Here is a 57,671-nt window from a genome sequence, read left to right on the forward strand (position 1 = left end):
GTCATTGGCGAATTCATTAATCAGATGTTTTTCAACTCTTCTGGTGCATGACCTCTATTTTTACACTATCAGTGTCTTTTATAACAATTTCGCCACGCTCTAACTCCTTAATAGAATTAAGAAAATGATTGACCTTGTTGAAAACAAACTCCTCTATTCCATTATTAAAGTATAAATACTTGTTTTTCTGAGGAATGTTCAAGTTTTCTTCTTGCTTTCTATGCCAGCGTAGAGCACCCAAAGTGATAAAGGTTTTGGTTCGTTTCACACCGGGGAACCTGGCAATTCGTGCTAAAAGCATATCTAGCAGATGGTAATGTTCTACCTCTATTTTTAGAAAAATATCAAAATCACCTAGTACCGCAGAACATTCTTGTACATATTTTTCTTCACGAAGAGCTGAAACCGTCTCATAGGTATACTTGCCATTAGTGTAGACTTCTACATAGTACACTTCTTTTTGCTGTTGTAAGGGTGAGTCAATGGCAAACTCCCTCATTGCCATTTGTTTTTCTATTTTTCTTGCTGCACGGTCGTTGCAAGGGCGTGCGGAACTAGGGTTCAAAAACTTTTGTATGGTACCAATTTCAAAATCGACGTGTTCAGCAAAGGCTTTTGTATCACCTTTGAACTCGGTGTCTATCAAGTACTCTATGTTTTTTGCCCGAATGACTTCTTTTTTGCTGCTCATAGCGGTTTCCTCCCCTAAAAATCTGTACACGCAACCCTCATTTCGTACCATTTTTGAATGCTTTTTGTACAGTAACTAATTCACACATCAAAAGAGTTGTACCGAAAATTGCACAGTAAAAGCCTAGAATTATTATTTCGTACCTAAGTAGTCATTTTTTGTACATTGCGATATGCAAAACCAGCTAAAACCATTCTTTTAGCCTTAGTTGATTCATAAATAGTGTTATCGCAGGCTTGTTTTTTAGGGTTCTAAGAGGCAAGGAGAGATAAAATGTTTAGGCTAAATAAAAAGATAGGAAGCTATTGGTTTAGCTTCATCAGTTTGTGTTTACTGTGTGGCTCTGTACTAGCTGCTCCGCTATATACGACACTTATTCAATACTTTGCGAGTACTGGCTCAGCAAGTACGACTCATACCTTTAATCTTCCGTCAAATCAAAAAGTCGCATCTGGGGGCTATATAAAAATAGAGCTTACTGGTGACTTTGATGCTGCTGATGAATATGCAAATTTATACATTGAGGGTACATACATTGGTAAAGCTACAGGTGGAGCAGCTACTTGTACTACCAATCTCACAAAAAACTTTACGTTGCCCCAAGCAAACTTAGAAAAATGGGGTGCTGATGGAAAAATAGAAGTTACTGTTACCAACTCCTCAGCCGTTTCTGGTTGTACTTCTACCCAACGTAAACACGGGCTAGCTTTAAGTATTACGAATCTTGTTAGCTCTCAACCTGTCAAGACACTTTCAAAAGTTCGTTTAACCTGCCCTAGTACTATTGTTGAAGGGGCTACTGGCTCTTGCTCTGCTATAGCTGATTTTTCTGACGCTTCAAGTCAAACTGTTACTTCCTCTGTAAGTAACTGGACAGTAGATAGAGCCGCTTCTATTTCCTCTTCTGGCGTCATCACTGCATCGCAAGTATCGGCGGATACTTTTGTAACAGTAACGGGAAGGTACACCTATAACGGGGTAACAATGACAGGTCTGGGAAATACTACTGTTAAAGATGATAGTATTTCTGGGTTGCGTGAATTTAGAGTTTCTTGCCCTAGCTCATTTAATGAAAATAGCAGTATTCAATGCAGAAGCTATGCAAAAATTGATGGCACAGAAAGAGAGGTTACTACTTCTAGTACTTGGTCAGAAAATGCCTCTTATACCACTATTACCCCTACAGGTGGTTTATTAACGGCTGTAGATGTCATTGGAGATAGTGGAGTATTTGTCAAAGCCAGTTATTCTTATGGTGGAGTTACCAAAGCGGCTGAGCAAGTCGTAACAATAAAAGATATTCCTGTTCTTCCAACGGCGCTTACTATTACTTGCCCACCCTCCATTGATGAATCCAGTACTGCCAATTGTACTGCTACTGCCACCCTTTCTAATGGTACAAGCTCTAATGTTACGAGTACTAGTCAATGGGCAAGTAACAATACTAACCTTGCAACGATTGATAGCAATGGTAAAGTTACAACAAATGCTGTGACAACTGATCAAAATGTTACTTTCACCGCTACATATCGTTCAACCACTTCGTCAGTTTTGACTCGCACATTTACCTCAACTATCAAAAATAAAGTTGACTCATCATCATTAAATGGCAAAACGGTACAATTTACCAATCGTTGGAAAAACTCACTGATTAGTTTGAATGGTAATACTGATTGGTTATTGGCTCAGCAACCGACTGGCTATCACACCATTTGTGAGAAAAATCAACCTAACTACTGTCTAAATATTAGTGGTAGTACTTTGCAGAGTAGTCCTATCAGTACAACAGCATCAACCTATGCTCAATGGGTGCTTGAAGCATATGATGGTCATACTCGGATACGCAATGTAGCTCTCACAAACTTATATATTCACCATGAAAACGCTACAGTTACTGTTGGTAGCATCTTACCTGGCTGGTTGTCTGCCCAGTGGGTCGTGAAAGAAGTTAGTACTAATACTGGAATTAATCTTTTTAATGAAGCTAATCTGAAACTCACTATAGACGGTGAATCAGAATGGATATTTATAAAAGATGAGGTCTATGGTACTGGAGGATATCGCATTTGTGAAAAGTGGCTGACTAACTATTGTATCAATATTCAACACGACATCTTGCAAAGCAGTAGAATTGAAGATACATGGATGAGTGCTGTGTGGATGAAAGAAGACGCAGGAAATGGTTATTTTAGATTAAATAACCGCTGGAAATCTGGAGTTTACATAAACGCAGATGGTTTATTTGACTCAACAACCACTCAAACTAACTCTTATTCCAAAGCAATAAAACTATCAGTATCGAATATTTGGACCCCAAAAGATGCACAACAAAAAGCTGAACCAAATAAACCATCATGCACTACCTCTTTTGATACTTTGAGTACAAAAACTGCTAATAATATAACTCTTTCCATTATGAAATCGACAGATCAAGACCCTGCTTGTTTGAATGTATATTGGTCGTTCGTCTCTGGGGTGAATACTGGAACATATGAAACTGCAATTCGAGCCATTTGTGCTGATAACAAAGACCATTCGATAGCAATATCCTCACGTCCAAATGTCAACTCGATGCAGTCAGGTACTTTAAGTGTTAACTCCGATCAAAAAGACTGTCAAATAAAGGCTTACGGTCGACTCAACAAGGATGATGGTGTATATCTCTACTTTACTCCAAAAAATATATTATTACTTCATGGATTAAACAGCAGCCCAAGTACATGGCAAGATTTCGTTAATTACCATTTTTCAGGGAAATCTGGTGTTAATAATTGTAAGATTATCTATAACGGGCAAGTAACTGACAAATCCATAACAGCAAAAAATATCGCAGGCACTCAAAGTTTATTAAATAACACTGGTTGTTATGTACTAAAATTTGGATCTAACGATAGTCAAAAAACTGCAAATGGAGCAACATGTACAGCTCCAAAAGAAGAAGGCTGTAATGGTGATTATTCAACATTCACAGACTTAGGTAAAGAAGTTGGAGCGGCTATTGCAGCTATTGCACCAGAAACTGCGAATCGTTCAAAAATTATATTGGTCGGACATAGCAGAGGCGGTTTGGCTGCTACTAGGTTTTTACAAACAGAAAGTGATGATCTAAGGGGAAAAGTAGCTGGCTTAGTAACTATTGGTACACCTCACTCAGGAAGTCGTTTTGGAAGGCTATGTGGGAAATCCGACGTTTTAAATGTGTTAAAGGGAAACACTATTACTGCTGCTGCTATTAGTACTTTTCTGGGACAGCGTGTCAAAGAAGTCAAAGAGTTGTTAGAAACACCTAGTGTCTGCTTCCTAGAGGACTTATCTAATAATATCGCAACAATGAAAAGAGAGATATCTAACTTACCAACTTATATAAAATACACTGAAATAGTGTATAGTGGCCAAGAGCTTGGTGATCTTACTAAGGATCATAACCTATTCTCGCTACTTAAATTTTGGTCACCCGATCTAGCTACTTGGCTTAATGAAGAATTGCTCAACCCTGAAACACCTGCAAGTCTGCAAGGAGATGGAATTGTAGATTCTGACAGTCAACATTTATCTAAGGTTTTAGGAAACTCTAACCCTAGAGATATTGTCACTTATATTCATGAGAATGCTGGTGTATTACACACAGACGAACCAAAGCGAGTTAGTGATATTGGCACGGCAATTCTAAATACAATTCAACGTACCAAGTAAAAATAAAAAAGCCCCGCAATGCGGGGCTTCTTCTTAATCAAGGTTTAGAGCTATCGCTTAAGCTGCTTTGTCCGCCGCTTTCACATACTCTGGCATTTGATCAAAGTTCAGGTAACGGTAGATATCGGAAGCCATGCTATCGATAGTCTTCGCGTATTCCATGTACTCAGCAACCGTTGGTAACTTGCCCATGATCGCAGCTACGGATGCTAACTCAGCAGAAGCCAAGTAAACATTGGAGCCAGTCCCTAAACGGTTCGGGAAGTTACGCGTTGAAGTCGAAACAGCCGTGCTACCTGGGGCGATACGTGCTTGGTTACCCATGCACAATGAACAGCCCGGCATCTCGGTACGTGCACCCGCACGGCCATAGATGTTGTAGTAGCCTTCTTCCATCAACTGATGCTCATCCATCTTCGTCGGTGGAGCAACCCATAAACGGGTTGGAATACCATCCACTTTGTTCAAGAGTTTACCAGCCGCGCGGAAGTGACCGATATTAGTCATACAAGAGCCAATGAAGACCTCTTGAATCGCATCGCCTTGAACTGTTGACAATAAACGTGCATCGTCTGGGTCATTCGGGGCACACAGAATAGGCTCTTTAATTTCAGACATGTCGATTTCAATTACAGCAGCGTATTCAGCATCTGCATCCGCACGCATTAAGCTTGGATTGGCTAACCATTCTTCCATGCCTTTAATACGACGATTGATAGTACGCTCATCACCATAACCTTCAGAGAGCATCCACTTCAACATAACGATATTGGAGCGTAAGTATTCAGCCACTGAATCTTCAGACAGCGTGATGGTACAACCGGCAGCCGAACGCTCAGCAGAAGCATCCGATAATTCAAAAGCCTGTTCTACCGTTAAAGTATCCAAACCTTCAATTTCTAAGATACGACCATTGAAGACGTTTTTCTTACCTTTCTTTTCAACGGTCAATAAGCCTGCTTGAATCGCATAGTAAGGAATCGCATGGACTAAGTCGCGTAAAGTGATGCCCGGTTGGCGCTCACCTTTGAAACGAATTAGCACAGACTCAGGCATATCCAGTGGCATAACACCCGTCGCAGCGGCGAATGCCACCAGACCAGAACCTGCTGGGAAAGAAATACCAATCGGGAAACGAGTATGCGAGTCACCACCTGTACCCACCGTATCGGGCAACAGCATACGGTTCAACCAAGAGTGAATAACACCATCACCGGGGCGTAAAGAAACACCACCACGTGTCATGATGAAATCTGGCAGAGTGTGATGAGTAACCACGTCAACGGGCTTTGGATAAGCTGCTGTATGACAGAAGGATTGCATGACTAAATCGGCGGAGAAACCTAAGCAAGCCAAGTCTTTCAGTTCGTCACGTGTCATCGGGCCAGTGGTATCTTGTGAACCCACCGTCGTCATCTTTGGTTCACAATAAGCACCAGGGCGAATACCTGTAACACCACAAGCTTTACCGACCATTTTCTGCGCTAAGGTATAACCCTTGCCCGTATCCGCAGGTTGCTCGGGAGAACGGAACAGATCAGACGCGCCTAAACCTAAAGCTTCACGGGCTTTATTGGTTAAACCACGACCTACGATCAGATTAATACGGCCACCGGCACGCACTTCATCCAACAGTACTGGGGTTTTCAAGCTGAAAGTAGAAATGACTTCATCCGTGCCATGACGCTTAACCACGCCTTGGTAAGGATAAACGTCAATCACATCGCCCATTTCCATTTTAGCAACATCCATTTCGATGGGCAGAGCGCCTGCATCTTCCATAGTGTTGAAGAAAATAGGTGCAATTTTGCTACCAAAGCAATAGCCGCCAGTACGCTTATTCGGAATCCCCGGCATATCCTCACCGAAGAACCACAATACCGAGTTGGTTGCCGACTTACGGGAAGACCCCGTACCCACTACGTCACCGACGTAAGCAACGGGGAAACCTTTGGCTTTAACCGCTTCGATTTGCTTTAAGGGACCAACTGAACCATTGTTAGCTGGCTCAATCCCATCCCGTGCCATTTTCAGCATCGCATTCGCATGCAAAGGAATGTCAGGACGTGACCACGCATCGGGAGCTGGAGATAAGTCGTCAGTATTGGTTTCGCCTGGTACTTTGAACACGGTAACTGTGATCTTTTCAGCCAATTCAGGGCGTGAAGTAAACCACTCACCGGCTGCCCAAGAGTCCATGACTTTCTGCGCAGAGGCATTACCTGCTTTAGCTTTATCAGCGACATCATGGAAGGCATCGAACATTAATAAGGTATGCGACAAGGCTTTGGCCGCTGCCTCAGCAGTCGCTGGATTATCTAAAGCAGCGATTAAAGGCTGAACATTGTAACCACCCAGCATAGTACCTAACAGCTCAACAGCACGCTCTGCACTGATCAGCGTAGATTGAGCTTTGCCACTGGCAAGATCTGCTAAATAAGCCGCTTTCACATAAGCAGCTTCGTCAACACCCGCTGGAACACGATTTTCAATTAAATCAACCAAGAAGGCTTCTTCACCTGCCGGAGGATTCTTTAACAGCTCCACTAAAGCTGCAGTTTGTGCAGCGTCTAAGGCTTTAGGTGGGACACCCTCAGCAGCGCGCTCTTGCACATGGTTACGATAGGCTTCCAACATGAGACATTATCTCCTCAAACACAATTCTTTGAATTACCGTTTAGCTACAGGCACGTAATCGCGACGTGGCGAACCGATATACAATTGACGTGGACGGCCGATACGTGATTCTTCGTCACCCATCATTTCATTCCACTGAGAAATCCAGCCTACGGTACGCGCTAACGCAAACATCACCGTAAACATCGTGACTGGAATCCCCATGCTCAGGAAGATAACCCCTGAGTAGAAATCCACGTTTGGATATAAACCACGCTCTTTGAAGAACTCATCACTCAAAGCAATTTGCTCTAATTCGCGAGCGATATCGAACAACTTCTGGTTTGGATTACCCGGTGGCAATTTATCCAGAATTTCATTAGCTAACTTACGGATAATCTTGGCACGTGGGTCATAGTTTTTGTAAACACGATGACCAAAGCCCATTAAACGGAAACGATCGTTCTTATCTTTAGCACGAGCCACCCAATGTGACAGCGGTTGATCAGATTTTTCGATCTCACGCAGCATATTGATAACAGCCTCATTCGCACCACCGTGTGCAGGCCCCCACAGAGAAGCAATGCCCGCTGCCGTCGCTGCATAAGGGTTGGCTTCTGAGCTACCAGCTAGACGTACCGTTGAAGTCGAAGCGTTTTGCTCATGATCAGCATGCAGGATTAAAATAACATCCAGTGCTTTAGCAAATAATGGATCAACTTCATATTCCTCAGTAGGTACTGCAAACATCATGCGCAAGAAATTGTCTGCATAACCTAATTTATTCAGCGGATACATAAAAGGTAAACCACGTGAATAACGGAAGCTCCACGCTGCAATCGTTGGCATCTTCGCGATTAAACGATGCGCACAACGCTCACGTTGAACCGGATCATGAATATTTAAATCTTCATGATAGAACGCTGACAGCGCACCCACGACGCCGACCATGGTCGCCATCGGATGCGCATCACGCCGGAAACCACGATAGAAGCCTTGCATTTGATCATGCAGCATCGAGTGACGCGTGATGATGTGTTCAAAATCTTCTTTTTCAGCTTGGGTAGGCAGTTCACCTTTCAACAGCAAATAGCACACTTCTAAGAAAGTGCTTTGCTCAGCTAATTGCTCAATGGGGTAGCCGCGATACAGCAGCTCACCCTTATCGCCATCAAGATAAGTAATCGCACTCGAACAACTTGCAGTTGCCAGATAACCTGGGTCATAAGTAAACAGGTTCAGCTCTTTGGTCAGCTTGCGAATATCTATGGTTTTGGTTCCCATAGTTGGACTCAATACATCCAGCTCGACTTGCTTACCCGTCAAGTTGTCAGTCAGTGTAACGGTATGTTTGGTCATCATGGTACTCCAAGTATCGGGTGGTTCGGGATTATTTGCTCAGAGCGGTAGCAATACCTTTGCCCAACTCTGCTGGAGATTTCACGGTAATGACACCAGCAGCTTCAAGGGCTGCAAACTTCTCATTGGCAGTGCCCTTGCCGCCCGCAATAATCGCGCCAGCATGACCCATACGTTTACCTTTTGGTGCAGTCACACCAGCGATATACGCAGCAACCGGTTTAGTCACGTATTCTTTAATAAAGGCTGCAGCTTCTTCCTCAGCAGAACCACCGATTTCGCCACACATCAAAATGGCTTCAGTTTGTGGATCTGCTTGGAACAATTTGAGTGCATCAATAAAGCTAGTGCCCGGAATAGGGTCGCCACCGATACCGATACAAGTACTTTGACCCCACTCATTGGTTTGCTTGACAGCTTCATAGGTCAAGGTACCCGAACGAGACACAATGCCAATCTTACCCGGCTTGTGAATATGGCCGGGCATAATACCAATTTTGCACTCACCCGGAGTGATTACACCGGGGCAGTTCGGGCCGACTAACCGGACACCGAGGCTGTCCACGATCATTTTAGCTTCAAGCATGTCCAGCGCTGGAATGCCTTCAGTGATACAAACGATCAGTTTTACGCCTGATTCAGCCGCTTCAATGATGGAGTCTTTACAGAAAGGCGCTGGAACATAGATCACCGAGGCATCCGCACCCGTATCACGTACCGCTTCTTTCATCGTATTGAAAACAGGTAAACCTAAGTGGGTAGCCCCCCCTTTACCTGGAGAAGTACCACCAACCATTTTGGTGCCGTAAGCAATGGCTTGCTCAGAGTGGAAAGTACCTTGCTTACCGGTGAAGCCTTGGCATAAAACTTTAGTATCTTTATTAATCAGTACGCTCATGCAGCACCTCCTACAGCAGCAACGATTTTACGAGCAGCATCGCCAAGGTCATTGGCAGCAATCACCGCTAAACCACTGTTATTCAGTAGTTCCGCACCTTTTTCAGCATTGTTCCCTTCTAAACGCACGACAACAGGAACGGTCACATTCACTTTTTGTACCGCTTGAATAATACCTTCAGCAATCAAGTCGCAACGAACGATACCACCAAAGATATTAACCAGAATGCCTTGAACTGAACTATCCGAGAGGATGATCTTGAAAGCAGCCGCTACGCGCTCAGCGGTTGCACCACCACCAACATCTAAGAAGTTGGCAGGCTGTCCACCGGACAATTTGATAATATCCATCGTTGCCATCGCCAAACCAGCGCCGTTTACTAAGCAGCCGATATTACCTTCCAGAGCTACGTAGTTCAGATCCCACTCAGAGGCTTCGATTTCACGCGCATCTTCTTGAGACTTATCGCGCATCGCGACTAGGTCAGGTTGACGATATAAAGCGTTGCTATCCACATTCACTTTACCGTCTAAGCACAGTAGATTGCCTTCTTTAGTCACTACCAAGGGATTGATTTCTAATAAAGACAAATCTTTTTCTTTAAACATTTTGCCTAAGCCCACTAACAGCTTAGTAAACTGATTAATTTGGTCGCCTTTTAAACCTAAACCGAAAGCCAATTCACGGCCTTGATAAGGCATCACACCGGCAATCGGGTCAATGGCAGTTTTCAGGATTTTTTCAGGAGTCTCGTGGGCAACTTTCTCGATTTCCATACCGCCTTCAGTCGAAGCCATAATGACAACACGACGGCTAGCACGATCTAAGACTGCCCCTAAATATAATTCACGATCAATATTGCAGGTTTCTTCAACCAGAATCGTGTTGATAGGTTGACCGTTAGCATCGGTTTGGAAAGTCACCAAGTTGGTGCCGAGTAAAGAGCCAGCAAACTTGCCTGCTTCAGCGGGGTTATCAAATAACTTAACACCACCTGCTTTGCCACGGCCACCGGCATGTACTTGTGCCTTGACAACGACTTTAGGAGTGCTTAAGGATTTAGCGGCTTCTTCAGCTTCAGCAGCACTAGTGGCTACCTTGCTATTTGGCACAGGCAGGCCATATTGGCGGAACACTGCCTTGGCTTGATACTCGTGTAAATTCATCCTGATTTCCTTTAGTTGCTAACCCACTTTTAACAGTAGGTTTTGTTCGCACAAACGCCACGACTCTTGTAAACAAGGCGTGGCGTGTAGTGTTTTTTAGTATATGCAATTAACGCTTGCGGTTAACTGCGTGCAATGCGCGTCCATCGACAGACAACATAGCTTCATGCACGGACTCAGACAGGGTGGGATGTCCAAAGACCATCCGTGCCACATCTTCTGCTGAGCTTTCACATTCCATGGCAATCACAGCTTGACCAATTAACTCAGAAACCATTGGTCCTACCATGTGCACACCAAGGAGACGATCAGTCTCAGCATCCGCTAATACTTTCACGATCCCAGCATCTTGACTCATGGCTTTCGCACGGCCATTCGCTGCGAATGAGAAGCTACCCGTACGATATTCAACACCTGCTGCTTTCAGCTCAGCCTCAGTTTTTCCAACCCATGCAATTTCGGGATGGGTATAAATAATCCAAGGAATATTGTTGTAGTCCAGATGAGGCTTTTGACCCACGATCTGCTCTGCAACCACTACACCTTCTTCTGAAGCCTTATGTGCCAACATGGGGCCTTGTACGCAGTCACCAATTGCATACACATTCGGTAGATTGGTTTTGAGATGACCATCTACGACCACACGACCGCGCTCATCTATTTGTAAGCCGATTGCTGCATCAGCAATATCACGAGTATTGGCTTTACGACCTACTGCAACAATTAAGCGATCGACTTCAATTTTCTGTTCGCCATTTTTGTCGTTGTAAGTGACCATTAAACCGCTTTCACCGACTTCAACGGCAGCGACTTTAGAGCTTAAGCGAATATCCAAGCCTTGCTTTTTGAACTGCAGCGCAGCAGCTTTAGAGACATCACGATCAGCAACCGCTAAGAAGTCATCGAGTGCTTCAAGCACGACTACTTCTGAGCCTAAACGCCGCCAAACACTGCCCATTTCTAAGCCAATGACACCAGCACCAATCACACCTAAACGCTTTGGTACTGTTTCCCAGTCAAGAGCACCCGTGGAATCAACAATGCGCTCATCTAACCATTTAGCAATGGGTAGCTCAATCGAAGTTGAACCCGTCGCAATAATGATATTTTTACCAGCATGCGTAGCAACCGTACCATCTTGCGCAGTGACTTGTACTTGATTACCCGCCAGTAATTTACCGCGACCTTGTAACCAAGTAATTCCATTGGCTTGAAATAACTGTGCAATGCCACCGGTTAATTGCTGCACGATTTTATCTTTGCGCGCAATCATTTGTGGAACGTCAATTTTCAGACCGTCTACTGTAATTCCATGATCGGCATTGTAATGAGCAATTTCTTCATAGCGCTCAGAGCTTTCCAGCAGCGCTTTAGAAGGAATACAGCCTACGTTTAAACAAGTACCACCTAAAGCGGGTTTACCTTGTTTATTAATCCACTCTTCGACGCAAGCGGTTTTTAAACCCAATTGCGCACAACGGATAGCGGCGACATAACCGCCGGGGCCACCACCAATGACAACAACGTCAAAATCACTCATGCCTTAATCTCACACGTCCAGTACGATACGAACTGGATTTTCTACCAATTCTTTAATGGTCTTGAGGAAAGTTACCGCCCCCTGACCGTCTACAATCCGATGGTCATAAGACAAGGCGACATACATCATCGGGCGAATCACAATTTCATCATTGACAACGACAGGACGTTTTTGAGTCGCATGCATCCCCAAGATCGCGCTTTGAGGAGGGTTAAGAATTGGGGTTGACATTAGCGACCCAAAAACGCCCCCGTTGGTAATCGTGAAAGTACCGCCTGATAAGTCAGACATGTCTAATTTGCCAGCCTTCGCTTTCTTTGCGAAATTGACGATACTGGTTTCAATATCAGCAAGGCCAAGGTGTTCGGCGCTACGTAAAACCGGAACGACTAAGCCACGCTCAGAAGAAACTGCAATCCCTACGTCACAGTAGTTGTGATAAACCACATCATTGCCATCAATGAACGCATTGATTTCAGGGAAGCGTTGTAAAGCAATGGTTGCTGCTTTAACGAAAATCGACATGAAGCCTAAACGAGCGCCATGTTTCTTCTCGAAAGCATCTTTGTATTCGTTACGAATATCCATGATGGGCTGCATGTCGATTTCATTGAAAGTCGTCAACATAGCAGTTGATTGCTTCGCTTCTAATAAACGCTCAGCAATACGTGCACGCAGACGAGTCATGGCAACACGATTCTCTGCACGATCACCCGTTGAAACAACTGGCGCTTTTGGTGCAGTAGGTGCTGGAGCCGCAGCGGCCGGCGCTGGTGCGGCTGGTTTGGCAGCAGGGACATCTTCTTTCAGAATACGGCCGTCTTTGCCAGAGCCATTGATATCAGAGCGATTAACCCCGGCCTCATCCATAGCTTTACGTGCTGCAGGGCCAGCTTTAGCTTCAGCAGCGGCAGGTGCAGCGGCTTGTGGTACGGCCGCCTCAGGAGCAGGAGCAGATGGAGTAGCGGCAGCACCCGCTTCAATTTTACCTAAGAGCTGACCGCTAGTAACTGTTGAACCTTCAGGTTGGGTAATTTCAGCTAAAACACCCGCTACTGCAGCAGGAACTTCTAATACAACCTTATCCGTTTCAACCTCAACCAGAACTTCGTCTAGCTTAACCGCATCACCCACTTTTTTGTGCCAGGTAACAACGGTCGCATCAGCAACAGACTCAGGCAATACTGGGGTTAAAATTTCACTACTCATCCTGTCCTCATCCTCTATCGGTTCGTTTGGCGGTTATGTGGTTTTGATAAACCATCTGGTAATGATAGTGACTGTTTTTAGAGCATTCTGTCCATGAATTAGCAAACATGTTCACGGTAAGGTAGTCACAGAAAAATCTAGATTTAGATTCGATGACTGACTCCTAAAACCAGCCCTCACAAGAAGATTGTCGACATTATACGCCCGAACTTAACACTGTCAAATCAAACAGGCTTTTATTGTCGACAAAACAACAGGATTTGCTAAAAAGCAGCGAGAATGGGGATTTACTTTAGAGGAAACGAGGATTTAGTTGAGGATAAGCAAACTACTCTCTACATAAACAAGTAGAGAGTAAGCTTGATGGTTGAAAGAGTAGGCTAAAAACCCATAAATTCAGTTGATGAAGTACTTAACTAAACATCCCTTTCAACATGAAGAAAAAGAGTATGGATAGTATAGCGCCTGCTGGCAAAGTAACAACCCACGACATAAAAATATTACCGACGATGCGCATGTCAATCGCTGCAATCCCACGTGCGAAGCCAACTCCTAAGATAGCACCGACCAAAGTGTGTGTGGTAGAAATTGGCAAACCAGTATAAGAAGCCACTACGACTGTTGAGGCGGTTGCAAACTCAGCTGAAAAACCACGTGTAGGGGTTAATTCAGTAATTTTCTTGCCAACAGTCATCATCACTTGATAGCCAAAAGTTGCCAAGCCCAATACAATCCCAACAGCGCCCACCAGCAACACCCAACCCGGCACGGCTGATTTGGCAGCTAACTGTCCGCCTTCATTGACCATACTAATAATAGCTGACATAGGCCCTACTGCATTCGCCACATCATTGGAACCGTGTGCAAAGGCCATCGCTGAAGCGGTAAAGATCATTAACACACCGAAAATTTTCTCTACACTAGCAAAATGGAAGGTTTTATCAGCTTGCTCATCAATAGCGACTTTCTTAATTAAGATCGCTCCTACTAAGGCCAGTACTACCCCTACACCTATAGCTATAAATATTTCTAAACCTTGTGGAATATTCAACCCAACATGAGCCAAACCTTTTTGTACGGTCACTAAAGATAAAATGAAACCAACAGCAAATAGATAATAAGGACCATAACGACGTGCATTTTTGAGAGGGTCTCTAGTATCTAAGACCAGCTTATGAATACTGGTAAAGACCAAAAAGGCTAAGACACCCGCAATGAATGGGGAAAAAACCCAGCTAGTAGCAATATTTAAAACTGACCCCCAGCTCACTGCATCAGTGCCAACACCCACTGCAGCAAAACCTACAATCGCACCCACAATACTGTGAGTAGTCGAAACCGGCCAACCTTGGAAAGAAGCTACAGTTAACCAGATACCGGCAGATAATAAAGAAGCCAACATTCCCCAGACTAAATACTCAGGATGATCATCAAAAGCCTCCACTGAGACAATGCCGCTACGGATCGTATTGGTAACCTCACCACCTGCCAGATAGGCACCGGCAAACTCAAAAATTGCTGCAATTATCAAAGCTTGTTTAATCGTTAGCGCTCGCGATCCAACAGAGGTTGCCATCGCATTGGCTACATCATTAGCTCCTATTCCCCAAGCCATGAAGATACCGAAAGCGCCCGCTAAAAAAATATAAACCGTATTAACATCACTAAGCCATGCCATCATTTTGTTTAACTCCTTAGCGTGCCAGCATTAATTGCAGTCGAGTACCTACGCGTTGCGCATCATCCGCAACCCGTCCAGTCCACTCAATTAAACGATAAGTAAACATGACATCAGTGGCTCGCAAGCTATCTTCTAACTCAAATAAGATATTGCGTAACTCAACCTGCTTGCGGTCAGTGGTTTGCTCAATGCGGCCTAATTCCTTAATCATCTCCTCGACACGCTCAACCTCTAAACCACGGAAACCTGTTTCTACTAAGGAATCCAACTCACCAATCACGATCAGTGCTTGCTCAACAGCCTTCACAGTCTGAGTTGTATATTTAAGAAACAACTCACGCATGTTTTCAGGTAATTGCATTTTGCGCCCGACTACTAAACCAGCAATGTCTTTCGCTTGGTTAATAACCGCATCCTGCATCATCAACACATCCAAGAGGTCGCGCCGATCCACAGGCATAAATAAACCTTTGGGTAACTGATGGCGTAAAGCATGTTTCATATCATCAGCTTCATGCTCCGCTTGTACGATAGCTTGTTGCTCTGCTTTTACCTGTTCAAGATCACCTGCATTCATAGCCTCCACCAGTGGGATTAGATGTTGCACACCTGTGCACACTTTCTGCATGTGTTCTTGTAAGGGGCGGATAGGAGAATGGCCGAATAGGCCTGACATATAATTGGATATAGCCATAAAGATCACCCTTGGGTCTGTGTGGGATTAATGGCGAGTGATTATGAACACTGTGAAGCTTTTATGAAAGTTTTATGAATATATGAAATGTGTGCCGCATCTACCGCATCTATTTGAGTATAGATTCAGAGTGCAACACTCAAGCTACTCGACACTGCTCCTTCGCTCATATGACAACCAAAGTATTTAGCACGTTCAAGAACTTGGCTAGCCCAATTTTGGTGAGTACTTGGCTCGCACATAGCGCCATTGAATTGAAAAACCGCAGGCACATTGTTAGTTAAAATTTTTTTTGCCGCTAAATAATCATTCTGAGTGACTTTTAAGGCTTGATGGATAATCGGGATTTGACTGGGGTGAATCACTGTTTTCCCTACCAAACCATGTAGTAAATCTCGCTTAAATTCAGCCTTAAGCACTTGGTGATCACGAAAGCTTTCAAAGACAGGAGCCGTTAAACGAAAACCTGCTGGTATGAATTGCGCGATCAACATCCCTATGACATAAGCTAAAGGCCCATCATACAAGGTATGTTGTGGATCCGTCCGAAGCTGTAAACAGGCTAATAAATCATTGCCTCCAATACGCAACACCAAAATACGCGACTTTAAGCCTGCCTGCTGTAAGCGCAAACGCAACTCACGCACTGCATGAGCATCTAAAATTTGAGCGGTTTCCAAAGTCGGCATAAAGCAAAAACTAGTAGGTGCCGCCTCGATTACTCGTTGCCAATCTGGAAATGAATCATGATCAAACTTTGGTAAAACCAAACCATCTAATACACAAATACACTTTTCTTGTAGAAGATTCAAAGCCATTTGCGGATGACGGGGACGAACAAATACTAAAGGCTTAACTCGGCGCTCAGTATGATAAAGCACCTCTAAACAAGCGTATAAGTTGACTAAAGCCGCCTCAACCTCATGTTCAGCAATTGCATCTTCTAAACAAATCACCAAAGAACGTAAATCAGGAATCTTTTGTTCCAATATGACCTCAAGCAAATCAGAACGAGTTGCTGGCATATATAAAGTGGCACCTAATTGGTAAGGTGATAGTTTGTTATTCATATAGTTCTTTTTATAATAGTGACAGCGCGATAAGGTGCTATGCGGTCTCCAACCACATTCAGAGCAATACCTCGTTGCTTAGCTAGATAGCTTAATAAACGAAGGTTTGGATCCTGCGAAGACTGAACTAATATGGCATCGGGTAAGCGACGCATGACCGCACGGGTTGCTTCAGCAATACCAGGTTTCAGCAAGTTTAGGTTTTTAATAGCATAATCTGTAATAACTTGCTGTAAGGCTACTTCGGCTTGTCCAGCTAAATTGTGACGTACTTCAGAAGTCCACGCTAATGGGGAAATCGGTGGCAATTGGGCATATTCAGCTTCAATGCTTGCAATAAACTCCTTACTGACATCATGCTCAGTCAAATGCTGATAGAACATACACTGATGCCAACCAGCATCTGATGGCCAGATTGAGCGTGAGACTAAGCCAGAAATGGTCGAACCCAGAATACCGAAGGGAATCAACCAATCATCACCTGAAGCAGCTAACCATGAACGACCAGTAGGGTCAGATAAACTCACAAAAGGAATTTCTCGCTGCGGATAGCGTTGAGCTAGAGAAGCTGTGAGCTGAGTAAAAATCGCCCCCTTCCCCACCCAACCATCTAAAAAGACTAGATGTTCAAATGTATGCCGAGCCTCTATCCAAGTTAGTGCACTCGCATCAATACCTCGATCACGAATAATACTGACGCCATAGTGGCAAGCATCCACGCCCATTGCGCGTAAAGTACGTACTAATAAAACCCCCAAGGGCACACCCGCACGCACAAAACTAACTAATACGACAGGCTGTTGCGGGCGATGCTCCCGAATAGCTTGAGCTAATTGCTGTACTTCCAAAGCTAAACGTTGCTTGCCGGCTTGGAGTGCTTGCCTAAACAGCTGCATATGTTCAGGCGATGGCGGCTTTTCCAAGGTTAGCATCTCGGAGTAATGCAATTGACCTGATTGAATCAACTGCTCTTTCTGTTCAACCGGAGTATCAGCTAAAACACGTAAGCGCAGTAAAAACTGAATATCATCAATGTTATAAGAACCCGAGAAGCCTTTATAATCCGTCATGCCATTGCTCTGCTAACTGACTTTTCGCCGGAAACGCTAGAAAATCACACTGCCTCATAAACTCAAAGTCAGACAAGCTATCGCCCATACCAAACACAGGTCGTCTTCCATAACTGATTTGGCATCGTTTAAGCACTTCTGCAACCGCTTGTCCCTTGCTAATGGGCAGAGGAATCAATGCTAGATTATTATCATTTTGGTGGAAATAAAAACCTTCTAAATCAAGCTGTTCTAATAATAACTGTTTCACTTGATATAAATCAGAGGCCTGTCGATTACTTTTTAGCACTGCATAGACGGCTGTGTTTTCCACACTCTCTAACCAGCCCCGTAAATCTAAACCTGCTTGCTCACCTAACTCTAAACCTTGTTTTAGCAAATGCTGGAGGCGTGCTTGATAAGGAGCTAACAGTGCTTGGGTAAGGCCATGCCATGCTGGCTCAATCTCACCTTCAGGTGTCAAAATGACCCCACCATGCAAACACACCGCGCCATGACGAAAAGGAATTTGTACACGTTGAAACGACTTAATCCCCCTTGCAGTCACAGGCATGACTATCATGTGCTCTAAAGCCCAGTGGATGAACTCATGCTGCCACGGATAAAAGAAACTAAGTGGCTTTCCATCAGCACCCTTAGCCACTAATAGCGATGGCTCTGCGGTTGACATCTTGCGAGCTGTTTGAAACAAGGTATCATCTAAATCAGTGAGAAGAATCGGCTTCATGGATAGAACTCCACCACTTTAGCTTGTAGGCTTGCAACCAAACTAGTATCTAGCAAAGCAGGCGGTGTTTCGGTACAGAGAAAGATACGATCATAAGCACTTGGGTCGACGTTATATAAGAAATTTGCGATACCTTGCCCGTAGTTATCATGCAAGGCATAACTACGCTGAATACTATGCCCTAAAGCAATTGGTGAGCGGGTTGTTGCACTGAAATGTACCTGTGCACCTATTTGCTCTAAGGATTCTGCTAATAAAAAGGGGAGCCATACAAACTCACCAGTTCCTAAGACTAAAATACGCTCATGCGCTTGCACATCTAACTGTGCAGCCAATTCAGGTAGGGTATGGGTTTGTACACCCAAACGCCCCCAATCATATGCACAATTGGCTTGCCATGAGCCTGTGCCAACTACATCAACAGCAGGCATCTCAGGTGGTGGGGAATGATTCGCTTCCCAATGCCATTGTCCCTCTAATAAACTAGCCTGACTAGCACGTGCACCTAATTGGGCAGCCGCCTGCCCAGCTGACCAATCAGTTAAAGTAGTCACAATAATCCGCTCAAAAGAATCTTTGCCCTTTTCCTGTAAAGCTGTGACTAAATTAGCAAAGGTTTTACCGGTTGAAGCCTCATCATCAACTAGCACTAAAGAACGTCCCATTTTCAACAACTCTTGATGAGAAACTGCTTGAGGATAATGTAAGACTTGCTGAGTAGCATGACTATGCTCTTCGCGAAACTCTAAAAAAATAGGAGCGGGCAAAGGATGGCGAGTAGTACACAAATATAAAGTGTCATTCCGTGTTCGACTTAAAGCTTGTTGTATTCCTGCACCTAAAGCGACCGCTGTTTCTGCCATGCCGATCACCACTACTGGCCCTGGTAAATCAAGTGGAATACGTGCAGCCAAAGCATTCATAGCCGCCCGCATCTGTGAGGGAGCTACTGGAATGTGCCGTCCAAGCACTTTAGAAACAAATAAAAAAGCACGCTTAGGATTACGACGTTGTGCAAACCCAAACAAATCATCAGCTTGATAATCACTCACAGGTGGAGCTAAAGACAAAGTAAGCGTGCCAGTCTGTAATTTCACACTTAAAGCCATGAACTCCCCTATTTTTTGGAAACAAACTATGGTTAATATTAAAATTTGCGCTAAGTATAGCAGGCCTATCTATAAATTTAGCTAATAATTAAGCAGCACACTCAACTCGCCAAATAGCCTGCTGTGTTTGCGTAACAATTTGTGCTGCTGTCAACACAGGCGCTCTCTCAGCAACCTTACTATGGTTTACCTGAGCAGCATCTAGTAGAGCTATCGCTAATACACCGCGAATTGCAAAATTCATGTTCTGCGTATTGGTAAAGCTAGATGAGACCACACCTATCACCCCCCCATACTATCGAGCAAAGGGCTGCCACTAGAGCCGGGTTGGATAGGTGCAGTAAACTGCAATAAACGCACATCATTATGTGCCCCAAATAAACCCGAAATCACACCTTGAGTGACTTGCACCCCACTCCCCATAAGGCTAGCTAATGGATAACCCAAGGTTGTAATAGCTTCAGCCAATTGCACTTGTGTCTGACGGAATGGTAAAGGCATGAGCGGCAGATTGGTATTTACCCGGACTAAAGCAAGATCATTCGTGCTATCACTGATCATCACTTCGCCTAGCATTTTACCTTGCATAGAACTTAGTTGGATCTGCGAGGCTCCCTCGACTACATGTGCATTGGTCATAAATACTTGCGGGGCAACTAAGAAGGCTGAACCTGTCCAGGTATCAGGGTTCTGCCGACTGGAATCAGGATGATTATCCCCTGCTAGAAATGGGGAGCGCTCATCAATCTCTCGTCCCATACGTCGGCCTAAAGCGGCTAAACCATAAGCAGACGTTTCCGCTAAGGCTCTGACCTTCCACTTTCCCTGCCTTAAGTAAAACTCAGCCACAATCATGGCAGAGGCTGTCTCAGTCATTAAGGATAAACTATGCTGAAACACATTCGGCAAGCTCAGTGTAAGATCTCCGCCTAAATCCAAAGGCCCCAAAGCACCATAGCGATACAGTACTACACCTAACCTAGCAATAGTGGGGGCAGGTAAATGCTTTATTTTTAAACTCAGGCCATAGCCACAAGCATCATTATCGAGGGTGGTGGTCATCCAAGCTGGATCGGGTAGGTGACCTAATTGGGCAGGCACGACTAACTGTCTAGCTTCATTTAGTGGTAAGACTGCGATTCCAATATCATGTTTAATAGGCCGACTAAAACGCAAACTTAAAGACCAGTAGTCACCTTCTAAGGCCAAATTAGCGCCTATTGATAAATTTATCATTATGTTTATACCTACCACTATAAAGTGTATTTGATCATAGCAAGAAGCCACTGAGTTTGATAAAGTTTACGCCTAACGTGAGCAATGGGTGGGCACTTCACTTAAATACGCTTGTATTAGGATTTGCTTAAATAAATCACAATAAACATACAACTCAACTTCTTGCGAACTACCAAACATGTACCCTTTACTTCAAATAACTCATCACTCACTCAAGGCTGTTTGAAAACTTAGCTGCATTCAAGCTAGGTTTTGATTAAAAATTGGAGTTCTCAAAAAGTACTCGTCATTCATTGACATCAAGCAGGACACATTATGCGTATTTGGTTCAATAAAACATTCTCCAGTATTAGCTCTATTTTTTATAATCTGCGCCAAGCTAAGGATGTAGGTCAGCTCACTATTATTGCTAGTCATACCAACGCTTATGCTCCTGCTTTAGGCGCAGCTCACGAAGCTTATGTTGAGCCTAGTGGATTAGTCGGTGCAGCCTATTTAGGCTGGTGCTTGAAGTTTTGCCAAGAACAGCGAATCGATCTGTTTTGGGTAGCGAAAGAAGCTCGTTACTTAAGCAACCATAAAGAAAAATTTGCACAGATAGGTACTAAACTATTAGTAGTGGCTACTTCAGAAGTTTTAGGCCTATTAAATAATAAAGGCGTATTTTATCGCAGCCTACCTCCCGAAGTTGCGCTGACTATGGAGAATATTAGTGTGCGCACTAAGGAGGAGTTTGATCAAGCAGTTGCTGAGCTTTCTCAGCGCCATGCTAGCCTTTGTGTCAAACCTGCTGTTTCTATTTATGGCTTGGGCTTTCGTATTTTGGATACCACTCAAGCCAGCATTACTCACCTACTTCAAGGGATTGAATATCAAATTCCTTTAGACGAACTCCGAGCTGGCATGGAGAAAACACCCGTATTTCCCGAGCTATTAATCATGGAAAATTTAAATGGTCACGAATGGAGCGTAGACTGTGTCGGGCGTCAAGGTCAGCTAATCTGTGCTATCCAGCGCCGTAAATTAGCCAAAGGCTTAGGCCAAGTAATTGATAATGATGCTGAAATTCAAGGTATGGTAGAACGCCTTACTCTGCATTTTCAGTTGAATGGTATTTTTAACATCCAATTTAAATTGGGCGCTCAGGGGCCTAGGTTATTAGAAATTAATGCTCGACCTTCAGGTGGCATTGGTATGGCCTGCTTGGCTGGCGTCAACCTAGCAGAGTTAGTTTTGAAAAGCTTAGAGTCTGAAGTGGTAGCTGTGCCGCCCATTCAGTATGGAAGACGAGTATCTGAACTGAATGCCCCAGTCCTATTAGAGGCTGCCAGTTAACTCAACTTTAAGTCGGATTTATTTTTTACAACCGCTTTATTAAGTCAATATAACTATTTAATAAACTTCTTAATAAACTAAAAATGGAGGCGATGATGGCTGTTAGTTTAAGTAAAGGGCAACGTATTACCCTAGAAAAACAAGGTGGCAGTACCTTAACTAAAGTACGTATGGGTCTAGGTTGGGACCCCATTAAGAAAAAAGGTGGCTTATTTGGTAGCTTACTGGGTGGTGGCGGTGGAGATATTGATTTAGATGCCTCGTGCTTACTCTTAGATGCACAAAAAAACCTGTTAGATGTAGTTTGGTTCCGTCAATTACAAAGCAGGGATAATTCAATTACACACTCTGGAGATAATCGTACAGGTGAAGGCTCTGGTGATGATGAAGTTATTTATGTTGATTTAACTCGTATCCCCAATAGCGTTGCGCATTTAGCTTTTACTGTCTGCTCCTTCCGTGGACAAACCTTTAATGAAGTCGAAAACGCTTTTTGCCGCCTAATTGATGATAGCAATAATACTGAACTCGCTCGCTTCAATCTCTCTGATAAAGGTTCTCATACTGGCGTAGTGATGGCGATTATTAGTCGCAGCGGTACCAGCTGGCAAATGAAAGCTGTTGGTACACCCACAGCGGGAGCGATTGCGAATGATATGATGCCTGCAGTCATAGCTGCCATCTAGGAGCATTAACATGTCTATTACTCAATTAGTGGCGGGTGCCAATTGCGCTATTCCTAAAGAACTGCTGAAGGTAGAAGTTCAATTAACGCCATACCAGTTAAATGGTGTAGAAGTTGACATCTCTGCTTTTCTCTTAGCTAGCAATGGCAAAGTGCGGGGTGATGAGGACATGGTGTTTTATGGGCAACCCAGCCCCGGTAATGGTAGTGTTGCTTTAACGAGTAATACCGCAGGGCAAGCAAGCTTCAATGTTAATTTACCTGCCTTGAATCACCTTACTGAAAAAATTGCCTTTACCGCCACGATCCATGAAAACCGTCAATCCTTTGGCGCTTTTCAAAGTGTAAAGGTAACGGTCAAATCTGCTACGGCTACTTTGCTGGAAGCCAATATCAGTACGAATGGCATGATTGAGTCCGCTCTAATCTTAGGCGAAATCTATTTACGCCAAGGGCAATGGAAATTTCGCTCTGTAGCCCAAGGTTTTGCCGGTGGCTTACAACCTTTGGCTGAGCATTTTGGTGTAGAAGTGAGCAGTCCTACGCCCAGCCCTGCACCTGCACCTGCACCTGCACCTGCACCACCCAAAAAACCTGTTTCTTTAAATAAAATCACCCTTGATAAATCCCGTCCGACTGTCAGCCTTGAGAAAAAGACGGAAGGGTTTGGTGAGATTCGCGTCAATTTAAACTGGAATCGCGCCTCAGCGGCACCGAAATCAGGGGGTGGTTTATTAGGTGGGCTGTTTGGTGGCAGTGCAAATAAACGCGTGGATTTAGATGTTGGTTGCTTATATGAGCAGGCAGATGGCTCTATCAGTGCTATTCAAGCTTTAGGTAATCGCTTCGGCTCTTTTCATACTGACCCTTATATCGAACTCAAGGGTGATGATAGAACGGGAGCAATTAGTGAAGGTGAATGGCTGCATATTAATGGGCAGCAATGGCAAACATTCCGACGTATCTTGATCTATGCCTTTATTTATGAGGGTGCACCCAATTGGGCACAAACTGACGGTGTAGTCACTATCTATGTTCCTAATGAAACTCCCTTAGAAATTCGCCTAACTGAAGGTAGTAATCATTTAGGCATGTGTGCGATTGTGTTATTAGAAAATGATCGTGGCACACTCAAGGTTAATCGTGAAGTTCGTTATTTCCAAGGCCATCAAGAATTAGATCGAGCCTACCATTGGGGCTTAAATTGGCGAGCAGGCTCTAAATAAAATAAATGAAAGGAGAACCAAATATGGCATTGAGTTTACAAAAAGGCGGCAATCTTTCTCTCAGTAAAACAGACCCCAGTTTAACTAAAATTTTAGTTGGCTTAGGTTGGGACGAACGCACCACTGATGGTAATAGCTTTGACCTAGATGCCAGCGCTTTCTTACTAGCAGCAGGTGATAAGGTACGTAGTGACAGCGATTTTATTTTCTACAATCAATTAAAGTCTCCTGATGGCTCTGTTGAGCATACGGGTGACAACCGCACTGGCCAAGGTGCTGGCGATGATGAATCGCTCAAAGTAGATTTAAGTAAAGTCCCTGCAGAAATCACCAAAATTGCCTTTACTGTGACGATTCATGATGCTGAAGCGCGGCGGCAAAATTTTGGTCAAGTGAGTAATGCCTTTATCCGCATCGTTAATGATTTAACGGGTGCAGAAATCGTTCGTTATGACCTAGCCGAAGATTATTCAACTGAAACCGCCATGATCTTTGGCGAGCTGTATAGATACAACAGTGAGTGGAAATTCCGCGCTGTTGGCCAAGGTTATGCAGGTGGACTTAAAGCAATGTGCGATCAGTTTGGTATTCGGATCGGTTAATTTTTAAAACTAATTAAGGAGCAACAACAATGGCAGTCAGTTTACAAAAAGGTGGCAATGTTTCTCTCTCTAAGGAAGCACCCGGTTTAACAACCATTACCGTCGGTTTAGGTTGGGATTTACGTCAAACGGATGGCACTGATTTCGACTTAGATGCCTCTATTTTCATGTTAGGTGAGAATGGTAAAGTCCTCTCAGACGACTCTTTCATTTTCTACAACAATAAAAAATCAGCTTGCGGCAATGTCGAACATCTGGGTGATAACCGCTCAGGTGCCGGTGATGGCGATGATGAACAAGTTAAAGTTAATTTAGCTGGCTTAGCTGATGCTGTTAAAAAACTAGTATTCTGTGTAACTATTCATGACGCCGAAGCGAGACGCCAAAACTTTGGTCAAGTGAGCAATGCTTATATTCGTCTCGTCAATGTAGCAGATGGCAAAGAAATTGCCCGTTATGACTTATCGGAAGATGCTAGCGTCGAAACAGCAATGCTGTTTGGTGAAATCTATCGCCATAATGCTGAATGGAAATTCAAAGCGATTGGTCAAGGCTTCGCTGGTGGCTTAGGCCCTATGGCTTCTTCTATGGGTGTTAACCTTGGTTAACAGGCTCATTTTAGACTAAGTCCTTTGTACAGGCATCTTTATAGATGCCTGTTTTTCTATGTGCTTATGGTAGTTAGCTCTCATTATGTTCCAAGATTTTAAATACTCTATTTTCGTTACTATTTTATGCGTCGGCCTAGCTATTTGGTGGGGCTTTTCCTCACCTATGGGCGTTTTGACAGCAGTTTTTCTGGTGCTGGTTTTAGGCGTTATGGAAGTAAGTTTATCTTTCGACAATGCGGTCGTGAATGCCTCCATTCTTAAGGAAATGGATGAAAAGTGGCAACAGATCTTCTTAACTGTGGGTATCCTAATCGCCGTCTTTGGGATGCGCTTAGTATTTCCTATCGTGATTGTTGCAATAGCGACAGGCTTGGGCACGATTGAAGTCATTAATATGGCTCTCAATAACCCTGAAGAGTATTCTCGTCACCTCAAAGATAGCCATGCAGGTATTGCTGCATTTGGTGGTATGTTCCTGTTACTTGTTTTTCTGGACTTTATGTTTGACAAAGACAAAGAGGTTCACTGGTTAGGTGCCTTTGAAGAAAAAATGAGTGCTTTGGGCAAGCTAGATGTGATGAGCATTTTCATCGCTTTAATAACGTTGTTCTTATTACAAGAATTTTTACCGCTTGATAAAGAAACTCGCCTCACTGTACTCGTTGCTGGTTTAGGAGGGGTGGTCTTATATATCGCAGTAAGTAGCTTGGATATCTTCTTTGAAAAAGAGGAAGAAGAGGGTGCTTCTGTCTCTGAAACCGTTAAACGGAATGGTTTGGCGGGGTTCCTATACCTAGAAGTTCTCGATGCTTCATTTTCTTTTGATGGGGTTATTGGCGCTTTCGCGATTACCAATGATGTCGTCATCATTATGTTAGGCTTAGCCATTGGTGCCATGTTTGTACGTTCAATGACAGTACATTTGGTACATAAAGGTACTTTAGATGAGTACATTTACTTAGAGCATGGAGCACATTATGGCATCGGTGCACTTGCGATTATTATGCTGTTGAGCATCCATTTCCATATCCCTGAAATCATCACTGGCTTAATTGGTGTCAGTTTCATTGTTGCATCAGTCATAGCTTCAATGAAACATAATAAAAAAGCAGTTGTTGACGCTTAAATTAAAGGAGAAAAAACCATGTCTTTCTTAGATAGTTTAAAACAAAAAGCCGGCGAAGCTCGCAGCAAACTGGCTAATGAAGTTAGTAAGTTCCGTAATCGTGAATTTATGGAAGCTTGTGTAGCAGGCTGCGCTTTAGTCGCTGCTGCTGACGGCAGTATCGACTCCGCTGAAAAGCAGAAAATGATGAAATTCATTCAACAATCAGATGAATTAAAAGTGTTTGACACCAAAGATGTCATTGCCTTTTTTAACAAAGTTGCTGAGAACTTTGAATTTGATAATGAAATTGGTAAGGCAGAAGCTTTAAAAGTGATTGGCAAACTACGCAGCAAGCCCGATGCAGCCCGCTTGATGGTACGTGTGTGTTGTGCGATTGGTAGTGCTGATGGCAATTTCGATGACAAGGAAAAGCAAATCATTCAAGCCATGTGCCGCGACCTAAACATCCCAAGTGATGACTTTGGTCTTTAAGCAGTAAGCAAGCCACTTGCCCACTTAAATTAGGTGGGCAAGTGGCTATCAGATGCTTAGACGGAAGCGATACGCTCGATCGCTTTTTCTAAATTAGACATACTGGTAGCAAAAGACATCCGGATATAACCGGGCGCACCAAAGGCAGAGCCGGGTACCATCGCCACCCCAACTTTATCCAATAAATAGCCTGATAAAGCTGTATCATCTGCCAAGCCCAAGCGTTTAATCATACCTTCAACATTCGGAAAACTATAAAAAGTACCCGCTGCAGGTAAGCAATCCACTCCCTCCATTTGATTCAGGCTAGAACAGACAAAGGCATGGCGCTTTTCAAAGGCATCGACCATAGTCCGAATAAACGATTGATCACCTGTTAAAGCGACTGTTGCTGCATACTGCGAAATCGAACTGGGGTTAGAAGTACACTGAGATTGCACATCTGACATAGCTTTAATCAAAGGCGCTGGCCCCCCTGCATAGCCAATCCGCCAGCCTGTCATCGCATAAGCCTTAGATACACCATTCAATACAATGGTGCGCTCATATAAATCCGGACAAGTCGTTAAGATATTCACAAATTGCTGATCACCAAACAAAGTATGCTCATACATGTCATCAGTAGCAATCAAGACTTGTGGATGCTTACGCAGAACTTCGCCTAAAGCAGCTAACTCAGCAGTGGTATAAGCCATACCGGTTGGATTAGACGGGCTATTCAGCACCAAAACTTTAGTGCGTGGCGTAATGGCTGCTTCTAATTTAGCCGGTGATAATTTTAAATGTTCTGCTTGGGTAGTTGGTACAATAACTGGTGTGCCATCCGCCAATAACACCATATCTGGATAAGACACCCAATACGGTGCAGGAATAATGACTTCATCACCAGCTCCTAAGAAGGCTTGGCAGAGATTATAAAAAGTCTGCTTACCACCTGAAGACACAATGATTTGTTTGGCGTTGTATTCCAAACCATTTTCATTTTTGAATTTATTAATAATCGCTTGTTTGAGCTCCGGCGTACCATCAACAGCGGTGTAACGCGTCTTACCAGTATGAATCGCTTCAATCCCTGCTTCTTGAATGTGCTTAGGGGTGTCGAAATCGGGTTCACCCACGCTCAGGCTAATAATATCGCGACCCTGAGCCTTTAATTGTGCAGCTAAAGCACTCATTGCCAGAGTGGGTGAAGGTTTAATGCGCCCGATGCGCTCTGCAAGCTGAATGTTCACTTTTTATAAATCAACCATTTACAGTTTTTAAACAATACAGCAAGCCAGCAGTGACTTGCCATCCATTTGTATGCTTATTGCGGTTTCCTATGTTAGCGCCTCAGGCTTTAGAAAAATAGCAAACTAACAGACTTTATCGGCTACTTAAGGAACAACATGCACCTTTTTAGTACTTTAATTTGGCTATTACCTTAAGGCGCTATGCTGCCATTTAACTAAAAAATTGCTAACTACTACAGCCTAGTCTTCTCTATAGAGCTTTCTAGTGAAACCGCAAGCTTAATGACCTGTATCAAGATAGTAAGCAGTTAAAACGCTTAGGATAGTTTTATTCAAAACAATCTTTACTTGAGGATCAAGGCAATGAAAACAGCATTAGTTGCAGGTTTAACCTTAATCGCAGCAGTCAGCACCCAAGCTTTTGCTTATGAGCAAGGTGATATGGTGGTACGTGTAGGGGCTGCTATGGTATACCCTGCAGGTGATGGCGCTTTAAATGGTGCTTTAGATGTAGGTAACAATACTCAGTTGGGTCTCGATGGCACCTACATGCTCAATAATCAAATAGGGATTGGCGTTTTAGCAGCGACTCCATTTAAACATGACATCACATTAAATGGTGCCAAAATCGGCTCTACTAAACATTTGCCACCAACCGTTACTGTACAATACCACTTCAATACTAACACCCAATTCCATCCTTATGTCGGTGCAGGTGTGAACTACACCCAGTTTTTCACTGAGCGTTCAAGTTTAGGTGATTTAGAACTGAAACACTCTTTCGGTCCTGCAGTTGAAGTCGGATTTGATTATGAACTTGGGAAAAACTGGGGTGCAAATCTTGGCATTTGGTATGCTGATATTGACACTAAAGCCAAACTCAATGGCGCGAAATTAGACACTGTTAAAATTGACCCAGTGGTTTATATGATCGGTGCCTCTTACAAGTTCTGATAGCTCCTAGCTGTTTTCCATTCCGCAGTACATTGCCTGTCTGTCATGGGAATGGTTCGACTAGCTGGCTTTCCGTGTTCGCTAGCTAGTCGATTTTTACGCACTACCTACCTCATAAAAAGCGAACAATAACCGTACTAGATCCCCACTTATCCGCTTAATCCCCATAATCTATGCTAAAATCTCTGGACTATCTGGAGGTTTGCATGAGTGCTGCTAATCAATTTAAGCTGAATACCGACTACCAACCTGCTGGGGATCAACCCCAAGCAATTGAGTCCTTGTTAGACGGTTTGCACCAAGGCTTAGTCAATCAAACCTTGCTCGGTGTAACGGGCTCTGGCAAAACCTTTACGATGGCAAATATTATTCAGGCCACCCAACGCCCTGCGATTATTTTAGCGCACAATAAAACGCTGGCAGCTCAGCTCTATGGTGAGTTCAAAGAGTTCTTCCCCAAAAATGCTGTTGAATATTTCGTTTCTTACTACGACTACTATCAGCCAGAAGCTTATGTACCTTCTAAGGATATTTATATCGAGAAGGACGCCTCGATCAATGATCATGTTGAACAAATGCGCTTATCAGCCACCCGCAATTTGTTTGAACGCAAAGATGTAGTCATCGTCGCTACTGTGTCAGCGATTTATGGTTTAGGTGATCCTGAGTCTTATTTAAAAATGCTGCTGATCTTAGTGCGTGGCGATAAAACCGATCAGCGCACCTTACTCCGCCGCATGGCTGAGCTGCAATACACACGCAATGACTTGGATTTGCAGCGCGGCACTTTTCGGGTACGCGGGGATGTCATTGATATTCATCCTGCTGACTCTGATAAAGAAGCTATTCGCATTGAGCTATTTGATAATGAAATCGAAAATCTTAGCTATTTTGATCCATTAACAGGTGAAGTCCTACGACGTGTACCCCGCTTAACGATTTACCCGAAAACCCACTATGTCACTCCACGAGAAGTCTTGCTGGAAGCCGTCGATAAGATTAAAGACGAGTTACAGGATCGCTTGATCGTCTTAAAAAATGAAAACCGTTTAGTCGAGGCACAACGTCTTGAACAACGCACCATGTATGACATGGAAATGATTATGGAAACCGGTTATTGCTCAGGGATTGAGAACTACTCACGTTATTTGTCTAAACGCGCACCCGGCGAACCTCCACCTTGTTTGTTTGATTATCTGCCGCGCAATGCATTGGTGTTTATTGATGAATCGCATGTCACCATTCCGCAATTTGGTGGCATGTATAAGGGTGACCGCTCACGTAAAACTACCTTAGTCGAATACGGCTTTCGCTTGCCTTCAGCCCTAGATAATCGTCCACTGAAATTTGAAGAGTTTGAGCGTTTAATTCCACAGGCAATCCATGTCTCTGCTACACCGGGTGCTTATGAATTAGAGCATTCAGATAATGTGGCGGAGCAATTAGTACGCCCGACTGGCCTCATCGACCCTTTCGTAGAAGTGCGTCCCGTACTGTCTCAAGTGGATGATGTGATGTCTGAAGTGACTGAAAGAGTAAAAAAAGATGAACGGGTTTTAGTCACTACCCTCACCAAACGCATGGCGGAAGACCTAACCGACTATCTAATGGAACATGATATTCGTGTGCGCTATCTGCATTCTGACATTGATACCGTGGAGCGTGTGGAAATTATCCGTGATTTACGCAAAGGTGAGTTCGATGTTTTAGTCGGGATTAACTTATTGCGCGAGGGTTTAGATATTCCTGAAGTTTCCTTAGTTGCCATTTTGGATGCTGATAAAGAAGGCTTTTTACGCTCTGAGCGCTCACTCATCCAAACTATTGGCCGTGCGGCACGTAACTCAGAAGGTAAAGCGATTTTGTATGCGGATAAAATCACTGACTCGATGCGCAAAGCCATGGAAGAAACCGCACGCCGCCGAGAAAAGCAGTTAGCTTTCAATGCAGCGCATGGCATCACTCCACAAACTATTCGTAAGCGCATCGCCGATGTGATGGAGGGTGCATATGCCAATGCTAAACGTAATGACAAGAAAGGCAAAGGACACAAAATCGCGGATGAAGGCACTGATTACCGAACCATGAGTCCGGCTCAAGCTGTGAAAACTTTAAAACAGCTGGAAGAGAAAATGTTTGCCCTAGCTAAGAATTTGGAATTTGAAAAAGCGGCTGCAATGCGTGATGAGCTTGCAAAACTGCGTGCTCAAGTCTTTGGCTTAGCTTAAACCAATGAACACCTGCTCCAGTGACATTGAAGAAGCAACTTTAAGAAAGATGCTTCTTCAGGCTAAAGCTAGTTAATGCTTTTTACTCAACTTGTCCATCATAGCGTAGAGTACACCAGAAAACACAAAGGTGATGTGAATGCCGATCATCCACATTAAATCACGATCACTTAAATTACTCACCGCCATGAAGCCTTTTAAGAGCTCAATACCTGAGATAGCCACAATAGAGCCAATCAACTTAATTTTTAAATCAGTAAAACCAATTTGACCCATCCAATCAGGACGATCGGCATGCCCATGCAAATCCTCCATTTTGGAAACAAAATTCTCATAACCACTAAAGATAATGATAATTAGCAAATTCATAATCAAAGAAATATCAACAATCGACAGCACACCTACTATGATTTCATTGCCATCTGCCACCAAAATAGTTGAGATTAATGCCCAGAGTTGCTTAAGAGCCTTAAATAATAACAACACCATACTAACGACTAGAGCCAAATAGATAGGTGCACTCAACCATCGGCTCATGAACAAAAAATGTTCAAAACTACTTTCTATATTTTTCAATTTTAAGCTTCTAGTTATTAACAAATGGTAGAGAGTATAACGAACTGAGTCTTAAAAGGTTAAATTTCCCTAGGCAATTTTATGAACATTCGTTTCTAAACACGTTATGATGGCTCACAAAAAATTAAACTGACAGGACGACAGATGCCACAACAGCTACCTCCTCTGAATGCCTTACGTGCTTTTGAAGCCGTTGCACGTCACCAGAGTTTTACTAAAGCCGCTGAAGAGCTTTTCGTGACACGTGCTGCGATTAGTCACCAAATTAAACACTTAGAAGATTTTCTTGGCGTTGAGCTTGTTGAACGTCATAACCGCTCGATTACCTTAACTAAAGCAGGCGAAGCTGCCCTCCCTAAACTGCGGGAAGGTTTCAATACCCTCGCGGACGCGGTGCATGTCATGCGTTCTCAAAAGACCAATGAAAGCTTAAGTGTGTGGGTTGCGCCGTCCTTTGCATCAAAATGGTTAGTGCCACGTTTGCATACGTTTGCCCAACAACATCCCGACATTGATATGCGTATTAGTGGTGAGGCCAAATTAGTCGATGCAACTGAGCAACATGGTGCTTTGGATGAGTTATTTCGTGCACATGAAATTGATGTGATGATTCGCTTTGGTTTAGGCAATTACCCCGGCTGCCAAGTAGAAAAGCTATTTTCTGTAGAAGCTGTGCCTTTGTGTAAGCCTTCTTTGCTCACTGATCTCCCACACCCTTTACGTACACCACATGACTTACGTTTTCACACCTTACTGCATGATGAAACACCTTATGTAGGGCGCCCTAGCTGGGAGCGTTGGCTACAGCTCGCTAAGGTAGAAGGTGTCGATTTTAAACGTGGAATGCATTTCAATCATGTGTCTTTAGCGATGGAAGCAGCCATTGATGGTCAAGGCGTGCTACTGAGTATGGATGCTTTGGCGCAACATGATATTGAAGCGGGGCGTTTGTGTATTCCCTTTCCACTCAGTATGCCTTTAGAACATGCTTACCATATTATTCGCCCTAAATCTGCCACCACGAACCAACGAGCAGCCTCAGCTTTTATTGCTTGGGTCTTAGCCGAAGCCGAAGAACAGGAAGAAAATAAACTAGCTTAAAATGGCTGCATTTTTAATTTCTGCATAAACAATTTGCCCGTGTTTCAGCTGCAAGAAGCTCGCCGTTTTACGCGTAACTTGTGCCAACAATAACTCAGCCCCGACCCGTAAACTCACTGTGGTATAACCCACAGCCTGATTCATAATGCCTAACACTTGCGCATGTAAACTATTGAATGGCTCAAAACTCGCGGGGGGTTGTAAAGCCAAACTGACGTCTCGCGCATAAATCCGCACACGCAATTGACTACCTTTTGGTAAGGCTAGATGTGGCACACTCAAAACGCCCCCTGAAAAACGTAATTGCAATAATTGAAAGGCTGCATCATAAGCGAAGACTTCAGCCGTTAGAACACTAGACGCTCGTTGGCTCTGAGCTAAAGGTAAGTCCAAACGAGTCAAGACTGCTTGCAATTCGCCACTGGCTAAAATTTTTCCCTTATCCATCAACACTAGATGATCGGCAAGTTGAGTCATTTCTTGGGGTGAATGCGTGATATATAAAACAGGTAACTGCAAGTCCCACTGCAAACGGCGTAAGTAAGGCAAAATTTCATATTTATGGGCTTGATCAAGTGAGGCTAAAGGCTCATCCATCAATAATAACTGCGGATCTACCGCTAAAGCACGGGCAATTGCAACACGTTGTTTTTCCCCCCCTGAAAGCTTGGCAGGTGAACGCTTGAGTAAATGACCGATATTTAAAAGCTCAATCACTGTATCTAAGCTTTGAGATGGGTTAGATCGTAAACGTAAACGCTTACGTCCATAATCAATATTCTGTTGGACGTTTAAATGTGGAAATAAACAGGACTCTTGAAACACATAACCTAAGGGGCGTTGATAAGCGGCTAGTGAATAATTTCTAGTGCTATCCTCCCAGACAATCTCTTTGACCTTGCAATAAGCAAGTGCTGGCCTCTCCAAACCAGCAATACAACGCAGCAATAAGGTTTTACCTGAACCCGAGCTACCTGTAATCACGCTTATCCCAATCGCAGGCAATTCAAGTTGCACATCTAACTCAAAGGCTGCTAGTTTTAAGCGAAACTGGACACTAAGGGTGCTCACGTACTTACTATTTGCCTCGATTCAAATAATACAAACTTAGCAAGACACTAAAAGCAAACAACACCAATAAAGCTGCTAAACTATGCGCCGCTTGGTAATTCATCGACTCCACATAATCATACAATTGCACTGAGACTACCCGTGTTTCCCCTGAAATATTGCCACCAATCATCAGCACGACCCCAAACTCTCCCACTGTATGCGCAAAGCCCAACACTGTCGCGGTGAGAAAGCCATGTTTAGATAAAGGCAAGGCAACACTAAAAAAAGTGTCCAATGGACGTGCTTGCAAAGTAGTAGCAGCCTCTAGCAGCCGTCTATCTAAACCACTAAAAGCGGCCTGAATCGGCTGCACCACAAAAGGCAAAGAGTACAATACAGAAGCGACCAATAAGCCTGTAAAGCTAAAAGGCAAAGTATCCAAACCGATTGACTTCATGCTTTGCCCGACCCACCCTTTTGGCCCTAACAGAATCAGCAAATAGAAACCTAAGACGGTTGGCGGCAAAACTAAAGGTAAAGCCACCAATGCATTTAAAGAAGCTTTCCACCAGCGCTGGGTATAAGCTAAATGCCACGCTAGAGGCGTGGCAATCACCAGTAAAATTCCTGTCGTTAAACCTGCCAACTTGAGCGTTAAACTAATCGCTGTCCAATCTTCTGGGCTCAACATAGTTCACTGAGCCTTAGGTAAACCGTAGCCATAACTGCTAATCAGTTTTTGCGCTTCAGGACTTTTGAGAAACTCTAAAAAACTTTTAGCCGCTGCACTATCCTTAGCTTTTGTTAAGAGCACAGCATCTTGTTGAATTGGCGCATAATAATCATCTGGAACTTGCCAAACCGAGCCTTCTTTGACAATCCCCTCTTTCTGTACTTGCGATAAAGCCACAAAACCTAAATCAGCGTTGCCAGTAGCAACAAACTCATAGGTTTGGCTAATATTCTCACCCTGCACCTTTTTCTCGGCTAAGGTTTGAGTCAGACCTAATTTATCTAAGACCTCAATAGCAGCAGCGCCATAAGGTGCTGTTTCAGGATTAGCGATAGCAAGGTGTTTAAATTCATTTTTTTTCAAAACCTCACCTTGGGCATCGACATAATCTTTTTGGCTACTCCAAAGTACTAGTTTGCCTAGCGCATAGGTAAATTGACTCTCCGCCACCGCAAGCTGTGCATCAACCAGCTTTTTCGGCGTTTTACTATCAGCAGAAAGTAACACCTCAAAAGGTGCTCCATTTTCAATTTGTGTATAAAGCTTGCCGGTGGAAGCGGCTGAGATTTTTAGCTCATGTCCACTACTCGCTTTAAATACAGTGGCTAAAGCCTCTAAAGGCTTGGAGAAATTAGAAGCCACAGCGACTTGTAGCTCATCGGCCGTTACACCTAAAAGAGAGCTACTTGTTATTAATAGTAAACTTAACCAAACTTTCTTCATATCGATATTCCTTTAAAAGCATAACGCTAGTTAAAAAATTTTAAAGCTGTAAATGTTCCGAACGCTGGGCTAAGAACAAATCAAAATCCTGTTTGATTGCCCAAAAAAGTTCGATAGCTTTTTCACCAGTAGTCGTTAAACTCGCACCACCGCCCCCCTTGCCTCCTGTTGCACTTTGCACTAAAGGTTGTGGGCTGTGCTGGTTCATCGAGTTGACTAACTCCCAAGCTTGCCGATACGACATTTGCATAGAACGTGCCGCCGCGCTGATCGAACCATATTCACGAATTCTTTCTAATAAAAGTACCCGCCCTATTCCAAGGAAAGTGCCTTGCGGGCTTTCAATCCAGAAGCGGCCTTTGAGGTGATAAGTAGGTATCGAGCTATCCATAAAGCGTTATATAACAAAAAACATAACGTTTGGCTATAGACTTAAACAGGATTGTTGACTTGCTTAACAGGATCAAGTTTGAGAGCGGCCCGCACTTGCTGCTCGCTGTAAGCAGCTAACTCTTTACGGGCACAAGCTTGGCTATCAATGGCTGGCAGGAAATGTACTTCAATCAGAATCTGGGGCTCACCTAAGATCCTCCAAAGATTTTGCAGCAGCGTTTGCGGATTAAGATAAGGGACTAAGGGATGCGTTTGCCCTTGAGGTGTTTTGTAATGAATCGCCACTGGCTGAATAGCAACCTTAGCTGTGACAGCCGCGGCAAATAAACGCGCATGGAAAGGCAAAATCCGAATATTGTCTGTCGTAGTCCCTTCAGGAAACATCAGAACACGTTCATTTTGTTGCAAATGCTCAGCGATTTGCTCACTGGCACCTTTAGCACCATCGCGTTTACCACGCTCAATGAATAAGGTACCTGCTTTATCCGCTAACCAACCAATCACCGGCCAAGCTTTGACTTCACTTTTAGAAAGGAAAGTAATGTCAGTTTGCCCACCCAATAGCGGAATATCTAACCAAGAGACATGATTAGCAGCTAACAAACTCCCACCTGTCACAGGTGTACCATACGTGCTAATGCGTCCGCCAAGAATGCGTACAATGCGCCCCAGCCACCAACGTTTTAAACGTCGGTAGCTCGGATCAATTGCAGAACGCCCCAGCAAGCCAGCAAATAGAGCTGTTATGCAGACTCCGGCCAAGACATGAAAGGCTAAATTAGGTAATCGCAATAAACGTCTGAGTAGTCTCACCAGAATCTCATCAATAGCAGCTTTTAAGAACTAACGTCTGCTCCTGCTTTGGGGCGGTTGGTATGGCGTACATCCTTACCTTCCACTAAATAAATCACATATTCGCAGATGTTTTTACTGTGATCACCAATCCGCTCTAAAGAACGCGCACACCATAAAACATTCAAACTATCCCGAATGGTGCGCGGATCTTCCATCATATGCGTCAACAGCTGGCGCGATAATACATCAAACTCAGCATCAATTTGCAAATCACTTTCCGCAATCTGCCGCGCCGTTTCCGCATCCATCCGCGCCATTGCATCTAAAGTACGACGTAGCATTTCGCGTACATGATCACCTAGATGACGTAAAGCAGTATGTAAGGAAGTAGATAGACCTTCAGTCGAAATCGCATGACGGGCAATTTTTTCAGCCTCATCACCAATGCGCTCTAAGTCAGTGACTGATTTAATGATGCTAATGACTAAACGCAAATCGCCTGCAGCTGGCTGGCGACGTGCGATAATCTGGGTACAAGCCTCATCAATTTCAACTTCCAGACGATTTACTCGATAATCCGAATAAGCCACTTCTTCGCCTAATTGGCTATCATTTTCCATTAAAGCCCGTAAGGCTTTGCCTAATTGTTCTTCAACCAAGCCACCCATTTGCAAAGACTGGTTGCGTACATTTTCCAACTCTTGATTGTACTGATGCGAAGTATGCTGCCCGATGTCCATCGGAAAACTCCTTATAGTTTATTAGTTTGGACTAACCAAAACGCCCTGTAATATAGTTTTCAGTCAAACGATGCTCTGGATTAGTAAATACCGTATTAGTTTTATTCACTTCCACCAAATAGCCTAAATGAAAATAGGCCGTGCGCTGCGAAATCCGCGCTGCTTGTTGCATCGAATGCGTGACAATACAGATCGTAAAACTCTGGCGAAGTTCATCAATCAATTCTTCAATCGTTGCAGTCGCAATCGGATCAAGTGCAGACGTCGGCTCGTCCATCAGAATTACTTCAGGGCTGACAGCAATCGCGCGGGCAATACACAAGCGTTGCTGCTGACCACCCGACAAACCCGTACCGGGTGCTTGCAAACGATCCTTCACTTCATTGAACAGACCCGCTTTTTTTAAGCTGTCTTCAACAATATCATCCAACTCACTGCGATTAGTGGTTAAACCATGAATCCGTGGGCCATAAGCAACATTGTCATAAATGGATTTAGGGAAAGGATTCGGCTTTTGAAACACCATCCCCACCCGCGCTCGTAGCAATACAGGGTCTTGCTCTTTGGCGTAAATATCTTCGCCATCCAGTAACAATTGACCCGTGACTTTACAGCCATCAATCGTGTCATTCATCCGGTTTAAGCAACGCAAAAATGTTGATTTGCCGCAGCCCGAAGGGCCGATCATGGCAATGACTTCATTCTTACCAATGTCTAAATCGACTCCAAAAATGGCTTGCTTAGCCCCGGTATAAAACACATCAACATCACGTGTATAGAACTTCGGATCATCTAAAAACGGCACACCTACAGGTTGAGTTGCATGTTTCAGCTCCTCCACGATGGTTTGAATATCCACCGCTTGATCTTTAGAGTTCGCTGCTGATGGATCCTTTGAAGTCGGAAAAGTCATAGTATTATTGGTCAAAGCTAGAGTGTTCATAGGCTTACCAGCGTCTCTCAAATCTTTTACGTAACAAAACTGCCAGCAAGTTCATCATCACTAGGAAGAATAACAGCACAATGATGGCAGCGGAGGTTTTTTCAGTAAAGGCACGTTCTGGGCTATCCGACCACAGATAAATTTGTACCGGTAAAATCGCCGCAGGATCAGTAATGCCCTGTGGAATATCAACGATGAAAGCTACCATCCCGATCATTAATAGTGGTGCGGTTTCACCCAAAGCATGCGCCATGCCGATAATCGTACCGGTTAAAATCCCGGGCATCGCTAAGGGTAACGTATGATGAAACACCGTCTGCACCCGTGAAGCGCCCATGCCATAAGCTGCTTGGCGAATAGAGGGGGGTACTGATTTTAAGGCCGCTCGACTGGCGATAATAATCGTCGGCAAGGTAATTAAAGTCAGCACTAAACCACCTACCAAAGGCGTTGAACGTGGTACTCCAAAAAATTGGATAAACACTGCCAAACCTAGCAAACCAAACACAATCGAAGGCACGGCTGCAAGGTTATTGATATTCACCTCAATGAAATCCACTAAAGGATTATTCTTCGGAGCAAACTCCTCTAAATAAATTGCAGCAGCAACGCCAATCGGGAAAGCCAAAGTCATCGTCACCAACATGGTATAGAATGATCCCATCAGTGCACTCAAAATACCGGCTTGCTCAGGTTCACGCGAGTCGCCTGAGGTAAAGAAAGGTAGATTGAAGCGCCGCTCAATTTCATGCTTAGCCTCAAGATCATCCAGCCATACGAGTTGGAAGTCTTTAATCCGTCGGTCTGCTTCTGGCTGAGTACGATCAATATTGCCTTTAAAGTAGGTGTCAATATCATCATCAACCATCACCCACAGGGATTGTTGCGTACCAATCAGCTTAGGATTCGTCATCACCATTTTTTGCAAATCATACGTAGCACTTGAGCTGACCAACTTTTTCAAGGCCATTTTTTGCTTGCGCTCAGTCACGCCGGGGAAACGAGTCGTCAGTGCATTCATCACCACGGTGTCATAACTCGCAGCACGCAACTTATCTGCTGGCGCATTAGCATCCACCTCCAAAGCCTCAGTACTCAGACTCACGTCTAATTGCATATAGGTTTGTGTGAATGCTGGCCAACCTTGCATGAAAATCGTGCTTAACAGAATTGCTAAAAAGGCTAAGCTCAAAACAATCGAAGCCAACCCCCAAAAGCGGAAGCGTTTCTCACGGGCATAGCGCTTTGCAAGGCTCGCACGCACTAATTCAGTTTTATTACTCATCTGCATCATGCCTGCTCCGATTTATTCGTATTGTTCGCGGTACTTACGCACAATGCGCAAGGCCAAAATATTGAGGATCAGCGTCAAGACGAACAGGGTTAAACCTAGAGCAAAGGCTGCTAAGGTTTTTGGACTATCGAATTCTTGGTCACCCGTTAGCAAGGTCACGATTTGTACCGTTACGGTGGTGACTGCCTCCAAAGGATTCGCGGTGAGATTGGCGGATAGACCTGCAGCCATGACCACGATCATGGTTTCACCAATTGCACGGGAAGCGGCTAACAGGAAAGCACCGACAATACCCGGTAAAGCAGCCGGTAGAATGACTTGCTTAATCGTTTCCGAACGAGTTGCCCCCATACCATAAGAGCCATCACGCATTGTTTGTGGTACTGCATTGATGACATCATCTGAGAGTGAAGACATAAAAGGAATAATCATCACCCCCATCACCACACCCGCTGCCAAGGCGCTTTCTGAGGCGACGGTTAAACCAATACTTTCACCAATCGTCCGAATAAAAGGCGCTACCGTTAAAGCAGCAAAGAAACCATACACCACCGTAGGAATACCCGCCAATACTTCTAGAGCCGGTTTAACCCAAGCGCGCACGCGTTTACTGGCATATTCGGATAAATAAATTGCTGACATTAAACCGACAGGCACTGCAATCACTAAGGCAATCACCGAAATCAGCAAAGTACCTGCAAACAAAGGTATCGCACCAAAACTGCCCGAACCGCCGACTTGGTCATTACGAATAGCCGTTTGCGGACTCCAATGCGTTCCAAACAAGAACTCCGTGATGGGGACAGCTTGGAAGAAGCGTAAAGACTCAAACAGTACCGATAAGACAATACCCAAAGTCGTCACAATCGCAATCGAAGCACACAGGATCATCAAACCAACAATGACCTTTTCTACTTGATTGCGCGCCCGCAAGGTAGGCGCAATGTTGTGAAACGCCCAAAAAATACCTAAACCCGCTAAAGCGAACACCAGCACCGCTTTGATCATATTGCTATTCTGTTGCAATTCAATATAGCGGCGCGCAGCTTCCTGTTGAGCAGGCTCAGCGGTTTCGTCAATAACACCCGCTTTCGCCATGCTTTCCACACGATTCATGAATAAATTCACATTCGTGGCATCAGCTTTTTGAATTTCCGCAGGTAAGCTAGAAATGACATTCTGGCTAATAAAAGTTGGGCTGAAGAATGACCATAACATTAAAGCAACGAGCGAAGGCAATAAGCACCAAACCACCACCAAATGACCATAATAGCCCGGTAGAGAATGCAGCTTATTCACTCCACGATTGCCATTCGATACGGCCAACGCCCGCTTACGCCCAAAGAAGTAGCTAAATGCAGCTAACACCAGCAGTAGAAGCAAGATGATTGACGTATTCATACGTGTGTGTACCACAAAGAAAAAGAAGGTTTGCAGTAAGCAGCATAAGCAAGCATGAGAGCTTAGGCTGCTGCAAGCGGATAGTACTGAGGCTTTATGACAACTTTATGACAACTTTATGACAAAGTGACCGCCTTACCGCTGAAAAAATAGGAGCTAGTCAGCTAGCTCCCAAACGTTAACAAGAAAACCAATAGCTAATTAGAGAGACTCAAGAACTTTTAGACTTTTAGCAGCATCACTATTAGCAGCACGCTCCGTAGCTGGCATCGGAATCATGCCTTTTTCTGCTAAATAACCGGTATCACCCCAAGCTGCATCACTGGTCAATTCCATGACAAACTCTTCAATTCCTTTAACCGTACCAACATGCTCTTTTTTCACATAGAGATATAAAGGACGTGAAACGGAGTATTTACCAGCAGCGATATTTTCAAAGGTAATATCCACGCCTTCGATAGAAGAGCCTTTGACCTTATCAGCATTTTGCTCTAAGAAACTGAAGCCAAAAATACCGACTGCTTTCGGATTAGCCTGCAGTTTTTGGACGATCAGATTGTCGTTCTCACCCGCTTCAATGTACTTGCCATCTTCACGCATGTTGCCGCAAACTGCTTTGAATTTCTTTTCATCTTCTTTTTCCAGTTTTTTAATAGCTGGAAATTCTTTACAACCTGTATGCATGACTAACTCAACGAAAGCATCACGTGTACCTGAAGTCGGTGGTGGACCTAAGACTTCGATGGGCGTATCAGGTAATTCAGCATTCACTTCTTTCCATGTTTTATACGGATTAGGGATCAGTTTCAAATTACCCGTGACAGCATCCATATTGCCACCCGTAGTGTCTGGCACTTCTTTAGCTAAAGCTAGGAATAAATCTTTACGGGTTAATTTATAAGTTTCGGCATCTTTTGCGTTAGCAATAGCGATACCATCATAACCAATTTTAATTTCAATAGGGCTAACGCCATTCTTTTTGCAATCCGCCAATTCGCTTTCTTTGATCCGACGTGAAGCACCTGTCATATCCGCCGTTTCAACGCTAGCACCTTCGCAGAACAGTTTCATTCCACCGCCAGTACCAGTAGATTCAACTTTAGGAGCGGGATTGCCCGTTTTCTTTGCATAATTTTCAGCAACGACTGCTGAGAAAGGATAAACCGTTGAAGAACCAACGATTGAGATATTGTCACGAGCTTGAGCAGCACCAGTAGCAACCAGCAAGCCCGCTGCGATAGCCATAGACAGTTTTTTCATTTCAGCGTTCTCCGTTCATTAAGCCTTAAGATGCTGCACAGTGTAGAACCTGAATATGACAGTGTTGTGACACATGAAGCCCTTAACTAAATGGCATGCACCTAATCTATTAAAAGCAGCTCAAGACGAAAACATAAGGAATTCTACGGCGCAGTGCGATCATGCCTGATGGGGTAATTCGTGATACGTTGATTTATAGTACTTTAGATACTGAATGAGCAGTTAGAGCATCCTTTAGAACGCTCAGCCTATTTGCAAGCACCCGAATATTTAATTCACTCCAGCATTACATGGCTCAATCACTCAACGACTAACTAGCCCCAAGAGACTCTTAGAAACTTATTGCTTAAGGCTTGGTCTATGCTTTAGCTTGTTTTGAAGACTTTTTTCCTCACAATAAAATCATCCGAGAGCCTCTAATGTCAGCCTTAAAATTAATCAGCACTACCGCGTTCTTATTAACAACTAGCACCCTATTGCCAACTGCGATGGCTGGCAGCCCAACAGTACCGGCTAGTAACTCTGAAGTGAGCATAAAACCTTTCCCTAAACCTCATGCAGGTGATAAGCGTTTAGTGATTCGTTTACCTGCTCGTACGAATGAAAATGCCTTATTAGTGCGTGTAACACCCGGTAAATTAAGCCAAGTTGATTGTAATAACCAAGCTTATGCTGGGACTTTAGAGACTAAAACCCTACAAGGTTGGGGCTATAATTTCTATGTACTGCGCACTCAAGGCCATGCTATGTCAACGATGATGGCTTGCCCACCGAATAGCTTACGTACTGCTTTTGTACCCGTAGCAGGTGCTGAGCAAACGCTAAGCTATAACAGCAGAATGCCTTTGATTTATTATGTCCCTAAAGACTTTAATATACAGTATGAAGTGTTCGTACCTCAGCAACGAGGTACTGCTAAACCTGAGTAGCAAAATGGCACATAAAAAGCTATATCTGCCCCAAAAAATCTGTAGCACTTGCCAACGCCCCTTTAGCTGGCGTAAAAAGTGGGAAGCTTGTTGGGATGAGGTGAAGTACTGCTCGGAACGGTGCCGCCGTACATCGGTTAAACAAGCACCAAACGCTTGAGTTCAGTTGCTTGAGCGATTAACGCAAGTTATAAGGCTAGTTATGACGACCACACCCCAAACACCTGAGCACGAAAAAACTGTTATTAATGAGACCGCTAGCGTACCTGCTGGCCGTATCGCGCGCCTTGCACGCCTTGGCTCTTTAGCTACCGGTGTTGCAGGTGGGATGTTGGCTGAAGGTGCACGTCAACTCGCCCACGGTCATCGCCCGAAAATGGGTGAACTGTTGTTGACCCCAGCGAATGCTAAACGAGTTGCTGATGAATTAGCACGTCTACGTGGTGCTGCGATGAAAGTCGGGCAACTACTGTCTTTAGATGCTGGCGATTTACTGCCCCCTGAGCTAAGCGAGATTTTTGTCAGCTTACGCGCTGACGCAAAACCCATGCCTTTGAATCAACTGACACAGGTTTTGGAAGAAAATTGGGGTAAAGATTGGAAAGCTAAATTTAAGCAATTTAGTTTCCAACCAATTGCGGCTGCTTCTATTGGGCAAGTGCATTCTGCACAAACCCAAGATGGTCGGCATATAGCTTTAAAAATTCAATATCCACATGTACGCGAAAGTATTGATAGCGATGTGGACAATGTAGCAACCTTATTACGTTTATCAGGACTTATTCCCAAAAGCGTTGATTATCAGCCACTCTTAAATGAAGCCAAACGTCAGTTACGTCAAGAAGCTGATTACATGCGCGAAGCTGATTACATGCGCCAATATCAAAGCTTGTTAGCTGACAGTTCACATTACACCTTGCCGCAAGTATATGAAGACCTGACCACCAGTAATATTCTAGCTATGTCATTTATGGGGGGAACCCCTATTGAGCGTATTTCTTATGCCTCACAAGCCGAGCGCGATCAAGTCATGGCCGGCTTATTAGGTTTATTATTCCGCGAAATTTTTGAATTCCGCTTAATTCAGACCGATCCTAATTTTGCTAATTACCGCTATGATCAGAAAAATCAACAGCTCATTCTGCTTGATTTTGGCGCTACCCGTGAATATCCCCTGCAAATCGCTGAAGCTTATCGGCAATTAATGCAAGGGGCGATTGAATATGATCGCGCTAAAATGGATGCCGCTGCAGCGCAAATTGGCTTCTTCCAAGCACATATTCATCCTCAACAACGCGAAGCCGTTATTGATCTGTTCAATCAAGCTTGCGAGCCTTTACGTTGGCAAGGTGTGTATGACTTTGGCGCCTCTAGCTTAGCCGGACGTATTCGTGATGCGGGTTTAGTGCTCAGTATGGAGCAAGGCTACTGGCATAGCCCACCGGCAGATGCTTTATTCTTACATCGTAAATTGGGGGGCCTATATTTATTGGCCGCTAAATTACGTGCGAAAGTAGATGTACGTAGTTTGTTTGAGCCTTACCTGCATTAGAGATCTAAATAACTAGCTAAATCGGGTAATTTAGCCTGTGTATTGAGTGGTTCACGTTTACGATAATGCGCTATGAACGCATAGCGCCCTCTTAAATGCTTGATCTGCAAATCGGCATTATGTTTGGCTGCTAAAAACTCTAATTGTGTTAATAAGTGTGCTTGTGGATACACATTGAACCACCCTAACCACTTCAGTAAGCCTTGGCGAAACCAAGTAGGCATCTGCGCTTGATCAGAAAAGTCCACAATATGTAGACAACCTTGGGGCTTGAGCTGGTTCAAGGCATGTTCTAAAGCAAGCTGCCAATCGGGCAACATCGACAACACATAAGAAAACAGTACATGATCCCAAGCGGTCTCTAAGTCAAAATCCTGCCAACGAATTTGCTCCGCCAAACCCTGACGCAAGGTAATGGCAGCCTGATAAGGAGTATTTTGTAAATGCTTATGTGCACACTCTAACATCAGCGCAGAGGCATCAACACCAAATAGCTGTGCTGTGGGATAACGATAAGCGAGTTTGCTGAGGTTGCATGCCGTGCCGCAGCCTATTTCTAATAAAGTCTCATCAACGGGTAAACGCAATTCTTTTAGTAAAGTATCACGCCCTAACAGATAGTATTTTCTCGACAGATCATAAATATAACGCTGATAGCGATACTGTTGATCCATGCGGAAGGCTGCATTTGTACCCTGCATTCTCAAGCAGCCAAACGATACAGATGAAAACCACCATAAATCGCTGAACGATCCTGCTTAAATAAAGCCGCCGACTCCTCGGCCTCGTAAACTAAACGCTTTAAGAGTTCAGGTGGCAAAGCCTGCTCTAACGGCGAAGTTGCAGCAGCCGTGCGAAAGATAATCCGCGTTTCTGGCTTAGCGACTCGCAAGACCTCTGTCCATAATTCAGTAAGTACTGCAGCACTCATCCAATCTTGAGCATCCAAGAACACAAAGCGATCATAGGTTTGCTCATCTTGAGCTTTTAGATAGTCAATAATCGAGCCAAACTGCGTTTTTACTTTATGTAATTGTGTTTTTATGAGCTGATAATGCTCCGCTTTTAAATAGTCCGGCAGCGCTTGGCGGTTCGCATGATCGTAGCTATGGGCAAAAGCTTGCCAAGCAAAATAATTATCTTGAATCGGAAAATCACACGCTAAGCGTTCGACTCGCTGACGGTATTGCTCCAATAGATTACTCTCCGCTTGCATGGCTTGATATTGTTGCGGTGGAATACCCAAACTAAAAACCGACATTGGCAACTTGCCGAACAGCCTTACCAGAGGATGCTCGAAGAATGGCTCAATATGGCGCTTAAAGATTAGTTTTTGCTCGTAGCGACTTTTGGCCTTGAGTATTAACTGTGGTTTACAAGCGATGCGTCGCCCTAGCCAATGTAAACCACGCATGAAATAACCAAAGCGCGTTTGCTTATACAAATCGCTGGCAAACATACTAATACGTTGACGACCTAATAGGCTTGAACCAAACCAAAAATGATCTAATTCAGTACTAATTTGTGGCTGGATATAGGCTTGATAACGTTCTAAATTACTGAGTTTACTCGCATGGCCGAAAAAATTATAAAAAGTGGCGTGGTCAGGTAGATATTTAAAAGCAGCGATTTTTAAACGCGTCAGTGCTAAGTGATAAGTGTTTAAATCAATCGCAGTAATATGCGCTGGGCTAGCGGTTAAATAATTCAGAACATTACAGCCGCCAGAAGCAATAGTTAACACTCGACTATCTGCTTGCAATTGCAAAGCTTGTAGATCAACTCGCGGGTCTTCCCAAATCTGATTGTAGATAAAACTGTCAAACCAAGTGCTAAACAGCCGCTGTTGTAAGCCAAGCAGCGAACGAGGTGCAGCTTGTTGCACGGCTTCACGTAAAGCGATTGAACTAGCCATTTGGACAATTCCCCTTTGTCTAAACTTTTCAAGATTTTGCTAGTTAGCTATGAAAACTGCATGACAAGCCCATGACGATTTAGTTAAACCGAGCTGAGATTCTTGGTTACACTAGGCACTCTTAGGAGCTTGCTATGCTATTAGTACTAAAAGAATATGGACGTTTATGGTGGCGCCAGCGAGTCTGGCTTAGCTTAGTGCTGCTAGCGATTACCGCAGCGGTCAGTATAGAGCTATTGATTCCGCTGATTTTTAAAAATATGGCGAATGCTTTCGCGCAGCCTGTCAGTGCTGCAAGCACCGAAGTCCTCATGCAGAACCTGCTGTATTTAGCACTCGCTTTCATAATGGAATGGTTTATTTGGCGGGCTTTAGAGTTTGGGATTGTGCCACTCGAAGCCGGAGGCATGCGTTATCTGGACTCGTTCTGTTTTGATGTCTTGCTCAAGCAACCTTACCGCTTCTTTGAAAATAATTTTGCCGGTAGTTTAGTCAAACAAGCCTCACGCTTTATTCGTTCTTTTGAAAGCCTTACCGATTGGTTAGTCTTTCAGCTATATAGCAAAGTACTCGCCACGGGGATTGCCCTATTTTTATTCTTCCAGCAAGACCCCTTATTAGCGGCTTATTTCATGGTGTTTATTATTTTATTTGTAGCTTGGAATCTTGGTTTTTCCTTGTGGAAATTAAAATACGATGAGCGGGTTGCCGAATGGGATTCTAAGTTAGGTGGCTTGTACTCAGATAATATTAGCAATATTGCTGTACTCAAAAGTTTCGCTCTAGAAACCACCGAACAAGCTCATGTGCGTGATGCCGCCACTACTTTGTATAAAAAGCGTCGCTTTGCATGGATCTTGATGTTTATCTCCTTTGCAGTGCAAGCCATTCTCACCTCTAGCATTGAATTCATTTTGGTTTACAACATGATTCAAGATTGGCAGCGCGGTCAATTTGAGGTCGGTCAGTATGTACTCTTCCAAACCGTACTCTTAGTACTATTGCGCCATCTATGGGAGTTTGGCCAAAGCTTTCGTGGTTTATTTAGTGCTATTGCTGATGCACGCGAAATGGCCAACATTATTCAAAATCAGTCATTAGAACAGGACTTACCACAAGCCGAAGCCCATATTATCCAGCAAGGTCAAATAGAGTTTAAGCAGATTCATTTTGATTATCGGCAAAACAAAACCGCTAGCACCGAAGTAACTGGTGGCTTATTTGTGGACTTTAATCTAAGCATTCGGGCTGGGGAAAAAATTGCTTTGGTTGGTCACTCAGGCTCAGGCAAAACTTCACTGACCAAACTCTTATTCCGCTTTGTCGAGCCACAACAAGGTGAAATTTTAATTGATGGCATCCCTACACAACAGTTCAGCTTAGCCTCTTTGCGCCGCCAAATTGCACTCGTACCCCAACAGCCTGAGCTATTTCATCGCAGTATTAAAGATAATATTTTATTAGGCAAAACCGTCAGTGATGCCGAATTAGAACGTGTCGCAAGCCAAGCGCAAGCTTTAGATTTTATTGAGCAGCTCCCTGAACGCTTCGATACTTTAGTCGGTGAGCGTGGCGTGAAATTATCGGGAGGTGAAAAACAACGTATTGCCATCGCACGCGCCCTATTGCAAGCCGCTCCGATTGTTGTGTTGGATGAGGCGACCAGTGCTTTGGATTCCCTCACGGAGCAACACATTCAAACGGCAATTTTTGAGTTAATTGCGAATAAAACTGCGATAGTGATTGCACATCGCTTGTCCACTATCCTACGGATGGATCGGATTATTGTGCTCGCTAATGGCAGCATTCTAGAACAAGGTACGCATGCTGAACTCCTAGCTAAACAAGGGCATTATTATCAGATGTGGCAACATCAAAGTGGTGAGTTCCTGAATTTAGATTAGTCTTCCTAAATTGACAGCTTATCCCACAAAACTGGCACTGTTTGAATGAGGATTTATAGTTATAGATATAATCATTCCAACACGGTATACACATATCTATGCCAGCTACATTCTCTAAAAATAAACCCAGCATTTGCCTGAATATGATCGTTAAAAATGAGCGGCACATTATTCAGCGCTGCTTGGATAGTTTAAAAGCACATATTGACTACTGGGTGATCAGTGATACCGGCTCCACCGATGGCACTCAAAACTTTATTCGTGAGTATTTTCAGCAAGCGCAGATTCCCGGTGAGTTACATGAACATGCTTGGAAAAACTTTGCACATAATCGCAATTTAGCCTTAGAAGCCGCTAAAAACAAAGCCGATTATATTCTATTTATGGATGCCGATGATTATGTCGTTTGGCAGGATGATTTAGGCTTTCATGATCTTACGGAGCATATCTATCTGTTAAACATGCGTCAGAATGAGGTCGTGTATAGCAACATTAAACTACTACGCTCATCAGTACCTACTCAATGGTGCGGTGTCTTACATGAAGTTTTAAATATTGATGATAATTACGATCCTGTAGATTATCCAGCCGCTAATTGCTATATCACCTCAACGCGTGAAGGGGCACGCAATCAAGACCCCGATAAATATATCCGAGACGCTGAAATTCTTGAGCAAGCTTTAAAAGAAGAGCCAGACAATAGCCGCTATCGCTTTTATCTAGCACGTAGCTATTTAGACGCTAATCAGTATCAGCAAGCGCTTGAAAACTTCAAAAAACGGGCAGCAATGGGAGGCTGGGAGGAAGAGGTCTACTACTCACTTTTTAGCATGGCACGTTGTTATCAGTTACTCAATTATGACAAAGCGCACATTATTGAAGCCTATTTAAAAGCCTTTTATTATCGTCCCAGCCGCCTTGAGGCTTTATACCAAGCCGTGCGCTTATGCCGAGAACATGAGTTTTATAGCCTTGGTTATCAACTAGCTAAACTAACTACTCCTATTCGAGGTTCTGATGATCCTCTTTTTGTACAGCATGAAATTTACAACTGGCGGTTTTTAGATGAACTCGCTGTGTGTGCTGTGAACTGTGGTCATCGTTCTGAGGCACGGGGGATCATTGCGCATTTGATTGCTTCACCGCAAACACCGACTGAGCCATTAGCACGTTTACAGGCTAACTTACGAGCAGCCGTCGATTACTAACTAAGCTGATGCACGGAGACACCATGCTGAGCACAAACTTGTGCCAGCTTAGGACGCTCTAAACTATCGATAAATAAGCTTGTTAATTGCGATACGTGCCCGACTCTCACGGGTGCTGTGCGTTCCAATTTAGTTTTATCAGTGACTAAAAACCGCTCTCGTGCATTATTTAAAATCGCCTGTGTCACGCGCACTTCTCGATAATCGAAGTCTAGCAATGCCCCTTCCTCATCCAAGGCTGAAGCACCAATCACTGCATAATCCAATTTAAACTGCTTCACGAAATCCGCCGTGGCTTCGCCAATCACCCCACGGTCGGAATGACGCACTACCCCCCCAGCGATAATCACCTCAAAACTTGGATTTTGAATCAGAATATTCGCCACATTCAGATTATTCGTAATTACCATCAGATTCTGATGGCTTAACAAAGCTTGCGCGACGGCCTCGGTGGTTGTGCCGATATTAATAAACAGTGAGCTATTATTCGGAATCTGTGCCGCACACAATTGTCCAATTAAGCGCTTTTCTTCTGAAGCCGTATTGCGCCGCTGCTCGTAGCCGATATTGCTGACTCCTGAAGGCAATAAAGCACCGCCATGGACTCTTGCTAAGAGTCTGGCTTCACATAGCTCATTTAAATCTTTACGGATGGTTTGGGGAGTCACATCGAAGATGGCAACCAGTTCGTCAACCAAAACACGTTCAGCACTGCGCGCTAGTGCCATAATTTGTTGTTGGCGTAATGACTGTTGCATTATCCTCTCCTTTGCGAGCCTGAATGCATAAAATATAGCGAAATAACGAAAACAAATCTTGCAAAAACGAAAATATCTATTGATACTTCAGAAACTAACCATCGCACTATAAAGCAACCACAGGATAGTATCGATGCTAAATTCATCATCCACTGAAACTTATGATATGGCTGTCATTGGCGGCGGTATTAATGGTTGTGGTATAGCCCGCGATGCGGTGGGTCGTGGTTTGAAGGTTCTACTCGCGGAACAAGGCGATTTAGCCCAAAGTACTTCATCCGCAAGTACTAAGTTAATTCATGGCGGTTTACGCTATTTGGAATATTATGAATTTCGTTTAGTGCGTGAAGCTCTTTCGGAACGTGAGGTTTTATTAAAAAACGCACCGCACATTATTTGGCCTTTGCGTTTTGTACTCCCCAACAATAAAGCTGTTAGACCTGCTTGGCTGGTACGTCTAGGTCTATTTCTTTATGACCATATGGGTGGTCGCAAACTCTTGCCTGCTACTCAGACTTTTAAGCTAAATAAGCACTCCGAACTTGGTGAGCCGATTAAAGATAATTTTGAAGTCGCTTTTGAATACTCAGATTGCTGGGTGGATGATGCACGTTTAGTCGTCTTGAATGCTTTAGATGCCGCCAAGCGTGGTGCAGATATTCGTGTCCAAACTCGCTGCACTAGCGCTAAACGAGTGAATGGTGTTTGGCAGGTAAAGCTGGAAAATCAAGAAACGAAACAAAGCGAAACTATTCAAGCGCGGATACTCGTGAATGCCACAGGGCCTTGGATTGATCATTTATTACATGAAGTCAAAGTCCTAGCCGAGGATAAACACAATGTACGCTTAGTGCGGGGTAGTCATGTGATTGTGCCCAAACTCTATGAGCATGATCGGGCTTATTTTTTCCAAAATACCGACGGGCGCATTATGTTCGCGATTCCCTACGAGCAGGATTTTACCCTGCTAGGCACTACAGATGCCGATCATCATGGCAGCTTAGAGCAGGTCAAAATTACCGAACAAGAAACACAGTATTTGTGTGATTCAGCCAGTTTGTATTTCAAAAAGCCAATCGAGCGCTCCTCGGTGGTTTGGACTTATGCGGGGGTGCGTCCCCTTTATGATGATGGTGCAAGCCAAGCGCAAGCGGCTACTCGTGAATATGTTCTGCGCGTGGAAGATGAAGCAGGACAAGCACCTTTATTGAATGTATTTGGTGGCAAGATCACCACTTATCGGCGTTTAGCGGAAGATGCTTTAAGTAAATTAAGAACATGGATGCCGAATGCAAGTGCTGAATGGACTAAAGATGCCGCTTTGCCAGGTGGTGAATTTGCTTTGGAAGAACGTCCCCAATTGATTCAGCAATTGCAGCAGGACTATTCCTTTGTCAATCATGCTTGGGCAGAAAGTTTGATGTGCCGTTATGGCAAGCGTGCTTGGGACGTTTTAGGTGATGCTAAAAGTTTAGGCGATCTAGGGCAGGCATTTGGTGCTAGTTTAACAGAACGTGAGGCGCAGTTTTTGCGTGTCCATGAATGGGCAAAGGATGCAGATGCGATTCTATGGCGGAGGAGTAAGTTAGGCTTACATATGACGCCGGAGCAGCGCACTGCATTCAAGGCGTGGTTGCACTAACCACGCATACAGGAGGAGGGAGAAAATTCATGAGCTTGACACTGGAGCAAGTGTCTAAGGTCGTTGGACGAGATACACATATTTATCCTACGTCTTTACACCTCAAAGCGGGCAGTTTAAATGTACTGCTCGGGCCTACGCTTGCGGGTAAAACCAGCTTAATGCGCTTAATGGCAGGTTTGGATGTACCCAGTAGTGGGCGGGTGTTATGGAAAGACCAAGATGTCACCGGCCAGCCCGTGCAAAAACGTAATATTGCCATGGTCTACCAGCAATTTATTAATTATCCAGCCATGACCGTGTATGAGAACATTGCCTCACCTTTACGCATTCGCGGTTTGCATAAAAAAGAGCTTGATAAGCGTGTGCAAGAAGCAGCGGATTTACTCAAGCTCACGCCCATGCTCAAACGCAAACCCCTCGAATTATCCGGTGGTCAGCAACAGCGTTGCGCTTTAGCGCGCGCCTTGGTGAAAGATGCTGATTTAGTGCTGCTGGATGAACCACTCGCCAATCTTGATTACAAACTGCGCGAAGAGCTGCGCGAAGAATTACCACGGATTTTTACCGCTTCGGGCGCAGTATTTGTGTATGCGACGACTGAGCCGACTGAAGCTTTATTACTCGGCGGCAATACCGCCACTCTTTGGGAAGGTCGCATTACTCAATTCGCCCCGACTTTAGCCGTGTATCGCAATCCCAATACGATGACGACGGCGCGGGCATTCTCTGACCCACCGATGAATTTCTTACGCTTCACCAAACAAGGTGCACACTTGACATTCGATAATGGGCAAACTGCACCCGCTACCGGTGTCTGGGCAAATTTACCGAATCAGGCTTATAGCCTTGGATTCCGCCCTAATCATCTCAGCTTAGAACGCACTAGTTCTGATGCTTTGAGTTTCCAAGTCACTGTCACAGTCGTAGAAATTAGCGGCTCGGAAAGCTTCGTACATGTCAAACACGGTGAACAGCGTTGGGTGGCGTTACTATCCGGTATTAATGAACCACCTCCGAACACGCTCCTCACCTTGTATGTGGAACCTAAATATACTTATGTATTTGATACTGAAGGTGCATTAGTGAGTACCTCAGCTCTGGCAAAGGCCGCCTAAGGAGCAACTATGGCAGAAATTTACTTGAAAAAACTAGCCCATAGCTACCTCCCTAATCCGCACAGGCCAGAGGATTATGCCCTAAAAGAAATCGACCAAGTTTGGGAGGACGGCAAAGCTTATGCCCTGCTGGGTTCTTCAGGCTGCGGCAAATCGACACTGTTAAATATTATTTCCGGCCTCCTCAGCCCCAGCCAAGGCCAAGTGCTATTTGATGGCAAAGATGTGACTCACTTACCCACTGAACAACGCCATATTGCGCAAGTGTTCCAGTTTCCAGTGGTCTATGACACCATGAGTGTGTATGACAATCTGGCCTTTCCGCTACGTAATCGCAAACAAGACGAAGCCATGATTAAAGCGCGTGTCACTGAAATCGCCGATATGTTAGAACTCAGCGCTGATCTGAAGAAAAAAGCGCGCGGTTTAACCGCAGATGCCAAGCAAAAAATATCCTTAGGGCGTGGTTTAGTCCGCCAAGATGTGACAGCGATTCTTTTTGATGAACCGCTCACCGTGATTGACCCGCATTTAAAATGGCTGTTACGGATGCAACTCAAAGCCTTGCATCAACGATTGAATCGCACCATGATTTATGTCACCCACGATCAAACCGAGGCACTCACTTTCGCCGATCAAGTGGTAGTGATGTATGACGGCTATGTGGTGCAAATAGGTACGCCACAGCAACTATTTGAACAGCCCGAACATACGTTTGTTGGCTATTTCATTGGCAGTCCGGGGATGAACTTATTACCAGTGCAAGTCGATGGGAATATCGCACACTTAAATGGGCAAAGAATTCCGCTGAATACCCACTATGCATCCAAAAACGGAGACCACATTGAGCTAGGAATCCGCCCCGAATTTACCCAACTCAGCATTACCGAATCTACGCATAGTCTACCCGTGACGATTAAGCGTATTGAAGATATTGGTCGGCATAAAATCGCCCGCGCTGACTATCAGGGTAAGGAAATTAATATTATCGTGCCGGAAGATCAGCCCGTATCCATCGACTATAAATACTTAACTCTCGATCCAAATTATATCCATCTTTACGCCAATGGCTGGCGACTCAAGCAGGAGGCCGCAGCATGAATAAAACGTGGAATAATAAAGCGTGGTGGATGGTATTACCTGTCGTGCTGTTGGTGGCCTTTAGCGCTGTGATTCCTTTAATGACAGTAGTGAACTATTCGGTTCAAGATACATTTGGGAATAATCAATTCTTCTGGGCTGGTTTACAGTGGTTTGAAGAAATCGTTAACTCTGAACGTTTCCATGATGCACTGGCTCGGCAATTTTTATTTAGCGGCTTAATTTTATTCATTGAGATTCCCCTTGGCATTTTTATAGCGATGAATATGCCCACTAAAGGCTTGGCAATTTCAGTGTGTTTAGTGTTAATGTCTCTACCCTTATTAATTCCGTGGAATGTGGTTGGTACGATTTGGCAAATTTTCGGGCGGGTGGATATTGGTTTACTCGGTGCGACTGCCGCTAAACTGGGAATTGATTATAACTACACCCGTGATATTGGCGATGCTTGGTTTACCGTGGTGATTATGGATGTCTGGCATTGGACTTCTCTCGTCGCCCTGCTCTGCTATGCAGGTTTGCAATCTATTCCACAAGCTTATTATCAAGCAGCGCGGATTGATGGTGCGAGTCAATGGGCGATTTTCCGCTATATCCAACTGCCAAAAATGCGGGGCGTGCTATTAATCGCAGTGCTCCTGCGCTTTATGGATAGCTTTATGATTTATACCGAGCCATTTGTAGTCACGGGTGGCGGCCCTGGAAATGCTACAACTTTCTTATCTATTGACTTAGTGAAAATGGCGATTGGGCAATTTGATTTGGGCCCTGCTGCGGCGTTCTCGCTGGTTTACTTTCTCATTATTCTTTTACTGAGCTGGGTATTCTATACGGTGATGACTAACCTTGATAAACAGGGGCAATAAGCGATGAATACGACTGTTACCCTTCCCCATAGCCCCACGCTTGCACCTAAACGCTCACGTCTTACCCGTCAAGGCATAGTTATGACGGTTTATTTAATCTTTTTGATGCTACCGATTTATTGGTTACTCAATATGAGTTTAAAAACCAATGAGGAAATTTTATCTACTTTTAGTTTATGGCCACAAAATTTTACTTTAGCCAATTATAAAACCATTTTTACCGACCCCAGTTGGTATGGTGGCTATATTAATTCCATCACCTATGTGGTGATGAATACCGTGATTTCGATCACTGTGGCTTTACCGGCCGCCTATGCCTTTTCGCGCTACCGCTTTTTAGGTGATACCCATCTGTTTTTTTGGCTTCTGACCAATCGTATGGCACCACCTGCAGTATTTGCCCTGCCCTTTTTCCAACTATATAGCTCAGTGGGTTTATTCGATACGCATATTGGCGTAGCACTCGCGCATTGTTTATTTAATGTGCCCTTGGCAGTGTGGATTTTGGAAGGTTTTATGTCCAGTGTACCAAAGGAAATTGACGAAACAGCTTATATTGACGGCTATAGTTTCGGACGCTTTTTCACGCGAATTTTTATGCCCTTAATTGCTTCGGGTATCGGTGTCACGGCCTTTTTCTGTTTCATGTTTTCGTGGGTAGAGCTTTTACTCGCACGTACTCTAACTTCAGTTGCTGCCAAACCAATCGCCGCCACCATGACACGCACGGTATCCGCTTCAGGCATGGATTGGGGTGTATTAGCGGCAGCGGGTATCTTGACCATTATTCCGGGAGCCTTGGTGATTTGGTTTGTGCGTAATTATATCGCCAAGGGTTTTGCCTTGGGCCGTGTGTAAAGGAGGTCAAGATGGAAGGTTCTGCACTGGACTTCAGTTGGATGGCTTGGACATGGCAAACGGCTTTGTTCTTTAGCTTGATTGTTTTGACCTTGATTGGAATGGGAATTTGGAGTGTAAAGTCGCCGCAAGCACCACGCGTTGGGATTTTACACATCGAAACCACACCAGGTGATCGGCTGTTTATTTCACTCCTAGGCAGTGCATTTATCTGCTTAGGCTGGTTAGCAGCTTTCGGCCCCCCGTTATGGTGGGCAGTACTGGTGTGTATCGTTTATGCCTTGGCGGTATTTCGCTGGGTATAAGATTTGTAACTTAGGAGGAGATGTTATGAAACTCAAACGCCTAACATTTGCGGTCACTACTGCAATGTTATTTAGTTATGGTCAGCTTAGCTTTGCTGATGTAGATGCTGCAAAAAAATGGATTGATAGCGAATTCCAACCCTCAAGTTTATCCAAAGAAGACCAATTAAAAGAAATGGAGTGGTTCATTAAAGCTGCTGAACCATTCAAAGGAATGGATATTAATGTGGTCTCAGAAACGATTACTACCCACGAATATGAATCCAAAACCTTAGCCAAAGCCTTTACTGAAATTACCGGCATTAAAGTCACTCATGATCTGATTGGTGAAGGTGATGTGGTTGAAAAACTGCAAACCCAAATGCAATCCGGCAAAAATATTTATGATGCCTTTATTAATGACTCGGATTTGATTGGTACTCACTGGCGCTATCAGCAAGCGCGTAATTTAACTGACTGGATGGAGGGCGAAGGTAAAGACGTTACCAATCCGGGCTTAGATTTAAAGGATTTCATTGGATTAAGCTTCACTACAGGCCCTGATAAAAAACTGTATCAATTACCTGACCAGCAATTCGCTAATCTGTATTGGTTCCGCCAAGACTGGTTTAGTGATGAGAAAAACAAAGCCGATTTCAAAGCGAAATATGGTTATGATTTGGGTGTACCGGTCAACTGGTCAGCTTATGAGGATATTGCCGAATTCTTCACTGGTCGTGAAATTGATGGCAAAAAAGTCTATGGGCATATGGACTACGGTAAAAAAGACCCCTCTTTAGGCTGGCGTTTTACTGATGCGTGGATGTCGATGGCGGGCATGGGCGACAAGGGTGAGCCGAATGGTCTGCCTGTGGATGAATGGGGTATTCGTGTCAATGAAAAATCTCAACCTGTTGGTTCATGTATGGCACGCGGTGGCGCAACCAATGACCCCTCCGCCGTTTATGCCATCACCAAATACGTGGATTGGCTGAAAAAATATGCGCCTCCAGCCGCAGCCGGTATGGTGTTCTCCGAAGCTGGCCCCGTACCCGCACAAGGCGAAGTAGCTCAGCAAATGTTCTGGTACACCGCGTTTACCGCTGATATGGTGAAAGACGGGATTCCAGTCGTCAATCCAGACGGTACACCCAAATGGCGCATGGCCCCTTCACCCCACGGTGCATATTGGGAGGAAGGGATGAAAATCGGTTATCAAGACGCCGGCTCTTGGACACTGATGAAATCTACCCCAACAGATCGCGCCAAAGCGGCTTGGTTATATGCACAAT

The 57,671-nt window shown here is 44.2% G+C and carries 52 protein-coding genes (1 of these 52 running past the window's edge); 23 read left to right on the forward strand and 29 right to left on the reverse strand.

The genetic code is table 11. The annotated features are described in order from the left end of the window. Positions 1-31: 31 nt before the first annotated feature. Entirely contained in the window at positions 32-691 is a 660-nt protein-coding gene (locus Q0307_RS12540; protein WP_298661108.1) for an Lrp/AsnC ligand binding domain-containing protein, read from the reverse strand. A 273-nt stretch (positions 692-964) separates the two neighbouring features. Here Q0307_RS12540 and Q0307_RS12545 point away from each other — a divergent pair, with 273 nt between their 5' ends. Then, complete coding sequence (locus tag Q0307_RS12545) at positions 965-4,384, forward strand: hypothetical protein (RefSeq protein WP_298661110.1); 3,420 nt, start codon at positions 965-967, stop codon at positions 4,382-4,384. A 57-nt stretch (positions 4,385-4,441) separates the two neighbouring features. Here Q0307_RS12545 and acnB read toward each other — a convergent pair whose 3' ends face one another. The 13 genes from acnB to Q0307_RS12610 all read right to left on the reverse strand — a co-directional run bounded on the left by acnB (position 4,442) and on the right by Q0307_RS12610 (position 20,759). Beyond that, positions 4,442-7,021 carry a bifunctional aconitate hydratase 2/2-methylisocitrate dehydratase gene (gene acnB / locus Q0307_RS12550; protein WP_298661113.1) on the reverse strand — a complete coding sequence of 860 codons (2,580 nt, stop codon included), beginning with the start codon at positions 7,019-7,021 and terminating at the stop codon, positions 4,442-4,444. A gap of 33 nt (positions 7,022-7,054) precedes the next feature. Further along, positions 7,055-8,359, reverse strand: a complete 1,305-nt coding sequence (locus Q0307_RS12555; RefSeq protein WP_298661190.1) for a citrate synthase — start codon at positions 8,357-8,359, stop codon at positions 7,055-7,057. 31 nt (positions 8,360-8,390) lie between these two features. Beyond that, complete coding sequence (gene sucD, locus Q0307_RS12560) at positions 8,391-9,257, reverse strand: succinate--CoA ligase subunit alpha (protein ID WP_298661115.1); 867 nt, start codon at positions 9,255-9,257, stop codon at positions 8,391-8,393. Next, positions 9,254-10,429, reverse strand: coding sequence for an ADP-forming succinate--CoA ligase subunit beta (gene sucC / locus Q0307_RS12565; RefSeq protein WP_366936778.1), 1,176 nt, complete (start codon positions 10,427-10,429; stop codon positions 9,254-9,256). The genes sucD and sucC overlap by 4 nt, the downstream gene beginning before the upstream one ends. 103 nt (positions 10,430-10,532) lie before the next feature. Next, a complete protein-coding gene (gene lpdA, locus Q0307_RS12570) occupies positions 10,533-11,963 on the reverse strand; it encodes a dihydrolipoyl dehydrogenase (RefSeq protein WP_298661117.1) in 1,431 nt (476 codons plus the stop codon). 9 nt (positions 11,964-11,972) lie between these two features. Beyond that, a complete protein-coding gene (gene odhB, locus Q0307_RS12575) occupies positions 11,973-13,172 on the reverse strand; it encodes a 2-oxoglutarate dehydrogenase complex dihydrolipoyllysine-residue succinyltransferase (RefSeq protein ID WP_298661119.1) in 1,200 nt (399 codons plus the stop codon). Between the two features lie 412 nt (positions 13,173-13,584). Next, the gene (locus Q0307_RS12580; RefSeq protein WP_298661121.1) at positions 13,585-14,853 is read right to left on the reverse strand and encodes an inorganic phosphate transporter; all 1,269 of its coding nucleotides are present in this window, start codon (positions 14,851-14,853) and stop codon (positions 13,585-13,587) included. Between the two features lie 13 nt (positions 14,854-14,866). Continuing rightward, positions 14,867-15,547 (reverse strand): TIGR00153 family protein, encoded by a 681-nt coding sequence (locus tag Q0307_RS12585; RefSeq protein ID WP_298661122.1) that lies wholly within the window; start codon positions 15,545-15,547, stop codon positions 14,867-14,869. A 125-nt stretch (positions 15,548-15,672) separates the two neighbouring features. After that, the gene (locus Q0307_RS12590) at positions 15,673-16,617 is read right to left on the reverse strand and encodes an HpcH/HpaI aldolase/citrate lyase family protein (RefSeq protein ID WP_298661123.1); all 945 of its coding nucleotides are present in this window, start codon (positions 16,615-16,617) and stop codon (positions 15,673-15,675) included. Further along, positions 16,614-17,687 carry a cysteine protease StiP domain-containing protein gene (locus Q0307_RS12595; protein ID WP_298661124.1) on the reverse strand — a complete coding sequence of 358 codons (1,074 nt, stop codon included), beginning with the start codon at positions 17,685-17,687 and terminating at the stop codon, positions 16,614-16,616. The genes Q0307_RS12590 and Q0307_RS12595 overlap by 4 nt, the downstream gene beginning before the upstream one ends. After that, positions 17,674-18,414, reverse strand: coding sequence for a hypothetical protein (locus Q0307_RS12600; RefSeq protein ID WP_298661125.1), 741 nt, complete (start codon positions 18,412-18,414; stop codon positions 17,674-17,676). The genes Q0307_RS12595 and Q0307_RS12600 overlap by 14 nt, the downstream gene beginning before the upstream one ends. After that, positions 18,411-19,523, reverse strand: a complete 1,113-nt coding sequence (locus Q0307_RS12605; RefSeq protein ID WP_298661127.1) for a phosphoribosyltransferase domain-containing protein — start codon at positions 19,521-19,523, stop codon at positions 18,411-18,413. Before Q0307_RS12605 ends, Q0307_RS12600 begins: the two co-directional genes overlap by 4 nt. A gap of 282 nt (positions 19,524-19,805) precedes the next feature. Next, positions 19,806-20,759, reverse strand: coding sequence for a trypsin-like peptidase domain-containing protein (locus Q0307_RS12610; RefSeq protein ID WP_298661129.1), 954 nt, complete (start codon positions 20,757-20,759; stop codon positions 19,806-19,808). Between the two features lie 315 nt (positions 20,760-21,074). On the opposite strand from Q0307_RS12610, the gene Q0307_RS12615 reads away from it, so the two are divergent. The 7 genes from Q0307_RS12615 (at position 21,075) to Q0307_RS12645 (ending at position 26,818) form a co-directional block, all read left to right on the forward strand. Continuing rightward, positions 21,075-22,094 (forward strand): ATP-grasp domain-containing protein, encoded by a 1,020-nt coding sequence (locus tag Q0307_RS12615; RefSeq protein WP_298661130.1) that lies wholly within the window; start codon positions 21,075-21,077, stop codon positions 22,092-22,094. A 92-nt stretch (positions 22,095-22,186) separates the two neighbouring features. Beyond that, positions 22,187-22,780, forward strand: a complete 594-nt coding sequence (locus tag Q0307_RS12620) for a TerD family protein (protein ID WP_298661132.1) — start codon at positions 22,187-22,189, stop codon at positions 22,778-22,780. A gap of 10 nt (positions 22,781-22,790) precedes the next feature. Then, a complete protein-coding gene (locus Q0307_RS12625; RefSeq protein ID WP_298661134.1) occupies positions 22,791-24,005 on the forward strand; it encodes a TerD family protein in 1,215 nt (404 codons plus the stop codon). Between the two features lie 23 nt (positions 24,006-24,028). Beyond that, positions 24,029-24,607, forward strand: a complete 579-nt coding sequence (locus Q0307_RS12630; protein WP_298661135.1) for a TerD family protein — start codon at positions 24,029-24,031, stop codon at positions 24,605-24,607. A 29-nt stretch (positions 24,608-24,636) separates the two neighbouring features. Then, positions 24,637-25,215 carry a TerD family protein gene (locus tag Q0307_RS12635; RefSeq protein WP_298661136.1) on the forward strand — a complete coding sequence of 193 codons (579 nt, stop codon included), beginning with the start codon at positions 24,637-24,639 and terminating at the stop codon, positions 25,213-25,215. An 85-nt stretch (positions 25,216-25,300) separates the two neighbouring features. Next, the gene (locus Q0307_RS12640) at positions 25,301-26,344 is read left to right on the forward strand and encodes a DUF475 domain-containing protein (RefSeq protein WP_298661137.1); all 1,044 of its coding nucleotides are present in this window, start codon (positions 25,301-25,303) and stop codon (positions 26,342-26,344) included. An 18-nt stretch (positions 26,345-26,362) separates the two neighbouring features. Continuing rightward, positions 26,363-26,818 carry a tellurite resistance TerB family protein gene (locus Q0307_RS12645; RefSeq protein WP_298661138.1) on the forward strand — a complete coding sequence of 152 codons (456 nt, stop codon included), beginning with the start codon at positions 26,363-26,365 and terminating at the stop codon, positions 26,816-26,818. 56 nt (positions 26,819-26,874) lie between these two features. Here the strand turns inward: Q0307_RS12645 and Q0307_RS12650 are convergent, their stop codons facing one another. After that, positions 26,875-28,050 carry a pyridoxal phosphate-dependent aminotransferase gene (locus Q0307_RS12650; RefSeq protein ID WP_298661139.1) on the reverse strand — a complete coding sequence of 392 codons (1,176 nt, stop codon included), beginning with the start codon at positions 28,048-28,050 and terminating at the stop codon, positions 26,875-26,877. Between the two features lie 363 nt (positions 28,051-28,413). Here Q0307_RS12650 and Q0307_RS12655 point away from each other — a divergent pair, with 363 nt between their 5' ends. After that, entirely contained in the window at positions 28,414-29,004 is a 591-nt protein-coding gene (locus tag Q0307_RS12655) for an OmpW family outer membrane protein (RefSeq protein ID WP_298661140.1), read from the forward strand. A gap of 206 nt (positions 29,005-29,210) precedes the next feature. After that, complete coding sequence (uvrB, locus tag Q0307_RS12660) at positions 29,211-31,232, forward strand: excinuclease ABC subunit UvrB (RefSeq protein ID WP_298661141.1); 2,022 nt, start codon at positions 29,211-29,213, stop codon at positions 31,230-31,232. A 72-nt stretch (positions 31,233-31,304) separates the two neighbouring features. Here uvrB and Q0307_RS12665 read toward each other — a convergent pair whose 3' ends face one another. Then, positions 31,305-31,832: a TIGR00645 family protein gene (locus Q0307_RS12665; RefSeq protein ID WP_298661142.1), complete on the reverse strand. Its 528-nt coding sequence runs from the start codon at positions 31,830-31,832 to the stop codon at positions 31,305-31,307. A gap of 120 nt (positions 31,833-31,952) precedes the next feature. Between Q0307_RS12665 and gcvA the strand changes: the two genes are divergently transcribed. Next, positions 31,953-32,909, forward strand: coding sequence for a transcriptional regulator GcvA (gene gcvA, locus Q0307_RS12670; RefSeq protein WP_298661143.1), 957 nt, complete (start codon positions 31,953-31,955; stop codon positions 32,907-32,909). Here the strand turns inward: gcvA and modC are convergent. The 10 genes from modC to Q0307_RS12720 all read right to left on the reverse strand — a co-directional run bounded on the left by modC (position 32,901) and on the right by Q0307_RS12720 (position 42,244). Then, complete coding sequence (gene modC, locus Q0307_RS12675) at positions 32,901-33,980, reverse strand: molybdenum ABC transporter ATP-binding protein (RefSeq protein WP_298661144.1); 1,080 nt, start codon at positions 33,978-33,980, stop codon at positions 32,901-32,903. The genes gcvA and modC overlap by 9 nt on opposite strands. Positions 33,981-33,987: 7 nt before the next feature. Beyond that, on the reverse strand, positions 33,988-34,653 hold the full coding sequence (modB, locus tag Q0307_RS12680) for a molybdate ABC transporter permease subunit (RefSeq protein ID WP_298661145.1): 666 nt from the start codon (positions 34,651-34,653) through the stop codon (positions 33,988-33,990). A 3-nt stretch (positions 34,654-34,656) separates the two neighbouring features. Next, a complete protein-coding gene (gene modA, locus Q0307_RS12685) occupies positions 34,657-35,418 on the reverse strand; it encodes a molybdate ABC transporter substrate-binding protein (protein ID WP_298661146.1) in 762 nt (253 codons plus the stop codon). A 40-nt stretch (positions 35,419-35,458) separates the two neighbouring features. Continuing rightward, positions 35,459-35,809 carry a LysR family transcriptional regulator gene (locus Q0307_RS12690; protein ID WP_298661147.1) on the reverse strand — a complete coding sequence of 117 codons (351 nt, stop codon included), beginning with the start codon at positions 35,807-35,809 and terminating at the stop codon, positions 35,459-35,461. Positions 35,810-35,850: 41 nt separating this feature from the next. Continuing rightward, the gene (locus Q0307_RS12695) at positions 35,851-36,624 is read right to left on the reverse strand and encodes a 1-acyl-sn-glycerol-3-phosphate acyltransferase (protein WP_298661148.1); all 774 of its coding nucleotides are present in this window, start codon (positions 36,622-36,624) and stop codon (positions 35,851-35,853) included. Positions 36,625-36,647: 23 nt separating this feature from the next. After that, entirely contained in the window at positions 36,648-37,346 is a 699-nt protein-coding gene (gene phoU / locus Q0307_RS12700; RefSeq protein WP_298661149.1) for a phosphate signaling complex protein PhoU, read from the reverse strand. Positions 37,347-37,377: 31 nt separating this feature from the next. Continuing rightward, the gene (pstB, locus tag Q0307_RS12705) at positions 37,378-38,289 is read right to left on the reverse strand and encodes a phosphate ABC transporter ATP-binding protein PstB (RefSeq protein WP_298661150.1); all 912 of its coding nucleotides are present in this window, start codon (positions 38,287-38,289) and stop codon (positions 37,378-37,380) included. A 4-nt stretch (positions 38,290-38,293) separates the two neighbouring features. After that, the gene (gene pstA / locus Q0307_RS12710) at positions 38,294-39,583 is read right to left on the reverse strand and encodes a phosphate ABC transporter permease PstA (RefSeq protein ID WP_298661151.1); all 1,290 of its coding nucleotides are present in this window, start codon (positions 39,581-39,583) and stop codon (positions 38,294-38,296) included. Between the two features lie 12 nt (positions 39,584-39,595). Next, complete coding sequence (gene pstC / locus Q0307_RS12715; RefSeq protein WP_298661152.1) at positions 39,596-40,984, reverse strand: phosphate ABC transporter permease subunit PstC; 1,389 nt, start codon at positions 40,982-40,984, stop codon at positions 39,596-39,598. A 201-nt stretch (positions 40,985-41,185) separates the two neighbouring features. Then, positions 41,186-42,244 carry a substrate-binding domain-containing protein gene (locus tag Q0307_RS12720; protein ID WP_298661153.1) on the reverse strand — a complete coding sequence of 353 codons (1,059 nt, stop codon included), beginning with the start codon at positions 42,242-42,244 and terminating at the stop codon, positions 41,186-41,188. A gap of 419 nt (positions 42,245-42,663) precedes the next feature. Between Q0307_RS12720 and Q0307_RS12725 the strand changes: the two genes are divergently transcribed. From Q0307_RS12725 to Q0307_RS12735, 3 genes are read left to right on the forward strand one after another with little or no spacing between them, the layout of a single operon-like run. Next, positions 42,664-43,173, forward strand: coding sequence for an ecotin family protein (locus tag Q0307_RS12725; protein WP_298661154.1), 510 nt, complete (start codon positions 42,664-42,666; stop codon positions 43,171-43,173). Positions 43,174-43,177: 4 nt separating this feature from the next. After that, positions 43,178-43,333 (forward strand): DUF2256 domain-containing protein, encoded by a 156-nt coding sequence (locus Q0307_RS12730; protein WP_298661155.1) that lies wholly within the window; start codon positions 43,178-43,180, stop codon positions 43,331-43,333. A gap of 42 nt (positions 43,334-43,375) precedes the next feature. Further along, a complete protein-coding gene (locus Q0307_RS12735) occupies positions 43,376-44,725 on the forward strand; it encodes an AarF/ABC1/UbiB kinase family protein (RefSeq protein WP_298661156.1) in 1,350 nt (449 codons plus the stop codon). Here the strand turns inward: Q0307_RS12735 and Q0307_RS12740 are convergent. Then, positions 44,722-45,426 carry a class I SAM-dependent methyltransferase gene (locus Q0307_RS12740; protein ID WP_298661157.1) on the reverse strand — a complete coding sequence of 235 codons (705 nt, stop codon included), beginning with the start codon at positions 45,424-45,426 and terminating at the stop codon, positions 44,722-44,724. The two genes, Q0307_RS12735 and Q0307_RS12740, sit on opposite strands and share 4 nt — an antisense overlap. Before the next feature lie 2 nt (positions 45,427-45,428). Then, on the reverse strand, positions 45,429-46,640 hold the full coding sequence (locus tag Q0307_RS12745) for a DUF3419 family protein (protein ID WP_298661158.1): 1,212 nt from the start codon (positions 46,638-46,640) through the stop codon (positions 45,429-45,431). A 134-nt stretch (positions 46,641-46,774) separates the two neighbouring features. On the opposite strand from Q0307_RS12745, the gene Q0307_RS12750 reads away from it, so the two are divergent. Next, positions 46,775-48,544 (forward strand): ABC transporter ATP-binding protein, encoded by a 1,770-nt coding sequence (locus Q0307_RS12750; RefSeq protein ID WP_298661159.1) that lies wholly within the window; start codon positions 46,775-46,777, stop codon positions 48,542-48,544. Between the two features lie 143 nt (positions 48,545-48,687). Continuing rightward, a complete protein-coding gene (locus tag Q0307_RS12755; RefSeq protein ID WP_298661160.1) occupies positions 48,688-49,752 on the forward strand; it encodes a glycosyltransferase in 1,065 nt (354 codons plus the stop codon). Here Q0307_RS12755 and Q0307_RS12760 read toward each other — a convergent pair. Further along, on the reverse strand, positions 49,749-50,510 hold the full coding sequence (locus Q0307_RS12760; protein WP_298661161.1) for a DeoR/GlpR family DNA-binding transcription regulator: 762 nt from the start codon (positions 50,508-50,510) through the stop codon (positions 49,749-49,751). The two genes, Q0307_RS12755 and Q0307_RS12760, sit on opposite strands and share 4 nt — an antisense overlap. Positions 50,511-50,643: 133 nt before the next feature. Here Q0307_RS12760 and glpD point away from each other — a divergent pair, with 133 nt between their 5' ends. The 7 genes from glpD to Q0307_RS12795 all read left to right on the forward strand — a co-directional run. After that, on the forward strand, positions 50,644-52,152 hold the full coding sequence (glpD, locus tag Q0307_RS12765; protein WP_298661162.1) for a glycerol-3-phosphate dehydrogenase: 1,509 nt from the start codon (positions 50,644-50,646) through the stop codon (positions 52,150-52,152). 29 nt (positions 52,153-52,181) lie between these two features. Next, the gene (locus tag Q0307_RS12770) at positions 52,182-53,270 is read left to right on the forward strand and encodes an ABC transporter ATP-binding protein (protein ID WP_298661163.1); all 1,089 of its coding nucleotides are present in this window, start codon (positions 52,182-52,184) and stop codon (positions 53,268-53,270) included. Between the two features lie 9 nt (positions 53,271-53,279). Next, positions 53,280-54,371, forward strand: coding sequence for an ABC transporter ATP-binding protein (locus Q0307_RS12775; protein WP_298661164.1), 1,092 nt, complete (start codon positions 53,280-53,282; stop codon positions 54,369-54,371). Then, on the forward strand, positions 54,368-55,237 hold the full coding sequence (locus tag Q0307_RS12780; RefSeq protein ID WP_298661166.1) for a carbohydrate ABC transporter permease: 870 nt from the start codon (positions 54,368-54,370) through the stop codon (positions 55,235-55,237). Before Q0307_RS12775 ends, Q0307_RS12780 begins: the two co-directional genes overlap by 4 nt. An 81-nt stretch (positions 55,238-55,318) precedes the next feature. Next, positions 55,319-56,095, forward strand: coding sequence for a carbohydrate ABC transporter permease (locus Q0307_RS12785; RefSeq protein WP_298661191.1), 777 nt, complete (start codon positions 55,319-55,321; stop codon positions 56,093-56,095). Between the two features lie 11 nt (positions 56,096-56,106). Then, the gene (locus tag Q0307_RS12790; protein ID WP_298661167.1) at positions 56,107-56,400 is read left to right on the forward strand and encodes a DUF2160 domain-containing protein; all 294 of its coding nucleotides are present in this window, start codon (positions 56,107-56,109) and stop codon (positions 56,398-56,400) included. A 25-nt stretch (positions 56,401-56,425) separates the two neighbouring features. Then, positions 56,426-57,671: the 5' portion of an ABC transporter substrate-binding protein gene (locus Q0307_RS12795; protein WP_298661168.1), read on the forward strand. Its footprint extends 467 nt past the window's final position; 1,246 of the gene's 1,713 nt are visible here — the first part of the coding sequence; it begins with the start codon at positions 56,426-56,428; its stop codon lies beyond the right edge, outside the window.

It is taken from the genome of uncultured Thiothrix sp. (assembly GCF_937873765.1).
In the GTDB taxonomy this organism is placed as follows: Bacteria; Pseudomonadota; Gammaproteobacteria; order Thiotrichales; family Thiotrichaceae; genus Thiolinea.

Bases quoted from the DNA above. Each gene is read 5' to 3' on its own strand.
- Q0307_RS12770 (WP_298661163.1), top strand. From the start codon at position 52,182: ATGAGCTTGACACTGGAGCAAGTGTCTAAGGTCGTTGGACGAGATACA.
- Q0307_RS12625 (WP_298661134.1), top strand. From the start codon at position 22,791: ATGTCTATTACTCAATTAGTGGCGGGTGCCAATTGCGCTATTCCTAAA.
- gcvA (WP_298661143.1), top strand. From the start codon at position 31,953: ATGCCACAACAGCTACCTCCTCTGAATGCCTTACGTGCTTTTGAAGCC.
- glpD (WP_298661162.1), top strand. From the start codon at position 50,644: ATGCTAAATTCATCATCCACTGAAACTTATGATATGGCTGTCATTGGC.
- Q0307_RS12725 (WP_298661154.1), top strand. From the start codon at position 42,664: ATGTCAGCCTTAAAATTAATCAGCACTACCGCGTTCTTATTAACAACT.
- Q0307_RS12605 (WP_298661127.1), bottom strand. From the start codon at position 19,523: ATGGCTTTAAGTGTGAAATTACAGACTGGCACGCTTACTTTGTCTTTA.
- Q0307_RS12540 (WP_298661108.1), bottom strand. From the start codon at position 691: ATGAGCAGCAAAAAAGAAGTCATTCGGGCAAAAAACATAGAGTACTTG.
- Q0307_RS12750 (WP_298661159.1), top strand. From the start codon at position 46,775: ATGCTATTAGTACTAAAAGAATATGGACGTTTATGGTGGCGCCAGCGA.
- lpdA (WP_298661117.1), bottom strand. From the start codon at position 11,963: ATGAGTGATTTTGACGTTGTTGTCATTGGTGGTGGCCCCGGCGGTTAT.
- Q0307_RS12630 (WP_298661135.1), top strand. From the start codon at position 24,029: ATGGCATTGAGTTTACAAAAAGGCGGCAATCTTTCTCTCAGTAAAACA.
- Q0307_RS12545 (WP_298661110.1), top strand. From the start codon at position 965: ATGTTTAGGCTAAATAAAAAGATAGGAAGCTATTGGTTTAGCTTCATC.
- Q0307_RS12590 (WP_298661123.1), bottom strand. From the start codon at position 16,617: ATGAATAACAAACTATCACCTTACCAATTAGGTGCCACTTTATATATG.
- modB (WP_298661145.1), bottom strand. From the start codon at position 34,653: ATGTTGAGCCCAGAAGATTGGACAGCGATTAGTTTAACGCTCAAGTTG.
- Q0307_RS12760 (WP_298661161.1), bottom strand. From the start codon at position 50,510: ATGCAACAGTCATTACGCCAACAACAAATTATGGCACTAGCGCGCAGT.
- Q0307_RS12740 (WP_298661157.1), bottom strand. From the start codon at position 45,426: ATGCAGGGTACAAATGCAGCCTTCCGCATGGATCAACAGTATCGCTAT.
- Q0307_RS12785 (WP_298661191.1), top strand. From the start codon at position 55,319: ATGACGGTTTATTTAATCTTTTTGATGCTACCGATTTATTGGTTACTC.
- Q0307_RS12720 (WP_298661153.1), bottom strand. From the start codon at position 42,244: ATGAAAAAACTGTCTATGGCTATCGCAGCGGGCTTGCTGGTTGCTACT.
- Q0307_RS12635 (WP_298661136.1), top strand. From the start codon at position 24,637: ATGGCAGTCAGTTTACAAAAAGGTGGCAATGTTTCTCTCTCTAAGGAA.
- pstB (WP_298661150.1), bottom strand. From the start codon at position 38,289: ATGAACACTCTAGCTTTGACCAATAATACTATGACTTTTCCGACTTCA.
- Q0307_RS12690 (WP_298661147.1), bottom strand. From the start codon at position 35,809: ATGGATAGCTCGATACCTACTTATCACCTCAAAGGCCGCTTCTGGATT.
- acnB (WP_298661113.1), bottom strand. From the start codon at position 7,021: ATGTTGGAAGCCTATCGTAACCATGTGCAAGAGCGCGCTGCTGAGGGT.
- Q0307_RS12735 (WP_298661156.1), top strand. From the start codon at position 43,376: ATGACGACCACACCCCAAACACCTGAGCACGAAAAAACTGTTATTAAT.
- pstA (WP_298661151.1), bottom strand. From the start codon at position 39,583: ATGATGCAGATGAGTAATAAAACTGAATTAGTGCGTGCGAGCCTTGCA.
- odhB (WP_298661119.1), bottom strand. From the start codon at position 13,172: ATGAGTAGTGAAATTTTAACCCCAGTATTGCCTGAGTCTGTTGCTGAT.
- Q0307_RS12790 (WP_298661167.1), top strand. From the start codon at position 56,107: ATGGAAGGTTCTGCACTGGACTTCAGTTGGATGGCTTGGACATGGCAA.
- Q0307_RS12610 (WP_298661129.1), bottom strand. From the start codon at position 20,759: ATGATAAATTTATCAATAGGCGCTAATTTGGCCTTAGAAGGTGACTAC.
- Q0307_RS12755 (WP_298661160.1), top strand. From the start codon at position 48,688: ATGATCGTTAAAAATGAGCGGCACATTATTCAGCGCTGCTTGGATAGT.
- Q0307_RS12655 (WP_298661140.1), top strand. From the start codon at position 28,414: ATGAAAACAGCATTAGTTGCAGGTTTAACCTTAATCGCAGCAGTCAGC.
- phoU (WP_298661149.1), bottom strand. From the start codon at position 37,346: ATGGACATCGGGCAGCATACTTCGCATCAGTACAATCAAGAGTTGGAA.
- modA (WP_298661146.1), bottom strand. From the start codon at position 35,418: ATGAAGAAAGTTTGGTTAAGTTTACTATTAATAACAAGTAGCTCTCTT.
- Q0307_RS12775 (WP_298661164.1), top strand. From the start codon at position 53,280: ATGGCAGAAATTTACTTGAAAAAACTAGCCCATAGCTACCTCCCTAAT.
- Q0307_RS12780 (WP_298661166.1), top strand. From the start codon at position 54,368: ATGAATAAAACGTGGAATAATAAAGCGTGGTGGATGGTATTACCTGTC.
- Q0307_RS12640 (WP_298661137.1), top strand. From the start codon at position 25,301: ATGTTCCAAGATTTTAAATACTCTATTTTCGTTACTATTTTATGCGTC.
- Q0307_RS12615 (WP_298661130.1), top strand. From the start codon at position 21,075: ATGCGTATTTGGTTCAATAAAACATTCTCCAGTATTAGCTCTATTTTT.
- Q0307_RS12595 (WP_298661124.1), bottom strand. From the start codon at position 17,687: ATGACGGATTATAAAGGCTTCTCGGGTTCTTATAACATTGATGATATT.
- Q0307_RS12730 (WP_298661155.1), top strand. From the start codon at position 43,178: ATGGCACATAAAAAGCTATATCTGCCCCAAAAAATCTGTAGCACTTGC.
- Q0307_RS12600 (WP_298661125.1), bottom strand. From the start codon at position 18,414: ATGAAGCCGATTCTTCTCACTGATTTAGATGATACCTTGTTTCAAACA.
- Q0307_RS12645 (WP_298661138.1), top strand. From the start codon at position 26,363: ATGTCTTTCTTAGATAGTTTAAAACAAAAAGCCGGCGAAGCTCGCAGC.
- Q0307_RS12745 (WP_298661158.1), bottom strand. From the start codon at position 46,640: ATGGCTAGTTCAATCGCTTTACGTGAAGCCGTGCAACAAGCTGCACCT.
- Q0307_RS12620 (WP_298661132.1), top strand. From the start codon at position 22,187: ATGATGGCTGTTAGTTTAAGTAAAGGGCAACGTATTACCCTAGAAAAA.
- pstC (WP_298661152.1), bottom strand. From the start codon at position 40,984: ATGAATACGTCAATCATCTTGCTTCTACTGCTGGTGTTAGCTGCATTT.
- Q0307_RS12585 (WP_298661122.1), bottom strand. From the start codon at position 15,547: ATGGCTATATCCAATTATATGTCAGGCCTATTCGGCCATTCTCCTATC.
- Q0307_RS12580 (WP_298661121.1), bottom strand. From the start codon at position 14,853: ATGATGGCATGGCTTAGTGATGTTAATACGGTTTATATTTTTTTAGCG.
- sucD (WP_298661115.1), bottom strand. From the start codon at position 9,257: ATGAGCGTACTGATTAATAAAGATACTAAAGTTTTATGCCAAGGCTTC.
- Q0307_RS12555 (WP_298661190.1), bottom strand. From the start codon at position 8,359: ATGACCAAACATACCGTTACACTGACTGACAACTTGACGGGTAAGCAA.
- uvrB (WP_298661141.1), top strand. From the start codon at position 29,211: ATGAGTGCTGCTAATCAATTTAAGCTGAATACCGACTACCAACCTGCT.